At 64.5% G+C, this 55872-nt stretch carries 56 protein-coding genes and 1 tRNA gene (2 of these 57 only partly in view); 34 read left to right on the top strand and 23 right to left on the bottom strand.

The genetic code is table 11. The features are described from left to right. Window positions 1-274: the final stretch of a F0F1 ATP synthase subunit B gene (locus EZV60_RS13120; RefSeq protein ID WP_135506040.1), read on the top strand. Its footprint begins 287 nt before the window's first position; 274 of the gene's 561 nt are visible here — the last part of the coding sequence; its start codon lies off the left edge, out of view; it ends in the stop codon at window positions 272-274. A gap of 454 nt (window positions 275-728) precedes the next feature. Then, the gene (gene aroC / locus EZV60_RS13115) at window positions 729-1832 is read left to right on the top strand and encodes a chorismate synthase (RefSeq protein ID WP_135506039.1); all 1104 of its coding nucleotides are present in this window, start codon (window positions 729-731) and stop codon (window positions 1830-1832) included. A gap of 89 nt (window positions 1833-1921) precedes the next feature. Here aroC and EZV60_RS13110 read toward each other — a convergent pair whose 3' ends face one another. The 3 genes from EZV60_RS13110 to EZV60_RS13100 all read right to left on the bottom strand — a co-directional run bounded on the left by EZV60_RS13110 (window position 1922) and on the right by EZV60_RS13100 (window position 4769). Further along, window positions 1922-2797: a DMT family transporter gene (locus EZV60_RS13110; protein ID WP_135506038.1), complete on the bottom strand. Its 876-nt coding sequence runs from the start codon at window positions 2795-2797 to the stop codon at window positions 1922-1924. A gap of 70 nt (window positions 2798-2867) precedes the next feature. Next, the gene (locus tag EZV60_RS13105) at window positions 2868-3155 is read right to left on the bottom strand and encodes an HU family DNA-binding protein (RefSeq protein WP_135506037.1); all 288 of its coding nucleotides are present in this window, start codon (window positions 3153-3155) and stop codon (window positions 2868-2870) included. Window positions 3156-3284: 129 nt separating this feature from the next. Continuing rightward, window positions 3285-4769, bottom strand: a complete 1485-nt coding sequence (locus EZV60_RS13100; protein WP_135506036.1) for an AMP nucleosidase — start codon at window positions 4767-4769, stop codon at window positions 3285-3287. Window positions 4770-4866: 97 nt separating this feature from the next. On the opposite strand from EZV60_RS13100, the gene EZV60_RS13095 reads away from it, so the two are divergent. Then, window positions 4867-5295, top strand: coding sequence for a VOC family protein (locus tag EZV60_RS13095; protein WP_135506035.1), 429 nt, complete (start codon window positions 4867-4869; stop codon window positions 5293-5295). A 27-nt stretch (window positions 5296-5322) separates the two neighbouring features. Continuing rightward, window positions 5323-6201, top strand: a complete 879-nt coding sequence (locus EZV60_RS13090) for an SDR family oxidoreductase (protein ID WP_135506034.1) — start codon at window positions 5323-5325, stop codon at window positions 6199-6201. A gap of 25 nt (window positions 6202-6226) precedes the next feature. On the opposite strand, the gene EZV60_RS13085 is transcribed toward EZV60_RS13090, so the two are convergent. From EZV60_RS13085 to EZV60_RS13060, 6 genes are all read right to left on the bottom strand, one after another. Next, entirely contained in the window at window positions 6227-7507 is a 1281-nt protein-coding gene (locus EZV60_RS13085) for a bifunctional folylpolyglutamate synthase/dihydrofolate synthase (protein ID WP_135506033.1), read from the bottom strand. Continuing rightward, the gene (locus EZV60_RS13080; protein ID WP_135506032.1) at window positions 7504-7887 is read right to left on the bottom strand and encodes a hypothetical protein; all 384 of its coding nucleotides are present in this window, start codon (window positions 7885-7887) and stop codon (window positions 7504-7506) included. Before EZV60_RS13080 ends, EZV60_RS13085 begins: the two co-directional genes overlap by 4 nt. Next, window positions 7884-8834 (bottom strand): acetyl-CoA carboxylase, carboxyltransferase subunit beta, encoded by a 951-nt coding sequence (gene accD / locus EZV60_RS13075; RefSeq protein ID WP_135506031.1) that lies wholly within the window; start codon window positions 8832-8834, stop codon window positions 7884-7886. The genes EZV60_RS13080 and accD overlap by 4 nt, the downstream gene beginning before the upstream one ends. A gap of 62 nt (window positions 8835-8896) precedes the next feature. Beyond that, a complete protein-coding gene (locus EZV60_RS13070; protein ID WP_135506030.1) occupies window positions 8897-9796 on the bottom strand; it encodes a CPBP family intramembrane glutamic endopeptidase in 900 nt (299 codons plus the stop codon). A 157-nt stretch (window positions 9797-9953) separates the two neighbouring features. Then, entirely contained in the window at window positions 9954-11273 is a 1320-nt protein-coding gene (locus EZV60_RS13065; protein ID WP_135506029.1) for an ammonium transporter, read from the bottom strand. Between the two features lie 22 nt (window positions 11274-11295). Next, window positions 11296-11634, bottom strand: a complete 339-nt coding sequence (locus tag EZV60_RS13060; protein ID WP_135506028.1) for a P-II family nitrogen regulator — start codon at window positions 11632-11634, stop codon at window positions 11296-11298. Window positions 11635-11890: 256 nt separating this feature from the next. On the opposite strand from EZV60_RS13060, the gene EZV60_RS13055 reads away from it, so the two are divergent. Beyond that, window positions 11891-14065, top strand: a complete 2175-nt coding sequence (locus tag EZV60_RS13055; protein ID WP_135506027.1) for a transglycosylase domain-containing protein — start codon at window positions 11891-11893, stop codon at window positions 14063-14065. Window positions 14066-14100: 35 nt separating this feature from the next. Here EZV60_RS13055 and EZV60_RS13050 read toward each other — a convergent pair whose 3' ends face one another. Together EZV60_RS13050 and EZV60_RS13045 are read right to left on the bottom strand one after the other, a co-directional pair. After that, complete coding sequence (locus tag EZV60_RS13050) at window positions 14101-14709, bottom strand: MlaC/ttg2D family ABC transporter substrate-binding protein (RefSeq protein ID WP_135506026.1); 609 nt, start codon at window positions 14707-14709, stop codon at window positions 14101-14103. Next, complete coding sequence (locus EZV60_RS13045; protein WP_245306296.1) at window positions 14699-15496, bottom strand: MlaA family lipoprotein; 798 nt, start codon at window positions 15494-15496, stop codon at window positions 14699-14701. Before EZV60_RS13045 ends, EZV60_RS13050 begins: the two co-directional genes overlap by 11 nt. A 168-nt stretch (window positions 15497-15664) precedes the next feature. Between EZV60_RS13045 and EZV60_RS13040 the strand changes: the two genes are divergently transcribed. From EZV60_RS13040 to EZV60_RS13015, 6 genes are all read left to right on the top strand, one after another. Beyond that, window positions 15665-17404, top strand: coding sequence for a type I secretion system permease/ATPase (locus tag EZV60_RS13040; protein WP_135506025.1), 1740 nt, complete (start codon window positions 15665-15667; stop codon window positions 17402-17404). After that, entirely contained in the window at window positions 17401-18708 is a 1308-nt protein-coding gene (locus tag EZV60_RS13035) for an HlyD family type I secretion periplasmic adaptor subunit (protein ID WP_135506024.1), read from the top strand. The genes EZV60_RS13040 and EZV60_RS13035 overlap by 4 nt, the downstream gene beginning before the upstream one ends. Before the next feature lie 142 nt (window positions 18709-18850). Next, on the top strand, window positions 18851-19312 hold the full coding sequence (locus EZV60_RS13030) for a RidA family protein (protein ID WP_135506023.1): 462 nt from the start codon (window positions 18851-18853) through the stop codon (window positions 19310-19312). Further along, window positions 19309-20076, top strand: coding sequence for a glycerophosphodiester phosphodiesterase family protein (locus EZV60_RS13025; protein ID WP_135506022.1), 768 nt, complete (start codon window positions 19309-19311; stop codon window positions 20074-20076). The genes EZV60_RS13030 and EZV60_RS13025 overlap by 4 nt, the downstream gene beginning before the upstream one ends. 51 nt (window positions 20077-20127) lie before the next feature. Continuing rightward, window positions 20128-21315, top strand: a complete 1188-nt coding sequence (locus EZV60_RS13020) for a GNAT family N-acetyltransferase (RefSeq protein WP_135506021.1) — start codon at window positions 20128-20130, stop codon at window positions 21313-21315. Further along, window positions 21312-21614, top strand: a complete 303-nt coding sequence (locus EZV60_RS13015; RefSeq protein WP_135506020.1) for a 4a-hydroxytetrahydrobiopterin dehydratase — start codon at window positions 21312-21314, stop codon at window positions 21612-21614. Before EZV60_RS13020 ends, EZV60_RS13015 begins: the two co-directional genes overlap by 4 nt. An 18-nt stretch (window positions 21615-21632) precedes the next feature. Here the strand turns inward: EZV60_RS13015 and EZV60_RS13010 are convergent, their stop codons facing one another. Next, the gene (locus EZV60_RS13010; RefSeq protein WP_135506019.1) at window positions 21633-22121 is read right to left on the bottom strand and encodes a peroxiredoxin; all 489 of its coding nucleotides are present in this window, start codon (window positions 22119-22121) and stop codon (window positions 21633-21635) included. Between the two features lie 90 nt (window positions 22122-22211). Here EZV60_RS13010 and EZV60_RS13005 point away from each other — a divergent pair, with 90 nt between their 5' ends. Both EZV60_RS13005 and rsmD read left to right on the top strand, forming a co-directional pair. Continuing rightward, window positions 22212-23417, top strand: a complete 1206-nt coding sequence (locus EZV60_RS13005) for an NAD(P)/FAD-dependent oxidoreductase (RefSeq protein ID WP_135506018.1) — start codon at window positions 22212-22214, stop codon at window positions 23415-23417. Next, window positions 23414-23968: a 16S rRNA (guanine(966)-N(2))-methyltransferase RsmD gene (rsmD, locus tag EZV60_RS13000; protein WP_135506017.1), complete on the top strand. Its 555-nt coding sequence runs from the start codon at window positions 23414-23416 to the stop codon at window positions 23966-23968. The genes EZV60_RS13005 and rsmD overlap by 4 nt, the downstream gene beginning before the upstream one ends. A 40-nt stretch (window positions 23969-24008) precedes the next feature. On the opposite strand, the gene EZV60_RS12995 is transcribed toward rsmD, so the two are convergent. Further along, window positions 24009-25235 (bottom strand): FAD-dependent monooxygenase, encoded by a 1227-nt coding sequence (locus EZV60_RS12995; protein WP_342588800.1) that lies wholly within the window; start codon window positions 25233-25235, stop codon window positions 24009-24011. A 156-nt stretch (window positions 25236-25391) separates the two neighbouring features. Between EZV60_RS12995 and EZV60_RS12990 the strand changes: the two genes are divergently transcribed. The 5 genes from EZV60_RS12990 to EZV60_RS12970 all read left to right on the top strand — a co-directional run bounded on the left by EZV60_RS12990 (window position 25392) and on the right by EZV60_RS12970 (window position 32264). Beyond that, complete coding sequence (locus tag EZV60_RS12990) at window positions 25392-26720, top strand: amidase (protein WP_135506015.1); 1329 nt, start codon at window positions 25392-25394, stop codon at window positions 26718-26720. Window positions 26721-26839: 119 nt separating this feature from the next. Continuing rightward, window positions 26840-28015: an aminotransferase class I/II-fold pyridoxal phosphate-dependent enzyme gene (locus EZV60_RS12985; RefSeq protein WP_135506102.1), complete on the top strand. Its 1176-nt coding sequence runs from the start codon at window positions 26840-26842 to the stop codon at window positions 28013-28015. A 20-nt stretch (window positions 28016-28035) separates the two neighbouring features. After that, entirely contained in the window at window positions 28036-30927 is a 2892-nt protein-coding gene (locus EZV60_RS12980) for a DNA translocase FtsK (RefSeq protein ID WP_135506014.1), read from the top strand. 72 nt (window positions 30928-30999) lie between these two features. Next, complete coding sequence (locus EZV60_RS12975; RefSeq protein WP_135506013.1) at window positions 31000-31581, top strand: exopolysaccharide biosynthesis protein; 582 nt, start codon at window positions 31000-31002, stop codon at window positions 31579-31581. 77 nt (window positions 31582-31658) lie between these two features. Further along, complete coding sequence (locus tag EZV60_RS12970; RefSeq protein ID WP_135506012.1) at window positions 31659-32264, top strand: LolA family protein; 606 nt, start codon at window positions 31659-31661, stop codon at window positions 32262-32264. Between the two features lie 18 nt (window positions 32265-32282). Here EZV60_RS12970 and EZV60_RS12965 read toward each other — a convergent pair whose 3' ends face one another. Then, window positions 32283-32891, bottom strand: a complete 609-nt coding sequence (locus EZV60_RS12965; RefSeq protein WP_135506011.1) for a transglycosylase SLT domain-containing protein — start codon at window positions 32889-32891, stop codon at window positions 32283-32285. A 191-nt stretch (window positions 32892-33082) separates the two neighbouring features. Here EZV60_RS12965 and hspQ point away from each other — a divergent pair, with 191 nt between their 5' ends. Beyond that, a complete protein-coding gene (gene hspQ / locus EZV60_RS12960; RefSeq protein ID WP_135506010.1) occupies window positions 33083-33409 on the top strand; it encodes a heat shock protein HspQ in 327 nt (108 codons plus the stop codon). A gap of 49 nt (window positions 33410-33458) precedes the next feature. On the opposite strand, the gene EZV60_RS12955 is transcribed toward hspQ, so the two are convergent. From EZV60_RS12955 to EZV60_RS12945, 3 genes are all read right to left on the bottom strand, one after another. Next, the gene (locus EZV60_RS12955) at window positions 33459-35036 is read right to left on the bottom strand and encodes a gamma-glutamyltransferase family protein (protein WP_135506009.1); all 1578 of its coding nucleotides are present in this window, start codon (window positions 35034-35036) and stop codon (window positions 33459-33461) included. Window positions 35037-35285: 249 nt separating this feature from the next. Further along, window positions 35286-35744, bottom strand: coding sequence for an ATP-binding protein (locus EZV60_RS12950; RefSeq protein WP_135506008.1), 459 nt, complete (start codon window positions 35742-35744; stop codon window positions 35286-35288). A 24-nt stretch (window positions 35745-35768) separates the two neighbouring features. Further along, complete coding sequence (locus EZV60_RS12945) at window positions 35769-36110, bottom strand: STAS domain-containing protein (RefSeq protein WP_135506101.1); 342 nt, start codon at window positions 36108-36110, stop codon at window positions 35769-35771. A 94-nt stretch (window positions 36111-36204) separates the two neighbouring features. Here EZV60_RS12945 and EZV60_RS12940 point away from each other — a divergent pair, with 94 nt between their 5' ends. Continuing rightward, window positions 36205-37377, top strand: coding sequence for a thiolase family protein (locus tag EZV60_RS12940; protein ID WP_135506007.1), 1173 nt, complete (start codon window positions 36205-36207; stop codon window positions 37375-37377). Window positions 37378-37395: 18 nt separating this feature from the next. Here EZV60_RS12940 and EZV60_RS12935 read toward each other — a convergent pair whose 3' ends face one another. Beyond that, window positions 37396-37860, bottom strand: coding sequence for a GNAT family N-acetyltransferase (locus EZV60_RS12935; protein WP_135506006.1), 465 nt, complete (start codon window positions 37858-37860; stop codon window positions 37396-37398). Between the two features lie 113 nt (window positions 37861-37973). Here EZV60_RS12935 and EZV60_RS12930 point away from each other — a divergent pair, with 113 nt between their 5' ends. The 10 genes from EZV60_RS12930 to EZV60_RS12885 all read left to right on the top strand — a co-directional run bounded on the left by EZV60_RS12930 (window position 37974) and on the right by EZV60_RS12885 (window position 48489). Further along, a complete protein-coding gene (locus tag EZV60_RS12930; RefSeq protein WP_135506005.1) occupies window positions 37974-38429 on the top strand; it encodes a GAF domain-containing protein in 456 nt (151 codons plus the stop codon). A gap of 120 nt (window positions 38430-38549) precedes the next feature. Continuing rightward, entirely contained in the window at window positions 38550-39122 is a 573-nt protein-coding gene (locus EZV60_RS12925; protein WP_135506004.1) for a helix-turn-helix domain-containing protein, read from the top strand. A gap of 7 nt (window positions 39123-39129) precedes the next feature. Next, entirely contained in the window at window positions 39130-39750 is a 621-nt protein-coding gene (locus EZV60_RS12920; RefSeq protein WP_135506003.1) for a LysE family translocator, read from the top strand. A 3-nt stretch (window positions 39751-39753) separates the two neighbouring features. Beyond that, the gene (locus tag EZV60_RS12915) at window positions 39754-40125 is read left to right on the top strand and encodes a GFA family protein (RefSeq protein WP_135506002.1); all 372 of its coding nucleotides are present in this window, start codon (window positions 39754-39756) and stop codon (window positions 40123-40125) included. A 12-nt stretch (window positions 40126-40137) separates the two neighbouring features. After that, window positions 40138-42582, top strand: coding sequence for a GcvT family protein (locus tag EZV60_RS12910; RefSeq protein ID WP_135506001.1), 2445 nt, complete (start codon window positions 40138-40140; stop codon window positions 42580-42582). Further along, window positions 42579-43205, top strand: a complete 627-nt coding sequence (locus EZV60_RS12905; protein ID WP_135506000.1) for a LysE family translocator — start codon at window positions 42579-42581, stop codon at window positions 43203-43205. Before EZV60_RS12910 ends, EZV60_RS12905 begins: the two co-directional genes overlap by 4 nt. Next, window positions 43205-44287, top strand: coding sequence for an alcohol dehydrogenase catalytic domain-containing protein (locus tag EZV60_RS12900; protein WP_135506100.1), 1083 nt, complete (start codon window positions 43205-43207; stop codon window positions 44285-44287). Before EZV60_RS12905 ends, EZV60_RS12900 begins: the two co-directional genes overlap by 1 nt. Then, entirely contained in the window at window positions 44284-45183 is a 900-nt protein-coding gene (locus EZV60_RS12895) for a homocysteine S-methyltransferase family protein (RefSeq protein ID WP_280952591.1), read from the top strand. The genes EZV60_RS12900 and EZV60_RS12895 overlap by 4 nt, the downstream gene beginning before the upstream one ends. Window positions 45184-45303: 120 nt before the next feature. After that, window positions 45304-47751: a GcvT family protein gene (locus EZV60_RS12890; RefSeq protein ID WP_135505999.1), complete on the top strand. Its 2448-nt coding sequence runs from the start codon at window positions 45304-45306 to the stop codon at window positions 47749-47751. A gap of 93 nt (window positions 47752-47844) precedes the next feature. Continuing rightward, the gene (locus EZV60_RS12885) at window positions 47845-48489 is read left to right on the top strand and encodes an RluA family pseudouridine synthase (RefSeq protein ID WP_135505998.1); all 645 of its coding nucleotides are present in this window, start codon (window positions 47845-47847) and stop codon (window positions 48487-48489) included. Window positions 48490-48577: 88 nt separating this feature from the next. Here EZV60_RS12885 and EZV60_RS12880 read toward each other — a convergent pair whose 3' ends face one another. Genes EZV60_RS12880 through EZV60_RS12865 form a run of 4 tightly spaced genes read right to left on the bottom strand, consistent with a single transcriptional unit; the run spans window position 48578 to window position 52724 of the window. Continuing rightward, entirely contained in the window at window positions 48578-49618 is a 1041-nt protein-coding gene (locus tag EZV60_RS12880) for a phosphotransferase (RefSeq protein ID WP_135505997.1), read from the bottom strand. A gap of 37 nt (window positions 49619-49655) precedes the next feature. Next, window positions 49656-50516 carry an alpha-1,2-fucosyltransferase gene (locus EZV60_RS12875; protein ID WP_135505996.1) on the bottom strand — a complete coding sequence of 287 codons (861 nt, stop codon included), beginning with the start codon at window positions 50514-50516 and terminating at the stop codon, window positions 49656-49658. Beyond that, complete coding sequence (locus EZV60_RS12870; RefSeq protein WP_135505995.1) at window positions 50513-51271, bottom strand: glycosyltransferase family 25 protein; 759 nt, start codon at window positions 51269-51271, stop codon at window positions 50513-50515. The genes EZV60_RS12875 and EZV60_RS12870 overlap by 4 nt, the downstream gene beginning before the upstream one ends. A gap of 10 nt (window positions 51272-51281) precedes the next feature. Continuing rightward, window positions 51282-52724, bottom strand: a complete 1443-nt coding sequence (locus tag EZV60_RS12865; RefSeq protein WP_135505994.1) for an aldehyde dehydrogenase family protein — start codon at window positions 52722-52724, stop codon at window positions 51282-51284. 526 nt (window positions 52725-53250) lie between these two features. On the opposite strand from EZV60_RS12865, the gene EZV60_RS12860 reads away from it, so the two are divergent. Together EZV60_RS12860 and EZV60_RS12855 are read left to right on the top strand one after the other, a co-directional pair. Further along, window positions 53251-54060, top strand: a complete 810-nt coding sequence (locus EZV60_RS12860; RefSeq protein ID WP_135505993.1) for a hypothetical protein — start codon at window positions 53251-53253, stop codon at window positions 54058-54060. Between the two features lie 55 nt (window positions 54061-54115). Then, window positions 54116-54472, top strand: a complete 357-nt coding sequence (locus EZV60_RS12855; RefSeq protein WP_135505992.1) for a hypothetical protein — start codon at window positions 54116-54118, stop codon at window positions 54470-54472. A gap of 166 nt (window positions 54473-54638) precedes the next feature. On the opposite strand, the gene EZV60_RS12850 is transcribed toward EZV60_RS12855, so the two are convergent. Beyond that, window positions 54639-54713: transfer RNA gene (locus EZV60_RS12850), tRNA-Thr, on the bottom strand. A 90-nt stretch (window positions 54714-54803) separates the two neighbouring features. Between EZV60_RS12850 and EZV60_RS19125 the strand changes: the two genes are divergently transcribed. Both EZV60_RS19125 and murA read left to right on the top strand, forming a co-directional pair. Then, complete coding sequence (locus tag EZV60_RS19125) at window positions 54804-54965, top strand: hypothetical protein (protein WP_167853526.1); 162 nt, start codon at window positions 54804-54806, stop codon at window positions 54963-54965. A gap of 7 nt (window positions 54966-54972) precedes the next feature. Beyond that, a protein-coding gene (gene murA / locus EZV60_RS12845) for a UDP-N-acetylglucosamine 1-carboxyvinyltransferase (protein WP_135505991.1) crosses the window boundary here: on the top strand, window positions 54973-55872 show its 5' portion. It continues 369 nt past the right edge of the window; only the first 900 of its 1269 coding nucleotides appear in the window; the start codon lies at window positions 54973-54975; its stop codon lies off the right edge, out of view.

Below are 55872 nucleotides of genomic sequence, written 5' to 3'. Positions count from 1 at the left end.
GGCCGACCGGATCGTGGCGCATGCCAAGACCGAGGCCGCCGAAGCCGCCGAGCAGGCCAAGAAGGATCTGGAGCAATCTATCCAGCGCCGTCTGCAGGCCGCCGAGGACCAGATCGCGTCGGCCGAGGCGAACGCCGTTCGCGAGGTGCGCAACAAGGCCATCAACGTGGCCGTCGCCGCCGCGAAAGAGGTCGTTGCAAAGTCGATGAGCGCGGACGACAACAAGGCGCTGATCGAGGATTCGATCAAGCAGGTGGGCGCAAAGCTGCACTGAACTGAGCGTTCGATCACATGGAAAGCCCCGGATTGCCGCCGCGATCCGGGGCTTTTTCTTTGCGTCGGGCCGTTGTCTGCGGGCGTCAGAAAAGAAAGGGGGCCGTTGAACCGGCCCCTCATTCCGTCCTGCCACGTGTTCCGAAAAAGCCCTGCGCGTGTCGGGCACGGTGTTCCCGAGATCGCACCGGGCCGAATTTGCCAAAAGGTGCTGTTGTCAACCGTCACACAGCATTTAGGCGAAACATTGCGAATCGGTCAATATCCGGTGATTCGTTTTTTCCGGAAAATCCCGCAGAGGCTTGGGAACGCGCAGGAAAAAGTTTTACCGGGCCGGTCGCGACATGGCGGGCCGATGCCCGTCCGCCTGCATTGCGGGGTGCGGCGGGGAAATCGCTTGAGACGCTGGCGGCGGGCGGCTAGATCAGGCGCACAGAACAGGGAGACGGCCGCGCATGAGCCTCAACACCTTCGGACATCTGTTTCGCGTCACGACATGGGGTGAAAGCCACGGACCTGCGCTTGGGGCCACGGTGGATGGCTGCCCGCCCGGCGTGCCGGTCGACGAGGCCTTTCTGCAGCAATTCCTGGACAAGCGGCGGCCCGGGCAGAACAAGCACACCACCCAGCGGCAGGAGGCCGACGCGGTCAAGATCCTGTCGGGCGTGTTCGAGGGGCAGACCACCGGGACGCCGGTGCAGCTTATGATCGAGAACACCGATCAGCGCAGCCGCGACTATGGCGAGATCGCGCAGACCTTCCGGCCCGGCCATGCCGATATCACCTATCACCAGAAATACGGGGTGAGGGATTATCGCGGCGGCGGGCGCAGTTCGGCGCGAGAAACGGCGGCGCGGGTCGCCGCCGGTGGCCTGGCGCGTGCCGCGCTGAAGGCGCTGGTGCCGGGGCTGGAGGTCGTGGGCTATATGACGCGGATGGGCGATGTGACCATCGACCGGGACGCGTTCGACTGGGACGAGATCGCGCGCAACGATTTCTGGGTGCCCGACGCGGGGGCGGTCGGGATCTGGGCCGAGTATCTGCAGGGCATCCGCAAGGCGCACGATTCGGTGGGCGCGGAGATCGAGGTGGTGTGCCGTGGCGCGCCGGCGGGTCTGGGCGCGCCGGTCTATGGAAAGCTCGACACCGATCTGGCCGCCGCGATGATGAGCATCAACGCCGTCAAAGGCGTGGAGATCGGCGAAGGCATGGCGGCGGCCCGTCTGAAGGGCACCGAGAACGCCGACGAGATCTTCATGGGTGAGGCTGGCCCCGAGTACAGCAGCAACCACGCCGGTGGCGTGCTGGGCGGGATTTCCACCGGCCAGGATATCGTCGTGCGCTTTGCAGTGAAGCCGACAAGCTCGATCCTGACGCCGCGCCGGTCGATCCGGCTGGATGGCAGCCCGACCGAGGTGATCACGAAAGGCCGCCACGATCCCTGCGTAGGCATTCGCGCGGTGCCGGTGGCCGAGGCGATGATGGCCTGCGTGATCCTGGATCATTACCTGTTGCACAGGGGGCAGGTGGGCGACGGGCCGCGCGGCGTGATCGGCTGAGCCAGAGGTGCGGCTGCGCCGCGCTGTTTTTTTTGGAATGAGGGGCGCTGCCCCTCAAACTCCCTGAGGTATTTGCGGCCAGATGAAGATCAGGGCGTTCTGGTGCCCTGGCGCGAAAGCTGCACGGCGAGAATAGCCGCCGTAACGATCGTGACGCCGACAAGATCCCAAAGCCGCAGCGCCTCGCCCAGGATCAGGGCCGCGATGACGACGCCCAGGAAGGGGTTCAGGAAGTGGAAGGTCGCGGCTTTGACCGCGCCGATGCGATTGACCAGCCAGAACCACACCAGCGTGGCCGCAAGCCCGGGGATGAGCGTGGTATAGGCGAAGGCCGCGACGAGTTGCCAGGACCATGCGATGTCGAGCGTTTCGGTGGCCAGGCCGACAGTGCCGAGCACCGCGCTGCCCACGAGCATTTGCAGACCGACGATCATGAGGAAATTCCCCCCCGACGTGGCGCCGCGCACCGACAGCGTGGCGAAGGTGAGCGCGATGACACCCGCCACGCAGAGCGCGACGCCGTAGAGATCCGCACCCCCTTGCAGGCGCGAGCCCATGATGATCGCAACGCCGATCACGCCGGCGACGAGACCTGCCGTGCCGAGCTTGCCGATCTTTTCGCCGAAGACCGCCCAGCTGACCAGGCCGACGAGCAGCGGCATGGTCGAGGCGATGATTGCGGCGAGCGACGCCTCGATCGTTTGCATGGCGACGAAGTTGAGGCCGAGATAGAGCGCGTTCTGGCACAATCCGAAGATGATGGTGGCACGCCACTGGGCGCGGGTCAGCCGCCAGCTTTGCCCGAGCAGGCGCGCGAGGAGCACGCCCAGAAGTCCGGAAATGAGAAAGCGCAGGGACAAGGCCGTGACGGGTGGCGCGGCGGCCACGATGATGCGCGCCGAGGTGAAGGCCGAGGACCACATGACGGCGAAGGCCAGCCCCATGAGGATCGCGCGAATGTCCATGAGATGTCTCCGGATGCAGAAAGGGCCGCCTTGCGGGCGACCCTTTCGAAAAGGCGCTGTAAAGGCAAGATCAGCCGTTCACGCTGTCCTTCAGAGCCTTGGCGATGGTCATTTTCACGACCTTGTCGGCGTCCTTGTGGATCTGCTCGCCGGTCGCGGGGTTGCGCACGGTGCGCGCCGGACGCTCGCGGCAGTAGATCTTGCCGACGCCGGGAAGCGTTACGGCCCCGCCGCCCGACACTTCGCGGGTGATGATGTCGATGATGCCGTCAAGCGCGCCGCTTGCGGTCTTCTTGTCGCTGCCCATTTCTTCGGCCAGAGCCGCCACGAGCTGGGTCTTGGTCATCGGTTTTGCCATTGACTGGTCTCCTTCAACTGCCCGTTCCTAGGGCCTCGTGAAGCGGAGTTAACTGCATCTTGTGGATAAACACAATAAATAGTGTAGCAAAATAAGGGATTTTTGCCGGTTTCCCGCTGATTCTGCCACTTACAGAAAGGCGGTTTCGTCAAAACTGCGTAATTTCCGGCTGTGGATCCGTTCCAGAGGCATGTCGCGCAGCGTTTCCATCGCGCGAATCCCGATGAAAAGATGGCGCGAAACCTGTGTCGTGTAGAAGTCGCTGGCCATGCCCGGCAGCTTCAGTTCGCCGTGCAGCGGCTTGTCCGAGACGCAGAGCAAGGTGCCGTAGGGCACCCGGAAGCGAAAGCCGTTGGCGGCGATGGTCGCACTTTCCATGTCGAGCGCGATGGCGCGCGACTGGCTGAGCCGCTGGACCGGGCCGGACTGGTCGCGCAATTCCCAGTTGCGGTTGTCGAAACTGGCGACGGTGCCGGTGCGCATGATCCGCTTGAGTTCGAAATCGCGCAACTGGGTTTCCTGCGCGACGGCGTCCTGCAGGGCGATCTGGATTTCGGCCAGGGCCGGGATCGGCACCCAGGCGGGCAGGTCGGAATCGAGCACGCCGTCCTCGCGCAGATAGGCATGGGCGAGGACGAAATCTCCCAGAGACTGCGAATTGCGCAGCCCCGCGCAGTGGCCGACCATGATCCACGCATGCGGGCGCAGCACCGCGATGTGATCGGTCGCGGTCTTGGCGTTGGACGGCCCCACGCCGATATTCACCAGCGAGATGCCCGCGCCATTCGCGCGCTTGAGATGGTAGGAGGGCATCTGCGGCTGTTTTCGCGACGGCGTCAGAGGCGCGTCGCCGTCGGTGATGACCGCGTTGCCCGGGCCCACGAAGGCGGTATAGCCGCTTTCGGGATCGCCAAGCGCACGGCGGGCATAGGCCTCGAACTCGGCCATGTAGAACTGGTAGTTGGTGAACAGTACGTGATTCTGGAAATGGGCCGGGTCGGTGTCGGTGTAATGCGCCAGCCGCGCGAGCGAGTAATCCACCCGCTGCGCCGAGAAAAGCGCCAGCGGCGCGGGCGCGCCCGGCAGGGTGACATGCGTGCCGTTTACGATGTCGTCATTGGTTGTGGCAAGATCCGGCACGTCGAAATGATCGCGCAGAGTGAACCGCGCCGCGCCCTGTTGCGGCACCGTGAGATCGGGGCGCGTTGCGACGGCGAAATGCACCGGCATGGGCGTCTCGGACGGGCCGATGATGACCGGAACCTCGTGATTGTCCATCAGAAGGCCGATCTGCTGTTCGAGATAGTGCCGGAAGAGGGCGGGCCGGGTGATCGTGGCCGCATAGGTGCCCGGTTCGGCAAGGTGGCCGAAGCTCAGGCGACTGTCGATCTTGGCGTAGCTCGACGTGGTGATCCGGATTTCGGGATAGAAGGCGCGGGCGCGGCCGCGCGGCCCGGCGGGCCCCATGGCCGACAGGAACTCTTCGCAGAGCCAGCCGGTGGCGGTGTCGTAAAGGTCGATCAGGCGCTGCACCGCGCTGTGGGGCGTGGAAAACGCCTCGGGCCCGGGCAGGGCGGGGGTTCTGAAGCTGGTTTCGGCGGGATCCGTCGCCATGGGCTGTATCCGGTACAATCGACTGCTCGTGGCCACGTTGACACGCCCGGCGGGCGCTGTTCAAGCTGATCCGTGTCGGACGGCGAAAGGACGGGCGATGGATTTCGAAACGGTCAGTGCGGGAGCGTTCGGTGCGTCGCTGCGGGGCGTGGGGCTGAACCTTCTGGTGCGCGACGTGTTGGCGGAGGTGGCCTTCCTCGAAGCGGTGTTCGGCATGCGGGGCCATCGGGTGAGCCGGGATTTCGCGATCCTGACCTATGGCGATGCGGTGCTGCAGATCCATGCCGATGCGACCTATGCCGCCAACCCGCTTCTTGGACTGCTGCCCGAGGCGGGCGCGCGCGGCGCCGGGGCCGAGATCCGGCTGTTTGACACCGACCCCGACGCGGCGGCCGCGCGGGCCGAGGCGGCGGGGGCGCATATCCTGCAGCCGCCCACCGACAAGCCGCATGGGCTGCGCGAGGTCTATATCCTGTGCGAAAACGGCTATGCTTGGGTGGCGTCCCGGCCTCTGGATGTTACATGAGAGCCTGAAGCCTCAGGGGGATCCCACATGACCGGCACGCTATTGTCTTTCGGCCACGGCTATTCGGCGCGCGCGCTGGCGCGGCGGCTTTTGCCGCAGGGCTGGACGATCTACGGCACGACGCGCAAGGCCGACAAAGCCGAGGCGCTGCGGGACGAGGGCGTGATCCCGATCCTGTGGCCCGAAGGCGATTTTGAGGAGGCGCTGGCGCAGGCCGATCATCTGCTGATCTCGGCGGGGCCGGACGAGGGCGGCGACCCGGTCCTGCGCGAGATGGGGCGGGAGATTTCCCAGATTGCACTGCGCATCGTATGGGCGGGATATTTGTCGACGACGGGCGTCTATGGCGATCACGACGGCGAATGGGTGACCGAGGAAGCGCCCCTGACCCCCTCGACCGAGCGCGGTCAACGGCGGGTGCAGGCCGAGGCGCAATGGCAGGCCGTCGAGGGCCTGCCGCTGCACATCTTCCGGCTGGCGGGCATCTATGGGCCCGGGCGCGGCCCCTTCGAGAAGGTCCGGCAGGGTACGGCGCGGCGCATCATCAAGAAGGGCCAGGTCTTCAGCCGCATCCATGTCGAGGATATCGCGCAGGTGCTCGAGGCGTCGATCAAGGCACCCAATCCGGGCACGGCCTATAACGTCTGTGACAACGATCCCGCCCCGCCACAGGACGTGATCGGCTATGCCGCCGAGTTGCTGGGTCTGCCGCTGCCGCCCGAAGTGGATTTCGAGGAGGCCGAGATGTCGCCGATGGCGCGCAGTTTCTATGCGGAGTCCAAACGCGTGGATAATCGCCGCATCCGCGAGGAGCTTGGCGTAGAGCTGCTTTATCCCGACTACCGGAGCGGCTTGCGCGCGCTTCTGGCGGAAGAGGACGGCGGAGACCCGGGCGCGCCCGCCTGACCGTCCTCGACAGAAGTGCCGGCCCTCAGCCGTTTTCGCGCAGGATATGCCCGGCCAGATAGAGCGAGCCGCAGATGAGGATGCGGGCGGTGGGATCGGTCGCCGCGATGGCGCGCACCGCTTCGGTGGCGCTGGGCGCGGTGGTGGCGGGCAGGCCGGCCTTGTCGGCGGCGGCGGCGGTCTCATCCGCGGGCAGGGTGTTCGCCTCGCCGGGAATGGAAAGCGCAGTCAGGCTTTGCGCGACCCCGGCCAGAGGACGCAGGTAGCCGCCGATATCCTTGGTGTTGAGCATCCCGCAGACGAGATGCATGGGCCGTGGCGGCAGGTTTACGAGATGCCGCGCCAGCGCTTCTCCGGCGGCGGCGTTATGCCCGCCGTCGAGCCAGATCTCGGCTTCGGGCGCGGCCTCGACCAGCGGACCCGTGCGCAGGCGCTGCATCCGTGCGGGCCAGTGGGCGCGGGTCACGGCGGCCTCGAGCGCGGCATCGCCCAGCCCGAGGTGACGCAGCGCCATGAGGGCGGCGCCCGCGTTCTCGATCTGGTGGGCGCCGGGCAGGTTGGGCAGGGGCAGGTCGCGGAGCCCGGTTTCGTCCTGAAAGACCAGCCGCCCGCGCTCTTCGTTCGCGTGCCAGTGCTGTCCGTCGGCCAGAAGCGTCGCGCCGAGGGCTGTGGCGCGGGTCTCGATCACGTCCATCGCGTCGTCCGCCTGCGGGCCGACCACGCAGGGCACGCCGCGCTTGAGGATCCCGGCCTTTTCGCCCGCGATCTTGGCCAGCGTGTCGCCGAGATACTGCTCGTGGTCCATCGAGACCGGCGTGATGAGCGTAAGTGCGGGGCGTACGATCACGTTCGTGGCATCGAGCCGCCCGCCAAGCCCGACCTCGAGCAGCGTGTAATCCGCCGGAACGCGGCTCATGGCGAGGATTGCGGCGCAGGTGGTGATTTCGAAATAGGTGATGGATGCGTCGCCATTGGCGGCGTAGCACTCGTCAAGCACCGCCGTCAGGTCTGGCTCGGAAATCAGCTCTCCCGCGAGGCGGATGCGTTCGTGGAATCGCGCGAGATGCGGCGAGGTATAGGCATGGGCGGTCAGGCCCGCCCCCTCGATGCCGGCGCGGATCATCGCCTGGGTCGAGCCCTTGCCGTTGGTGCCCGCAATGTGAATGACCGGCGGCAGCCGATCCTGGGGATTATCCAACGCCTTGAGCAGGCGCCAGACCCGGTCGAGCGTGAGGTCGATGATCTTGGGGTGGAGCGCCATCATCCGGTCGAGGATGACATCGGAGCCTTGGGCGGGCGCGGTCATGCGGGGATCCTTTCGAGACGCACGAGCAGACAGACGAGAGCGGCGGCGGCGAGATCGAGCGCGCCGCAGAAATGCGGCCACCAGCCGGGGCCGGGATGGCCGGTCAGGCCGAGGGCAAGGTCGAGGAGGCCATGCGCGCCGAGAACCAGCGCCAGCGCGAGGGTGCTGCGGTGATAGGCCCAGATCGCGGCGGCGGCGAAGGTGGCGAAGATTGCCCCGTGCAGGAACAGACCGCCGTGATCGACCGCGAAAACCGGGTAGAAGAAGGCGATGGCGGCCACCAGGACCGCCAGTCCGGAGCGGTCGCGCAAGAGGCCGCAGAGATACATTGTGAGCGTAATGGCAAACCCGCTGGCCGCCCCGGCAAGGGCGGCGGTCATGCCTCGTCGGGGGCCTTCGGCGCGGCCGGGTCCGGTTCCAGCGGCGCGGGTGCGGCGCGGGACGGGTCGGGCGGCGGCAGGTCGCCCATCACGGCGGGGGGCAGGCCCAGCAGCATCCGGGTGATTCCGATCAGCTCGTCGCGCATCCGGGCGCGCGGCGTCACCCTGTCGAGCATGCCGTGGTCGAGCAGGTATTCGGCGCGCTGGAACCCGTCGGGCAGTTTTTCGCGGATCGTCTGTTCGATCACGCGCGGGCCGGCAAAGCAGATGAGCGCGTTCGGTTCTGCGATATGAACGTCGCCCAGCATTGCGTAAGAGGCTGTCACGCCCCCGGTGGTCGGGTGGGTCAGCACGACGATATAGGGCAGGCCCGCCTCTTTCAGCATCTGCACCGCGACGGTGGTGCGGGGCATTTGCATGAGGCTCAGGATGCCTTCCTGCATGCGCGCGCCGCCGGCAGCGGAGAAGAGGATGAGCGGGCGTTTGAGATGCACGGCCTCTTCGGCGGCCTTGATGATGGCGTTGCCCACATACATGCCCATGGAGCCGCCCATGAACGAGAAATCCTGCGCGGCGGCGACGATGGGCGTGCGCCCGATGTCGCCGGTGGCCACGAGCATGGCTTCTTTCTCTCCCGTCGCCTTTTGCGCGGCTTTCATCCGGTCGGGATATTTCTTCTGATCGCGGAAATGCAGCGGATCGAGATTGGGCGCGGGGACCTCGATCTCGGCGAAGGCGCCGCCATCGAAGAGCGCGGAAAAGCGTGCGCGGGGCGTAATCGCCATGTGATGCCCGCAGGAGGTGCACACATTGAGATTGTCGGTGAGTTCGCGATGAAACAGCATCGTGCCGCACTCATCGCATTTGGACCACAGGTTCTCGGGGATCTCGCGGCGCGAGAAGATCGAGTTGATGCGCGGACGCACGTAATTGGTGATCCAGTTCATAGGCGTGGGGCCCCCTGCTGCCGTCTGCGCCGAGAGATAATGGGCGCGCGCCGCAATTGCAATCAGCGCCGGAGCGCGAGCCGCGCGGCGAGCCAGCTGCAGAAGAGCACCATCAGGTCGACCGGCGCCCAGAGCCAGACCGCGCCGCGATCCTCGAGCGAGAAGGGCATGGAATAGAGCGCCAGCCCGTCGAAATTGCCCTCGGGCGCGGCCAGAAGGATGGCCGCGAAATTGTTGATGAAGTGCAGCGCGATGGCCGGACCAAGCGTGCCGGCGCGCGCGGTCAGGTCGGCGGCGGCGATCCCGAAGGCCGTGGCCCAGAGCACGATCAGCCAGGTATTGTCCCCGTTCATGGCGGGATCGTGATGCAGGACCCCGAAGGCGGCGGACGGCACGAGGATCCAAACCCAGGGCGCGTGGAACCGTGCCGCGAGCTGGCTTTGCAGGTAACCGCGGAACACCAGTTCTTCCGTGCCGGTCTGGATCAGCAGGGCAAGAAGCGCGAGCGGCAGGAGCGTGAGCCAAAGCGCCGGATCGAGGTTCGGCTCGGGCACAAAATCGGGCGGCGTCGGCATCAGGACCGAAATCGCGAGGTGCAGACCCGCAAGATAGAGGCAGACGCGCCGGAACTGCAGTGTGGCCAGTCGCGTCGGGCCAAGGAGGCTGGCAAGACTGCGCCCGTGCACCTGCCGCAGCGCCACGTTGAGCGCGAGAAGCGCGAAGATGAAAATGAAGAGATTGCCCAGCACACCGGCCGCGGTGCCGCCATCCTCGAGCGCGGCGAACAAACGCTCGCTCAGATCGGCGGGCAAGAGCGCGCGCAGCAGGATCGAGGCGATATAGACGGAGGTGAAAAAGCCCAGAACGACAATGAGGCTGCCGGTGAAAAGCTGCGGCAGCGAGGCGCTTGGCCGGGCAGGGGCGATCAGCGCCTCGAAGAAGGGATAGGGGCGGCGGGGCATGACAGTTTACCTAGTCTGCGGATCGGGGTGCTGCAACGGCGGCATGACAGTCTTGGCACGCGGATGGCTGTGAGCCCACACCGGCGCCGGGCAACAAAAAACCCGGGCGCGAACGCCCGGGCCAGGTGTGTAAAGGTGTAATCCGGAAGGAGGAAGATTACCCTTTGGAGAATTCGGGATAGGCTTCCATCCCCAGTTCCGACATGTCGAGACCGTTGATCTCGTCCTCTTCGGCAACCCGGATGCCCATCACGGCCTTCAGGATGAACCAGACGATCAAGCTGGCCACGAAGGTGAAGACACCGTAGGCGACGATACCCGTGAGCTGCGTCGTCAGGCTGGCGTCGGAGTTGTAGAAGATCACCGCGATGGTGCCCCAGATGCCGGCGAAGAGGTGCACCGGGATGGCGCCCACAACGTCGTCGATCTTGAGCTTGTCGAGCATCGGCACGGTCAGCACCACGATCACACCACCCACGGCGCCGATCAGAAGCGCGCCAAAGAGGGTCGGGGCCAGAGGCTCGGCGGTGATCGACACGAGGCCGGCCAGTGCGCCGTTCAGCACCATGGTGAGGTCGGGCTTCTTGTACATGATCTGCGTCAGTATCAGGGCCGTCACCGCGCCGGCGGCTGCCGCCATGTTGGTGTTGGCGAAGATGCGCGACACGTCGGAGACGTCACCCACGGTGCCCATCGCCAGCTGCGAGCCGCCGTTGAAGCCGAACCAGCCGAGCCACAGGATGAATGTGCCCAGCGTGGCGAGGGCGAGATTCGAGCCCGGGATCGGGTTGACCTTGCCGTCCTTGCCATACTTGCCGATCCGCGGACCCAGCACGATGGCACCGGCCAGAGCAGCCCAGCCACCCACGGAGTGCACGACGGTCGAGCCGGCGAAGTCGGAGAAGCCCATTTCAGACAGCCAGCCGCCGCCCCACTGCCAGGAACCCGAGATCGGGTACATCAGGCCAGTCAGCACGACGACGAAGATCAGGAAGGGCCACAGCTTGATCCGCTCGGCCAGCGCGCCCGACACAATCGAAGCGGTGGCGGCGACGAAGACCAGCTGGAAGAAAAAGTCGGACCCGACCGAGGCGTAATCAAGCGCCGCATCAGCCGCAGCCACACCAACCGGATCGAGCACGGTCTGGCCGCCGATGGCGAAGTAGCCGTTGAAGTCGCCCGGATACATGGTGTTGAAGCCCACGAGCCAATACATGATCGCGGCAATCGAGTAGAGACCGATGTTCTTGGTCATCTGCATGGTGACGTTCTTGGAGCGCACCAAGCCGCCTTCCAGCATGGCAAACCCTGCCGCCATGAAGAAGACGAGGAAACCCGCCATACAGAACAGCAGGGTGGTCATGATGTAGGGGCCGATCTCGTCAAAGCCCGGCGCATCCTGCGCAAAGCCCAGCTGCGGCACGGCGATCAGCGCCGCTGCGGCCAGGCCGGTATACGTGTAACGTGTCATGGTCATGTTATCCTTTCCCCACGCTGTCTCAGAGCGCGTCGTCGTTGGTTTCGCCGGTGCGCACGCGCATGGCCTGCTGCACGTCGAGCACGAAGATCTTGCCGTCACCGATCTTGCCGGTGCGCGCGGTGGATGCGATGGTCTCGACCACCTGGTCGGCCATGGACGCCGCGACGGCGATCTCGAGCTTGATTTTCGGAACGAAATTCACGGCGTATTCGGCACCGCGGTAGATTTCGGTGTGACCGGACTGCGAGCCGAAGCCCTTTATCTCGGTCACCATCATGCCGCGGACGCCGATCGCGGTCAGCGCTTCGCGTACATCTTCAAGCTTAAACGGCTTGATGGTTGCGATGATGAGTTTCACAGATGTCCCTTTCGTTTCTGCGTGACAGGGTTGTGTTTGCCCCTGCAGAACATGCGCGGATTGCGGCCAACGGAAAGGTGACTCGGGGGGGAGAGGGAAAAAACCCAACCCCTCATGCCTAAAAAATGTGCATATTAATTTAATTGCACAAAAATAAATCAGATAAGAATCGCAAGGCGCGGGGCGGATGGGGGTCTACTTTCCCGAAGGCCCGCGATAGACTGCGCGAAAGGCAGGGTTCCGGGCAGGGTGGGACATGGCACAAGACGGTCGCAAGAAGCCTCGGCTGGTTGCGGACAAGCGGTATGGTAAACCGGCCCGCAAGGCGCCGGCGAAGTCCTCGCGCAAGGCCACGCGCAAACCGGCGCGTTCGCGCAAGGCCGCCCGTCGCGGTGGCGGGGGCGGCAAGGGGCCGCTGGCAGTTTTGCGGCGCTTACTGCGCTGGATGCTGCGCCTTGTCTGGACCATCACCTGGCGGGTCGGCGCGGTCGTGGCGCTCGTGCTGGCGTTGGCGGTCGGCTATGTCTATTCCACGTTGCCTGATGTGACGACGCTTCTGGACGGGCGCGCGCGCGGGTCTGTGACCCTGATGGACCGCGAGGGCGAGGTTTTTGCCTGGCGCGGGGACCAGTTCGGCGGCGTTGTGACCGCCGACAGCGTCAGCCCGCATTTGCGCAACGCCGTGGTGGCGACCGAGGACAAGCGGTTTTACCGGCATTTCGGCCTGAGCCCGCGCGGTATCGCCAGCGCGATCCGCATCAATCTGAGCGAGGGGCGCGGGCCGCTGTCGGGCCATGGCGGGTCGACCATCACGCAGCAGACCGCCAAGCTCTTGTGCCTGGGCGTGGAATACGACGACGAGGTCTGGGAGAGCGAGGCCGATTACATCCAAGACTGCCGCCGCGGGTCGCTGGCGCGCAAGCTCAAGGAAGCGATCTATGCGCTGGCGATGGAGGTCAAGTATACCAAGAACGAGATCCTCTCGATCTACCTCAACCGCGCCTATATGGGGTCTGGCGCGCATGGCGCCGAGGCCGCCGCGCAACGCTATTTCGGCAAGCCCGCGGCGGCACTGACCCCGCAGGAAGGCGCGATGGTGGCGGGGCTGCTCACCGCGCCGACGCGGCTGGCGCCGACCACCGATCTCGAACGTTCGCAGGATCGTGCGGCGACGGTCCTGCGGCTGATGAACGAGCAGGGCTATCTGAGCGACGCGGACACCGCCGCAGCGCAGGCCGATCCGGCGACCCTGTCGCAGGCCGCAGAGGCGCAGGCGGGTGGCTATTTCGCGGATTGGGTGATGGATTCGGGGCCTGAGTTCTTTACCCGTGATACCACCGAGGACGTCATCATTCAGACCACGCTGGACCAGCGGATGCAGCGCGCGGCGGAAGGTGCTCTCGATTACATCTTCGAGACCAAGGTGCGCGACGGATCCGAGGCGCAGGCCGCCATCGTAGTGATGAGCGCGGACGGCGCGGTGCGCGCGATGGTCGGCGGACGCAAGAGCCGGGTTGTCGGCGCGTTCAACCGCGCGACCATGGCCAAGCGGCAGACCGGGTCGGCCTTCAAGCCCTTCGTTTACGCCACGGCGCTGGAACTGGGATACGAGCCGGATTCGACCGTCGTCGACGAACCCTACTGCATCAACGTGCCCGGATCGGGGCGCTATTGCCCGGAAAACTACACCCGCGATTACAAGGGCCGGGTGACGCTGACCGACGCGCTGCGCCAGTCGCTCAACGTGCCGGCGGTGAAGGTTTCGGAAAGCGTGGGCCGCGACCTCGTGCGCAAGGTCGCGAGCGATTTCGGCATCGACAACGCGCTGGCCGATGGACCGGCGCTGGCGCTTGGGGCTTCGGAGAGCACGCTGCTGGAGATGACGGGCGCTTATGCGGGTATTCTTAACGGCGGCTCTTCGGTGACACCCTACGGGCTTGTGGAGCTGAAACTGCGCGGCGATGACGAACCGCTGATGGGCACGGGCGGCGGGATCGGCGAACGGGTGATCCGCGAGGAAGCTGCGCGGCAGCTGATCTGGATGATGCACCAGGTGGTGCAGAGCGGCACGGGAACCCGCGCGCGCCTGCCCGACCGCGAGGCTGCGGGCAAGACCGGCACCACGCAGGCCGCCCGCGACGCATGGTTCCTTGGCTTTACCGCCGATTACGTGGCGGGTGTCTGGATGGGGTATGACGACAACACGCCGCTGACCGGCGTGACGGGCGGGGGCCTTCCGGCGGAGATCTGGCACGAGACGATGCTGCGCGTGAACGAGGGTATCACGCCCAAGCCGCTGCCGATGATCCGCCCGGCCCCGCGCGCCCAGCCGCAGCAGCGCCAGCCGCAGCTGCAACAGGCGCCACGCCGGGATCGGGGCAACCCGATCGAGAATATCCTGCGCGGATTGTTGGGGGCTGACGGTCGATAGGCCCGGCGCCGGCGTCGTGGCGTCCCGACGGGATCCTAGCCGGCGCGGCGCAGGTCGTTGACCAGGCCGTCGATATTGCCACGGTTGCGGTCCAGCATCGCGCCGATCTCGGTCCGCTCGGACAGCCGCAGGCTGATGCCTTCGATCACGAGGTCGAAGAAAAGATCGCGGCCCGACCGGTCTGAGACCAGAAAGAGCACATCGAACGGCGCCTGACCGCGCAGGTCGACCCGCGCGCGCACCTCGTGCCAGGACTTCACCGGGCGCACGCCCGTGACCGTGATCTGGCCGCCGATGAATTCGCGGAACCGCTTGCCGTATTTGCGGGCGATGTAGCCGCGGAACGCGTCGGTGAAGGCGCGCATCTGAGCCGAGGACGCGCGCCGCGCGTCTGCGCCAAGCGTCGAGCGCGCGATGATGTTCACGTCGGCATAGCGCACGAAGATCCGTTCGAAGTCGCCGATCATGCCACTGACGCTTTTGCCCGAGTTGATCACGCGGTTGATCTCGGAAACGACCTGATCGACGAGCGTTTTGGCGCGCGCCTCGGTCAGGGCAAGGGCGGGCAGCGGCAGCGCCGCGCACAGGCCTGCAGCGGCGGCGGTTGTCAGAAGATGGCGGCGGGACACAGGGTTACTGATCATAGGGATCCTCCAAGCCGTCGGTGTAGGGGCTGTCGTAGGGGTCAGAATACGCGCCTGCTGTGCCGCCTTCCACCTTGAACCTGCGGTTCTGGATATAAAGCGACCGGGCCTGGGCATAGCTGTCCGCGCTCTCGTAAAGGATCGAGTCGATGGTCGCGGAATAGCGCCCGCGATTGGACAATCCCGAGGAGATCGCCGCGGCCGTCGGATAGTAGCTTTCGGGGTCTTCCAGCCAATAGCTTAGCGGGTTGGTGAAGAGATCCACCACCCGGCCGACCGTGTCGCGCTCTGTAGAGGGGCCAAGCAGGGGGAGCTCGATATAGGCGCCTTCCCGCGCCCCCCAGACATGCAGCGTTTGCCCGAAATCGGCGTCGGTGGCCGCGGGCATGTTGAGTTCGGTGGCGGGATCGAAAAAGCCGAGCAGACCGAGCGTGGAATTGACGAGAAAGCGGTAGGTGTCCTCGGTCGCGCCCTTCATGTTGCCTTGCAGGATATTGTTGACCACCGCGCTCGGGATCGAGAGGTTGTCGGCGAACCGGCCGATCCCGTCCTCGATATCGTCGGGCATGAAGGCCGCGTAACCGCGGCCCGCAGGACGCACGACGGAGCGGTCGAGCGAGCGATTGAAGGCATGCACCTTGCGGTTCGACGCCTCATAGGGATCATAGGCCGCATCGGTGGGATGCGTGGCGGGCGGCTTGGCGCAGGCGCCAAGACCTGCAACAAGGAGCAGGGAGATCATGGCGGCGCGAAAACCGGGAATGCGGATCGGGAATGCAGGAATCACGTTTAAGCTTTTCTTTCAAAACACTGTGGCAACACATACAGCATCGCCGGGCGAAGCACAGACAGACCGACGAAGTGCGCGTGGCCCTATGGCAGATAGGTAACAATGCATGTAAGGCAAAATCCGTAATGGGATCAAGCGCACGCACCGACGGGCAAGAGATTGTGAATGCAACCTAGCAAGGCAAGACTGGAGGCCGGGCGCGAAGAGCTGCGCGAGGCCCGCAAAGAAAGCCGCGGCCTTTACTGGTTCGTGGGCATTTTCAGCTTTTTCGTGAACCTTCTCATGCTGACCGGGCCGATCTACATGCTGCAGGTCTATGACCGCGTGTTGGGCAGCCGGTCAGTCGAGACGCTGATCGCGTTGTCGGTTCTGGTGCTGTTCCTTTACGGCATGATGGGTCTGCTGGATTACGCGCGCGGCCGGATCATGGGCCGGGTCGCGGCACGGTTCCAGGCCCGGCTGGACCGGCGCGTGTTCGACGCCGTGATTCGCAAGGCGGCGCTGGCCCCGGACGAGCGCACCGAGACCGGGCTGCGCGACCTCGAAGCGGTACAACGGCTCATGGCCTCGCCGGTGCTGATGGCGATCTTCGACATGCCCTGGACGCCCTTCTTCCTTGCGGGGATCTGGATCTTCCATCCCTGGCTGGGCACACTGGCGCTGGTCGGTGGCGGGATCCTCATCCTCGTGACGATCCTCAATCAGTGGGTGACGCGCCGCCCGTCGGCGCAGTCGAACCAGGCGACCGTGGCCGCCGAGACCATTGCCGGCCATATCCGCAACGAATCCGAGATGGTGCAGGCGATGGGCATGCGCGACGCGGCCTTCACCCGCTGGCAGCAGGCGCGCGACCGGTCCTTGCGCACGCAGATCCGGTCCGCCGATCTGGTGGGCACCTTCACGACCTCGACCAAGACCTTCCGGCTGTTCCTGCAGTCGGCCATGCTGGGGCTTGGCGCGTTTCTGGTTCTGCGCGACGAACTGACGCCGGGGGCTATGATCGCGGGTTCGATCCTTCTGGGCCGCGCGCTGGCGCCGATCGAGATGGCGGTGGGGCAATGGGCGCTTGTGCAACGCGCCATGCGCGGCTGGCATTCGCTGGCCGAGCTTCTGGCGATCGTGCCGCCCGAGCAGCCGCGCACGGCGCTGCCGGCGCCGCGCGCGCTTTTGGAAGTGCAGCAGTTGACCGTGGTGCCGCCGGGGGAACAGCAGGCCGCGCTAAAGACGATCACTTTCACCGTACAGCCGGGCCAGGCCGTGGGCGTGATCGGCCCGTCGGGGGCCGGAAAATCGACACTGGCGCGCGCGCTGACCGCGGTCTGGCGGCCTGCGGGTGGGCGGATCCGCCTCGATGGCGCGGCACTTGACCAGTACGAGCCTGCGGTGCTGGGCCAGCATATCGGGTACCTGCCTCAGCGGGTGCAGCTTTTTGACGGCACGATTGCCGAAAACATCGCGCGGCTGGCCGCCGAGCCCGACGCTGAAGCGGTCGTGGCGGCCGCCAAGAAGGCCGACGCGCACGAGATGATCCTCAACCTGCCCAACGGCTATGACACGCGGGTGACCGCCGGGGGCGGGCGGCTGTCTGGCGGGCAGATGCAGCGTATCGGGCTGGCGCGGGCGATGTATGGCGAGCCGGTGCTGCTGGTGCTCGACGAGCCCAATTCCAACCTCGACAACGAGGGCAGCGAGGCGGTGAACACCGCGATCCGCGGCTTCAAGTCCGACGACCGGTCGGTTCTTGTGATGGCGCACCGTCCCGCGGCGATCAAGGAATGCGACACGCTTTTGATGCTGGAAAACGGCGTGGTGCGTGCCTTTGGGCCCAAGGAGGACGTGCTGCGCGAGGTGGTCAAGAACCACGGTGAAATCACGCAGGCCAAGCAGGCGGGAGGGATCCAGTGAGCGAACCCAAGAGTGACGGCTGGTCCGTGCGCACGCCGATGCTGGTGGGGCTTGTCGGGCTTTTCACGCTGGTTGGCGGTTTCGGCACATGGGCCGCGATGACCCAGATCTCGGGCGCGATCATCGCCTCGGGGCGCATCGAGGTCGACCAGAACCGGCAGGTGGTGCAGCATCCCGATGGCGGCGTCGTGGCGGCGATCGAAGTTGACGAGGGCGACACGGTCGCGGCTGGCGACGTTCTGGTGCGGCTCGATCCCACGACGCTGGCGTCGGAGCTTGCGATCACCGAAAGCCAGCTTTTCGAACTGATGGCCCGCAGCGGGCGACTGAAGGCCGAGCGCGACGCGCAAACCGAGATCGAGTTCGATCCGCTGCTGGTGGAGGCCGGCGCGGCGCGGCCCGATGTGGCCGAGCTCATGACAGGGCAGGCGCGGCTTCTGGTGGCGCGCACGGAATCGGTGAATAACGAAATCGACCAGTTGGAAAAACGCCGTGGCCAGATCGGCAACCAGGTGGACGGCATCGAGGCGCAGCGCACGGCGCTGCGCGAGCAACTGTCCCTGATCGAGCGTGAACTGGCCGACCAGCAATCGCTTCTGGACCGGGGGCTGGCGCAGGCCGCGCGGGTGCTGGCGCTGCAGCGCGAACAAGCGCGGCTTTTGGGCCAGATGGGCGAGTTGGCGGCGCAGGTCGCGCAGGCCGAGGGACGCGTCACGGAAATTGACATCGAAATCCTCAAGCTGGCCACGCGCCGGCGGGAAGAGGCGATCACCACCCTGCGTGACCTGCAATACCGCGAACTGGAACTGCGCGAGCAGCGCCGGGCCCTGATCGAACGCATGAGCCGGCTGGAGATCACTGCGCCGGTTTCGGGCATCGTCTATGGCCTGCAGGTGTTCGCGCTGCGTTCGGTCATCCGGCCCGCCGATCCGATCATGTATATCGTGCCGCAGGACCGTCCGCTGATCATCAACGCGCAGGTGGAGCCCATTCATATCGACAAGCTTTTCCTCGGCCAGGACGTGACGCTTCGGTTCTCGGCGCTGGACCAGCGCACCACGCCGGAACTGACCGGGCAGGTGGTGCAGATCTCGGCCGACGCCTTCGAGGACGAGGGCACGCGGCAGAGTTACTACCGTGCCGAGATCACGCTTTCGGAAGGTGAGCAGGCGCGTTTGCCGAAAGACGTCACGCTCATCCCGGGGATGCCGGTGGAGACCTTCATTCGCACCGAGGACCGCACGCCGCTGGCCTATCTCACCAAGCCGCTGACCGATTATTTCGCCAAGGCCTTTCGCGAGTAGGCAGAGCGCGCAGGTCACGTGCGGCGGGGCAAGAGACGCCATGACCGGCAGGAAGACGGCCCCGGCGGCGCTTTGCGGTTTTCAAGCCCGTCGCGGACCGCTAGCGTCCGGTCAGCAATTCTGCGTCGGAAGGAAAAGCGTGATGGGAAAATACGAAGACAAGCTGACCGAGATGGGCGTGACCCTGCCCGAGGCGCCCGCGCCGGCGGCCAATTACGTGCCTTACGTTCAGGTGGGCGAGCTGCTTTACGTTTCGGGGCAGATCTCGAAGGACGACAGCGGGCTGATCACCGGCAAGCTGGGCGCGGACATGGACACCGCCCAGGGGGCTGCGGCGGCGAAGGTCTGCGCGATCAACCTTCTGGCGCAGGTCAAAGCGGCCTGTGATGGCGATCTCGACCGGCTGGTGCGGGTCGTGAAACTGGGCGCGTTCGTGAATTCCACACCGGATTTCACCGAGCAGCCGCAGGTCGTCAACGGCGCGTCCGATTTTCTTGGCGAGGCGTTGGGTGAGGCCGGCAAGCACGCCCGGGCCGCCGTGTCCTCGCCGTCGCTGCCGCTTGGCGTGGCGGTCGAAATCGAGGGTATTTTCCAGATTTCATGAGGCCGCTCGACCCGGTCTTCCTCCGGCGGCCGCTGGCGCATCGCGCATTGCATGACGCCGGGCGGGACCGGCCCGAGAATTCCCGGGCCGCCGTGGCGGCGGCCCTTTCGCATGGCTATGGCGTGGAACTGGACCTGCAGCCGAGCCGGGACGGCGTTGCCATGGTGTTTCACGACCAGACGCTTGACCGGCTGACAGACGAGACGGGCGCGGTGCGCGACCGTAAGGCCACGGAACTTGATGTGCTGGCGCTGGCGGGTGGGCCGGAACGTATCCCGCACCTGTCCGACGTGCTGGACCAGGTGGCGGGCCGGGTGCCGGTGCTGCTTGAGCTGAAGGATCAGCACGGGACGATGGGCCGGGGCGACGGCGTTCTGGAAGAGGCCGTCGCGCGTGATCTGAAGGGCTATCGCGGGCCGGTCGCGGTGATGTCCTTCAACCCCGAGATGATGGCGCGGATGGCGGAGATCTGCCCCGAGGTGCCGCGTGGCCTTGTGACAAGCAGCTATACGGCGGCGGCATGGCCCGACCTGCCGCGCGCGGTGCGCGAACGGCTGCGCGATATCCCGGATTACGCGCGTGTCGGCGCGTCCTATATCAGCCACGAGGCGGCGGATCTTGACCGTCCCGACGTGGCGCGGCTTCACGCGGCAGGGGCTGCGGTTCTCTGCTGGACGATCCGGTCGGCGGCGGAAGAGGCGCGGGCGCGGCGGATCGCCGACAACATCACCTTCGAGGGGTATTTGCCCGCGATCCCGGCTTGAACCGGTGACGGGACGGCACAGATGTAGAGGGCAACCGGAGGTGCGCGACGCATGGACGGCGGATCGGTCAGTGTCAAAGTGCTGGACAGCCTCGCGCAGATCGATGCGCGGGCATGGGACGCCTGCGCCTGCCCTGAGGTTGCGGATGGCGGCCGTCCGGTCGATCCTTTCACGACCTATCGCTTTCTGCGCGCGCTGGAAGACAGCCGGTCGGTCGGCACCGGCACAGGCTGGGAGCCGCACACCCTCGTGGCGGAGCTGGAGGGCGAGACGATCGCCTGCGCGCCGCTTTACGCCAAGGCGCATAGCCAGGGCGAATACATTTTCGATCACAACTGGGCGCATGCCTATGAGAGAGCGGGCGGGCGGTATTTTCCGAAGCTGCAGATCGCCGTGCCTTTCACGCCGGTCACGGGGCGGCGTCTGCTGACGCGGCCCGGATTCGGCATGACCGGGCGGGATGCGCTGATGCAGGCCGCCGTGAGCATCGGCGAGCGCAACAAGCTGTCATCGTTGCACGTCACCTTTTGCACCGAAAAAGAGCGGCTGATCGGCACCGAGATGGGGCTGTTGCCCCGCATTACGCAGCAATACCACTGGGTCAATCGCGACTATGACAGCTTTGACGCCTTTCTGGCGACACTGTCGTCGCGCAAGCGCAAGAATATCCGAAAAGAGCGCGCACAGGCGCAGGGGTTCGGCGGGCGGATCGTGCAACTGACCGGGGATGAGATCGAGCCCCACCACTGGGACGCGATGTGGCGATTCTATCAGGATACGGGCGCGCGCAAATGGGGCATGCCCTATCTCACCCGCGCCTTTTTCGAGATCGCGCATGAGCGGCTGCGTGACGATATCCTGCTGGTTTTCGCCGAAGACGAGGGCGTGCCGGTGGCGGGCGCGCTGAACGTGATCGGGCGCGACGCACTTTACGGCCGCTACTGGGGCTGCAGCGCGCATCACCCGGCGATGCATTTCGAACTGTGTTACTATCAGGCGATGGATTACGCCATCGCGCAGGGCCTTGCCAAGGTCGAGGCCGGCGCGCAGGGCGAGCACAAAATTGCGCGCGGTTATCTGCCGGTGGAGACGCATTCGCTTCACTGGTTTCGAGAACCCGCTTTCAGCGAGGCGGTCGCGCGCTATCTGGACGAGGAACGGCAGGCCGTCACCGAGGATATCGAGATCCTGACAGGGTTCGGCCCGTTCAAGAAAGCGCAAGTAGAGGAGCAGCCATGACCGACAAACTGAGCGAAACCGCCCGCAAGACGACGCTGGCGCCGTTGTTCGACACCGGCTGGGCCATGGTGGACGGGCGCGACGCGATCACCAAGACCTACGAGTTCAAGAACTTCGTCGAGGCGTTCGGCTTCATGACCCGGGCAGCGATCTGGGCGGAAAAGTGGGATCACCACCCGGAATGGTCGAATGTCTACAAAACCGTTGAGGTCACGCTGACGACTCATGACGCAGGTGGGCTGAGCTCGCTCGATGCCAAGCTGGCGCGCAAGATGGACGTGCTTGCGGGCGCCGCGTGACGCGGCGCCGCGACGCGATTACATCTGGTCGAGAAGGGTCTCGCCGGCCGAAATCTCGCACTGGCCGGGGTTTTCCTCGGGATTGAGGATTTTGACCGCGCCGTTTTCAACGAGCATCGTGTAGCGCTTGGAGCGATCGAAAAAGCCCACGGGCGGCGCGGTGAAGTTCATGCCGATGGCTTTGGTGAACGCGGCGCTCGGATCGGCCAACATGGTGATCCCGGCCTTGTCCGCGCCGGTGCTTTCGGCCCAGGCGCTGACCACGAAGGGATCGTTGACCGCGACGCAGATGATCTCCTGCACGCCCTGTTCGTCGAACTTGTCCTTGTTGCGGATGAAGCTGGGGACATGCGCGGTGGTGCAGACGCCGGTATAGGCGCCCGGGACGCCGAAGATCACCACGGTGCGGTCCGCGGTGAGGTCGGCGAGCCGCACTTCTTCGGGGCCGTTCTCTCCGAGCCTAAGCAGCGTGGCATCGGGCAGTGTGTCGCCTACGGAAAGGGTCATGGTCGCTCCTGTCTATCTGTTGTCTTCTCTCTGGCGGTAGTTATAGGGTCTGCGCCAGTCGGGGCCATGGAAATCTGAGGGGAAGGCGGAATGTCGGGGATCGTCGTGATCGGAGCCGGTCAGGCAGGCAGCTCTCTGGTGGCGAAGCTGCGGGGGCTTGGATACGAGGGCGATCTGACCCTTGTCGGCGCCGAGCCGGTGCTGCCCTACCAGCGCCCGCCGTTGTCGAAGAAGTATCTTCTTGGCGAGATGGAGCTGGAACGGCTTTTCCTGCGGCCGGAGAGTTTCTACGCAGAAAACAAGATCGCGCTGCGCCTTGGCGCGCGGGTCGACGGGATCGACCGCGCCGCGCGCGAGGTTGCGATCGGGCCGGACTGCTTGAGCTATGATCACCTCGTGCTGACCACGGGCTCTGTCCCGCGGCGTTTGCCGGGACCGATCGGCGGTGATCTGGACGGGGTCCATGTGGTGCGGGAGCTTGCGGACGTGGATGCGATGGCCCCGTCATTCGAGACCGGGGCCAGGGTGCTGATCGTCGGTGGCGGCTATATCGGGCTGGAGGCGGCGGCGGTGGCCGCCGCGAAGGAGCTGAAGGTCGTGCTGGTCGAGATGTCCGATCGGATCCTGCAGCGCGTGGCGGCACGGCAAACATCGGATTATTTTCGCGAACTTCATACGCGGCACGGGGTCGATATCCGCGAAGGTGTCGGTCTGACGCGGCTGACCGGAGACGATAAAGTGAGCGGTGCCACGCTGAGCGATGGCACCGAGCTTGCCGTGGATTTCGTGATCGTGGGCGTAGGTATCCTGCCCGAAGTGTCGCTGGCGCAGGCCGCCGGGCTTGAGATCGACAACGGCATCCGGACCGACCCGTTCGGCTGCACGAGCGACCCATATATCTGGGCGGCGGGCGATTGCGCCTCTTTTCCGTATCACGGCGTACAGTTGCGGCTGGAAAGCGTGCCCAATGCCATCGATATGGCGGAATGCGTGGCCGAGAACATCATGGGCGCAAAGAAGCCCTATGTGCCGCAGCCCTGGTTCTGGTCGGACCAGTATGACGTCAAGCTGCAGATCGCCGGTCTGAACACCGGCTATGATGACGTCGTGACCCGGGCGGGCGACCAGGGCGTGTCGTTCTGGTATTATGCGGGAGATCGGCTTTTGGCCGTGGACGCGGCCAACGATGCGCGGGCCTATATGGTGGGCAAACGCCTTATCGACGCGGGGAAAACCGCCGACAAGGCGGTGGTCGCCGATCCGGGCGCGGATCTCAAGGCGCTCTTGCGGGTATGAGGATCATCGGCGGCGCATGGCGCGGACGGCGGCTTGCCTCGGTCGGCAAGGGGGATGTGCGCGCGCATTTGCGACCCACCCCGGACCGGGTGCGCGAAAGCCTTTTCAACGTGCTGATGACAGGATACCGCGACGCGCTTGTCGGCGGGCGCGTGCTCGACCTTTTTGCAGGGACCGGCGCGCTGGGCCTCGAGGCGCTGTCGCGCGGCGCGGCGGAGGCGGTGTTCGTGGAAAGCGGGCGCGTGGCGCAACGTATCCTGCGCGACAACATCGCGCTTTGCCAGGCTGAGACGTGCAGTCGGATCCTGGCTCGGGACGCCCGCCGCATGGGGGCGGCGCCGCATCCCTTCGACCTGGTCTTTCTCGATCCGCCCTATGGCAAGGCGATGGGCGAGGCGGCGCTTGATGCGGCGATAAGCGGTGGCTGGCTTGCGCCCGGGACCGTGGTTGTCTGGGAGGAAGGCGGCACTGTGCAGGTGCCTGCGGCGCTGCAGCTGGAGGATGAGCGGCGCTATGGCGAGACGCAGATCCGGATCCTGACGCATCGGTGATCCGGCGCGGCGGGCGCGCTGAAGCACGCCCTACAGGATCTCAGCCCTTCATCAGGTCGGGCAACTCGCCGGTCAGGCCCGCCGCCTCTCGGATGAACCCGCGGCGCAGGCGGGGCATCGCGCTGAGCGCCCCCATGCCGAGATCTCGCAGGCCGCGCAGCAGTGGGTTGTCATTGGAAAACAGCCGGTTCGTCAGATCCGTGGTCAGCGCCAGCGTGGCAGTGTCGAAACGCCGCCATTGCTGGTATCGCGCGAGCACGTCGGGCGCCGCATAGTCCTCTCCGCGGCGGGCGGCCTCGTCAATCACCTGTGCGAGCGCGCCGACGTCGCGCAGCCCGGCGTTGAAGCCTTGCCCGGCGATGGGGTGCAGCCCATGCGCGGCGTCGCCCACCAGCGCGACGCGCGGTGCTATGAAGCTGTTGGCGAGGCTGAGGCCGAGCGGGTAGGTATAACGCTGACCCCGCAGGGAAATCTCGCCCAGGAAATCGCCGAACCTGGGCCGGAGCACTTCCATGAAGGCGGCATCGGACAGTGCCGCGAAGCGCCGGGCGGTCGTCTCTGTTTCGGACCAGACGATGGAGCTGACATTGCCCGGCAAGGGCAGGATCGCCAGCGGTCCGGGGGGCATGAAGAACTGATGTGCGATGCCGTGATGCGGCTGCTCGTGCGCGATGGCGGCGACCAGCGCGGTCTGGCCGTAGTCCCAACCGGTGCGTTTGATGCCCGCGCGCGCCGCGGTGCCCGAGGCGCGCCCGTCGGACCCCACCAGCAGGCGGCCCGTCAGCGTCCGGCCCGAGGCCAGCGTGACGGTGATGCCCCGCGTGTCGGCCTCTTGCGCGATGACGGTGTCGGTGACTTGGGTGATGCGCGGTTCTTCGGCCATCGCGTCGAGCAGGGCCTTGCGCAGGAATCGGTCCTCGCACATGTGGCCCATCGGGCCTTCCTCGATCTCGGCGTGGTCGAAATGCAGGAAGAAGGGCGCGGGCCCTTCGCCGGCGCGACCGTCGGAGACCTTGATTTCCAGCATCGGCTGGGCGTTTTCGCGCACGCGGTCCCACAGGCCGATCGCCGAAAGAAGCCGCACCGAGGCCAGCGCGAGCGCGTAGGCCTTGCCGTTGAAATCGGGCGTCTCGCGCATCTCGTGCGGCAGGGTGTCGAGAATGGTCACGTCGCGCCCCGCCTGCGCCAGGGCGAGGGCAAGCGCCGGTCCGGTCAGGCCTCCGCCGACAATCAGGATCTCGCTGTCATGTGTCATGTGACTGAATATGACCTGCAGGGCGGCAATGTAAATGTGCTGTGCCGCCGCGCCCGGCCCAAGCCGCGGCGGTCGCAAGGCGGTGGCGGTCTTGCCATGGTTCCCCGCATCTGACTTGATACGGGTCGGCTGGCTTTTGGGCCTGCCCCAAAGGCGAGGAGCGGCGAGATGAGCGATTGGCTATGGATGAGCGCGGGCGATCTGGGGCGCGAGATCGGCGCGGGCCGGATCGGCCCGGTCGAGCTGACCGAGGCCTATCTCGATGCGATCGACCGGCACCCGGCGCGGGACCGCATTTATTCCACGGTGACCCCGGAGCGTGCCCGGGCCGAGGCCCGCGCGGCCGAAGAGCGGGCGCGCGGAGGCCTGCGCCGTCACGCACTCGACGGGGTGCCGATCAGCTGGAAGGATCTGTTCGACAGTGCGGGCACGTCGACCGAGGCGGGCACGAAACTGCTTGAGGGACGGGTGCCCGACAAAGATGCCGAGGTTTTGCGCAACGCCACCGCCGCAGGTCTGGTCTGTCTCGGCAAGACCCATATGAGCGAACTTGCGTTTTCCGGGCTGGGGCTCAACCCGATGACGGCGACGCCGCCAAATGTGCATGACGAGCGGGTTGTGCCCGGCGGATCGTCCTCGGGGGCGGCGGCAAGCGTGGCGTTCGGGCTGGCCGCCAATGGCGTGGGGTCGGACACCGGCGGATCGGTGCGGATCCCGTCGGCCTGGAACGATCTTGTAGGTCTCAAGACGACGGCGGGGCGGGTTTCGAACGCAGGGGTCGTGCCGCTTGCGGCGCGGTTTGATACGGTCGGGCCGCTGTCGCGCGACGTCGAGGACTGCGCCCTGATGCTGTCCGCGCTTGAAGGCGGGCCGGTGGCGGATCTCGACGGGGCGACGCTTCAAGGTGCGCGTTTGGCCATCCTCACCACATCGGTGTTCGAGGATATCCGTGACGCGCCCAAAACGGCCTTCGAGGCGGCTGTGGCCAAGCTGCGCGACGCCGGGGCCGAGATCGAGGAGATCGAGGCGCCCGAGGTGGCCGAGGCGATGCCGATGTCGCCGATCCTGTTCACCTCGGAGGCTTATGGCACTTGGGGTCAGCTGATCGAGTCCGCGCCCGAGGCGATGTTCGCCCCCATCCGTAAGCGGTTCCGGTCGGGCAAGGATTTCCTGGCCGCTGATTATGTCGCCGCGTGGCAGCGGCTGGAGGAGCTGCGGAGCGCATGGCAGACGCGCGTCGCGGCCTTCGATGCGGTTCTGATGCCCACCGCGCCCAATTTGCCGCCAGACGCCTCGCGGCTGATGACAGATGACGACTATTACGTGACCGAGAACCTTCTGGCGCTGCGCAACACGCGGGTCGGTAACCTGATGGGGCTGTGCGGTGTCACCTTGCCCACCGGCACGCCTGCCTGCGGTTTGCTGTTGTCGGGTAAGCCCTTTGGCGAAGAGGCCCTTTTGCGCCTGGCCAAGGCCGCCGAGGACGCACTCGGCTGACTGCGAAAATGCCACAATGTGGCTGTCAAGCGCATCGTTGCGCTGGACTGGGACGCGGGGCTTGGGTACGTTTCAACGAAACGGGACGCGAATGATCCCGAACCTTGAGGCAGTACCAGATGTTCCCCGAGCGGTTTTCGAACCTACCGGCCTATGCGTTTCCGCGTCTGCGGAGCCTGTTGGACGCTCATGCGCCCGGGGGCGAAGTGCTGCATATGACCATCGGTGAGCCGAAACACGATTTTCCGCGCTGGGTCGTTGATATTATTCAGGAAAAATCCGACGAGTTTCGCCGTTACCCGGTGAACGAGGGCATTCCGGAACTGCTTGGCGCGTTCTGTGACTGGGCGCAACGGCGCTATGGCGTGACACTCGACCCAGACGCGAACGTGATGGCGCTTAACGGGACGCGCGAGGGGCTTTACAACGCCATGATGGCGCTTTGCCCTGAAACCAAGGCCGGCAACCGGCCTGTGGTTTTGGTGCCCAACCCGTTCTACCAGGTCTACATGGTCGCCGCGCTGAGCGTGGGCGCCGAGCCGGTTTTTCTGCCCGCTACGGCCGAGACCGGGCATTTGCCCGATTTCTCGGGCCTGTCAGAGGATGTGCTGAAGCGGGCGTCCGTGGCCTATCTTTGTTCGCCGTCCAATCCGCAGGGCGCCGTGGCCGATGCGGGATACTGGCGTGACCTGATCGGATTGGCCGAGCGGTATGATTTCAAGGTCTTCGCCGACGAGTGCTATTCCGAGATCTACCGCGACAGGCCGCCCGTCGGCGCGCTTCAGGTGGCGCGCGATATGGGTGCCGACCCCGAGCGGGTGGTGGCCTTCCATAGCCTGTCGAAACGTTCGAACCTTGCGGGGTTGCGCAGTGGCATGGTGGTCAGCGGCCCGGAGAGCGTGACGCGCCTCCGGCAGCTGCGCAATTACGCCGGATCGCCCCTGCCCATGCCGTTGCAATACGCCGCCGCGCGGGTCTGGGAAGACGAGGCCCATGTGGAAGAGAACCGTCGCCTTTATCAGGAAAAATACGCAGTGGCCGACGAGATCTTCGCGGGCGTGGACGGCTACGCGCCACCCGAGGCCGGATTCTTCCTTTGGCTGCCTGTCGAGGATGGCGAGGCGGCGGCGCTGCGGCTTTGGCAGGAAACAGGCGTGCGGGTCCTGCCCGGCGCCTATCTAAGTCGAGAGGCCGGGGGCAGGAACCCCGGCAAGGGATATATCCGGGTCGCGATGGTGGCCCCAAAAGACGAGGTGGCGCGCGGTCTGACGATCCTGCGCGACTGTCTCTATTGAACAAGAGGACGAGGCAAAGCATGGCATATCAGACGCGTGGACGTGACCCGCTGCTGGACAGTTCGATGGCCGAAGCGATCGAAAAGCGGGGCAAGGAACTTCTTGGGCTGGCTCTTTTGGCCCTCGGTGTCGCGGCCGCGATGATGATCGTATCCTACCATCCCGACGATCCGAGCTGGATGTCCGCGACGGATGCGCCGGTGCAGAACTGGCTGGGCCGGATCGGGGCGTCGATTGCCGCGCCGCTTTTCATGATCGTGGGCTGGGGCGCCTGGGGCCTGGCGATCGTCGCCGGGGCCTGGGGTGTGCGGTTCGCGCTGCACCGGGGCGAGGACCGTGCGGTGGGCCGGCTTATCTTCGCACCGATCTGGATCGCGGTTCTGGCGCTTTACGCGTCGTCCCTGACGCCCGGCGCCGCGTGGTCGGCCACGCATAGCTTCGGGCTTGGCGGGCTTTTCGGCGATACGGTTCTGGGTACGGCGCTGGGGCTTTTGCCTTTTGGCGCGAGCCTGGGGCTGAAGCTGTTGTCGTTGTCCCTTGGCGCGCTGATGCTGGTGCTGGGTGCTTTCGTGCTTGGCTTTACGCGGACCGAGTTGCAGGCGATCGCGCGATTCCTGATCGTGGGCGTGATCATGACCTATGCCGGTCTGATGACGGTTCTGGGCCGTAGCGCGTCCGGCGCGGCGAGCGCGGCGAAATCAGTGCAGGCGAAGGCCGCAGATGCCCGGGCCCGCCGGATCGAGCGTCACGCGCAGGCCCGTGCCGAGGCCGAGGATCTGGCCCGGGCGGAGGCCGCCGTGCCCGAACCTGCCGTTACGCGCCGCGCACCGGCTGTGCAGGCCCCGCCCGCGTCTTATGCAGTGTCGCCGGGTGCGCCGGACAAACCGGGCGGCCTGCTTGCCCGCATGCCGTCGCTGATGCGCCGGCCCGAGCCCGAGCCGGAACCGGAGTTGATCGAAAATCCCGAAGCGCCCGATGTGGACGGCCCGAGCGGCGACCGCGTCAGCGCCCGGATCGCCGATGTGATCCGCAGCCGCGTGCGCCAGACGCCGGCCCTTCAGGTCGAGGCGACGGCCCCGCTGACCCGTGGCCGGGGCCGGGGGCCTGACCCGCTGATCCTTGACAACGGGCGGGGCGCGCAGTTGCCGCCCGAGCCGCCCCTGACCGCGGCGCAGGCCGCGGCACCGGTGGCCGAACCGCAGGCCCTTGCGCCCGAGACCGGCCCGGACGCCGCGCCGTCACCGGTGCACACCGCGCCGGCCCAGACCATGCGTGTCACACCGGCAGAGCCGCCGCGCAAGGTCGTGCAGCACCCGCCCAAGCGCACGCCGCAACCTTCGAGCCGCGCCCAGGCCGAGGCCCAGCCGGCCCTGCAGTTCGAAGACAGCGGGCAGATCGAATATGAGCTGCCGCCGCTGAACCTTTTGTCCAATCCGGCCAATATCACCCGGCATCACCTGAGCGACGAGGCTCTGGAGGAAAATGCGCGGATGCTGGAAAACGTGCTGGATGATTACGGCGTCAAGGGCGACATCGTGAGCGTCCGCCCGGGGCCCGTCGTGACCATGTACGAACTGGAGCCCGCGCCGGGCCTCAAGGCGAGCCGTGTGATCGGCCTTGCCGACGATATCGCGCGCAGCATGTCGGCCCTTTCGGCGCGCGTCAGCACGGTACCCGGCCGGTCGGTGATCGGCATCGAGCTGCCGAATGACAACCGCGAGATGGTGGTGCTGCGCGAGCTGCTGGCGACCCGCGATTTTGGTGACGGCAACCAGAAGCTGCCGCTGGCGCTTGGCAAGGATATCGGCGGCGATCCGGTGGTGCAAAATCTCGCGAAGATGCCCCACCTTCTGATTGCCGGCACGACCGGCTCGGGCAAGTCCGTGGCGATCAACACGATGATCCTGAGCCTACTTTACAAGCTCACGCCAGATGAATGCCGGCTGATCATGATCGATCCCAAGATGCTGGAACTGAGCGTCTATGACGGTATTCCGCATCTTCTGTCACCCGTGGTGACCGACCCCAAGAAGGCGGTCGTGGCGCTCAAATGGGTCGTGGCGGAGATGGAAGACCGATATCGCAAGATGTCCAAGATGGGCGTGCGCAATATCGACGGCTATAACGGCCGGGTGGCCGATGCGCTGTCCAAGGGCGAGATGTTCAGCCGCACGGTGCAGACGGGCTTTGACGACGAGACAGGCGAGCCGGTGTTCGAAACCGAAGAGTTCGCGCCCGAGAAGATGCCCTATATCGTCGTGATCGTTGACGAGATGGCCGACCTGATGATGGTCGCGGGCAAAGAGATCGAGGCCTGTATCCAGCGTTTGGCGCAGATGGCGCGGGCCAGCGGCATTCACCTGATCATGGCCACGCAGCGCCCGTCGGTCGATGTGATAACCGGCACGATCAAGGCCAACTTCCCCACCAGGATCAGCTTTCAGGTCACGTCCAAGATCGACAGCCGTACCATCTTGGGCGAGATGGGGGCCGAGCAGCTTCTGGGGATGGGCGATATGCTGTATATGGCCGGCGGCGGCAAGATCACCCGCTGTCACGCGCCCTTCGTCAGCGACGAAGAAGTCGAGGAGGTGGTCAACCATCTCAAGGCCTTCGGTCCTCCCACCTATGTGGGCGGCGTGCAGGACGGCCCCGAGGACGACAAGGCCGACAAGATCGACGCGGTGCTTGGCCTGTCCACGGGTGGCAATACGGATGGTGAGGACGCGCTTTACGATCAGGCCGTACAGATCGCGATCACCGACCGGAAATGCTCCACCTCCTACATCCAGCGCAAACTGGCTATCGGATACAACAAGGCCGCGCGACTGGTTGAGCAGATGGAGGACGAGGGTGTCGTCAGCGCCGCCAACCATGTCGGCAAACGCGAGATCCTGGTGCCCGAACAGTAGGGCGACCGGCAGGCCGTGCTGCAACCTGCGCACGGCCTCTTGCGTTGTCCCGGCTGAAAGGGGCGCCGCCGCATGACACAGCCACAAAGCGCAACGGGTCTCGTGCGGGACCTGTCGGACCTGGCCTGTGCCGGCGAGGTGGTGACGCTTGGGCAGGTTGTCGACACCTTCGGCGCGCGGGGCTTCGGGCCGCTTATCTTCCTGCCGGCGATGATCGAGATCACGCCGCTTGGCGCGATCCCCGGCCTGCCAAGCCTTCTGGCGCTTTTGATCGGATTGATCGCGATCCAGATCGTGCTGGGGCGCCCGGGGTTCTGGTTACCCGAAGCGTTGCGGCGGCGAAATCTCGAAGCGGACAAGGTGCAGCGGGCCATTTCCTACCTCGATCCGGCGGCGCGCCGCATGGATCGCTGGTTCGGACGCCGCCTGCAGCCGCTGACCGCCGGGCTGGCCCGCCGGGTCGCGGCGATGGTGGTGATTGCGCTTTGCCTGACCGTGCCGGCGCTGGAACTGATCCCTTTCGCCAGTAGCGGACCGATGCTCGCCGTGGCTGTGATCGGTCTTGCGCTCGCGGCGGAAGATGGCCTGCTAATGCTGATCGGTCTGAGCCTCGCGCTTGCGGCCTTGATCGTGGCGCCGCTGATGCTGATATGAAGGTGATATCGGGTGTTATCGCATATCACGCCGGACCGGCCTACATTGCCGGAAGACATTCAAGAACGGGAACGCTTATGAAGAATAGTGCAATCGGTCTGGTCGCCGGTCTTATGATGCTGGCAACGGCATTCCCCGCGGCGGCGCAGAAACTGTCCCTGGCGGAGATTTCCAACTATCTCAACGGATTTCAGACCGCATCAGGCGAGTTCACACAGATCAACGACGACGGCACGATCAGCACCGGCCAGATCTATATCAAGCGTCCGGGCCGGGTTCGTTTTGAATATAATCCGCCCGAGGCCACGCTTGTCGTGGCCGACGGCGATACCGTCGGGATCATCGACCCGAAGTCGAATACCGGGCCTGAAGGCTATCCGCTGCATCGGACGCCGCTCAAGATCATCCTGGCGCGCAATGTCGATCTGACACGCGCACGGATGGTGACCGGGCATGCCAGCGACGGCAAGACCACCACAGTGCGCGCGCAGGATCCGGAGCATCCCGAATACGGCAATATCGAGCTGGTCTTTTCCGCCAACCCGGTCGAGCTGCGTCAGTGGGTGATCAACGACAGCGGCGGGAGCCGCACCACCGTTGTTCTTGGCGAGTTGAACAAGGGTGTGCGTCTTGGCAACGAGCGCTTCAGGATCCCCGGCAAATCGCAGGAGTGGCGGGACTGACCGTCCCGCCCTGCGATATCAGAACAGCCCGCGTCGCCCCTGGCAGCGCGTCAGTTGCGCCTGGTAGGTCTCGGACCGCGTGCCGACCTCTCCGGCCACGCGCAGAAGCCAGGGTTTGCCGTTATAGCTTTGCCGGCTGAAGCCCGTGCGCCCCTCGTGGTAGGCGAGGTATTGATTGCGGGCGTCATGCAAAGAGATGCCAAGCCGCTGATTCGATTGTGACATGTACCAGCCCATGAAGTCGGTGGCGTCGTAGATGTCGTTGCGGCGGGCGGCAAAGCGCCGCTGGTCTTTCTTGTACTCGTCCCACGTTCCATCGAGCGCCTGGCTGTAACCGTAGGCCGAGCTTTGCCGGCCCATCGGGATCACGCCCAACACCCATCGGAAGGGCGTGCGCGCCTCGCCATCGAATTTGCTTTCCTGATAGATCGTCGCCATCTGCACGTGAACGGGCACGCCCCAGCGGCGTTCGGTCGCTCGGAAAGCCCGCAAATACTCGGGTTTTTGCGCCACGATCGTGCAGGCATCGTCGAGATTGCGCGGTGGCGGTCCGCTGGACCGACTGCCGCAGGCGGCCACGACAAGACCGGCTGTCACGATGACTAGGGCGCGAAGGAATCTGCTCATCTGCCTCTCGCCTGATTGTTTTTTCTTTTATCCTATCGCAAAGGCCTGGTCGGGGGAATCCCCGATTTGGACAGGTTGACCGGGCGGCACTGTCAGGCCGCTGTTCACAAACTGTTTCTGTTGAAAAACGCCTCTCGCATTGGACAAACGGGTGTTGAACACCGTATCCTTGATCGGTAGGGGCTACGATTATGATTAAAACGCGTGCGAAATATCACTTGGGCCAAGTTGTCCGTCACCGCAAACATCCGTTCCGCGGCGTGATCTTCGATGTTGATCCGGAATTTGCCAACACCGAGGAATGGTACGACTCGATTCCCGAGGACAGCCGTCCGTCGAAAGAGCAACCGTTTTATCATTTGCTGGCGGAGAATGAGCAGACGTACTACGTCGCCTATGTCAGCGAACAGAACCTCGTTGCGGATTATTCCGGCGAGCCGGTGGACCACCCGGATATTCCGGATCTTTTCGGGCCGTTCGAGGACGGGCACTACCCTCTGCATTTCCAGTTGAACTGAGCGGCTCGGGCGACGGCGCCGCCCGAGCCAAATCTTCAAACGAAAAACCTCAGTAGCCGAGCGCGCAGCCATCCTTGCGCGGATCTGACGCGCCTTCCAGTACGCCGGTGTCGTGAATCTTGATCGCCTGCGCGCCACCGATTGGTTCTTGAGGGACCACCACGTTGTGACCCTTTTCGGCCAGTGTGGCGCGGACGGCCTCCGAAAACCCGCGTTCGACGCGCATCTCTCCCTCAAAGGCAAAGGCGCGGGGCGCGTCGATTGCGGCCTGCGGATCGAGCCCGAAATCAAGCTGGTTGGTCAGGAACCGCGCGTGGCCGCAGGCCTGATAGGGGCCGCCCATGACACCGAAAGGCATTGTCACGCGGCCCTCGTGGCGCAACATGCCGGGAATGATCGTATGCATCGGGCGCTTGCCGCCCATCAATTCGTTCGGGTGGCCTTCCTGCAGGGTGAAGCCCGCGCCGCGGTTCTGCATCAGGATGCCGAATTTCTCGGACGCGATGCCGGAGCCGAAGCCGTGAAAGATCGAGTAGATCAGCGAGACGGCCATGCGGTCGCGGTCGACCACCGTGATGTAGATCGTGTCGCGATGTACGGATTCGGTCAGCGGCGCGGCCTCTGGCATGGCGCGCGCCGGGTCGATCAGCGCGGCGAGCCGCGAGGCGGTTTCGGGCGCGAGCAGGTGATCAAGCCGGGTCGTGTGATCGGGATCGGCGATGAAGCGATTGCGCGCATCGTAGGCAAGCTTGGTGGCTTCGGCCTCTAGATGCAGGCGTTCCGCGCCCCAGGGATCCATCGAGGCCAGGTCGAACTGCGACAGGATATTCAGCAGCAAGAGTGCCGTGGCGCCTTGGCCGTTTGGCGGATGCTCGACCAGTTCGGTGCCCTTGTAATGCCCGCTGACCGGGTCGGTGGGGGTGCAGGCGACCGCCGCGAAATCCTCGGCCGTGTGGACGCCGCCGAGCGAGGTGAGGCAGGCCAGCATATCCTCGGCCACTTCGCCCGTATAGAACGCGTCGCGTCCGTGCTGGGCCACGCGGCGCAGCACTTCGGCTTGGCCGGGCGAGCGGAACATGTCGCCGGTCTTCAGCGGTGCGCCGCCATTGCTGTAATGGGTGATCCCGTGCGCCTGCAGGCAGGCTCCGGCGCGGGGCCAGTCCAGCGCGACGCGGGGCGCGACCGGCACGCCTTCTTCGGCATAGCGGATCGTCGGCGCGAGAAGCGCGTCCAGCCCCAGTTTCCCTTCCGTCTCGGACAGGTGGCAAAAGGCATCGATTGCGCCCGGTAAGGTCACGGCCTGGGGCGAATGCAGTGGCACGGCGTCTCGTCCTTCGGCCCGCAGGGCGGCGGCTGTGGCCGCCGCGGGGGCGCGGCCGGACCCGTTGAGTGCGCGGACCTCGTCACTGCCCGGGCGGGTATAGAGCACAAAGCAATCGCCGCCGATCCCGGTCATCTGCGGCTCGCAGATACCCAGAAGAACCGCCCCGGCGATTGCAGCATCCATGGCATTGCCGCCGCGCGAGAGGATGTCGATAGCGGTTTGCGCCGCAAGCGGATGAGAGGTGGCACAGAGTCCATTCGTGGCAAATACGGGCGAACGGCCCGGAAGGTGAAAGTCGCGCATGAGTTTTCCTGAGTTTGATTGGCGCGACCCTATAACCCCGTGCCTTGAATGCCAATCGAAGAGCGGGAATGCGCTTCGCGCCCGATCCCGGGGTGCGACGACTGCTGAATTCTAGGGGGAAGGGTAAGTACCTCGACGCCGCGCACTGGGTGGGGGCTGTTTAACGCGGCGCCGAGGGAAGCCATATGCAGCTACAGGGAAAGATATGACTTCGGATTCCGGCAGGAATTCGCGTGCATTGGGGCAAATCTAGGGCGTTTGTTGTTTTTCAGGCCGGTCTGGAAGACCAAAGTGCAATTGCAGCCGGTTTTCTTCTCCGGCGCGCGTGTAGGCGATCAGATCCGTAAGATCGCGAATCAGGTGCCATCCGAATCCGCCTTCGGGCAGATCCTGCCGTTCAACATCGGGATTGGGGCGCTTTTCCACAGGGGGGCGTCCGTTCGGCAAAGGGCGTCCGGTATCGATCAGCGTGACGCAGAGGTGCTTGCCGGAGAGCGCCGCGTCGATCCGCACGTCGCCGGTTTTCTCGCCGGGAAAGGCATGTTCCACGATGTTGTTGAGGGCTTCGGCAACGGCCAGTTCCACGCCGGGCAGACGGTCCTCTGACAGACCCAGCTTTGAAAGCGCGCTGCGCAATTCGCTCAACGCTTGGCGCACGGCGTCTGCCTCTGCACGGCATCTCAGCGTGAACTGATGCGACGAACCCATGGACTATCCAATTTCGGGCTTCGGTCAGCCCGCCTTGCGCGCGGTCAGCGCCTTGGAGGCGGAGGCGTGGATGGTAAAGATCTTGTCCATCCGGGTCAGGCGAAACACCTTGTCCACATCCGGTGTCATACCGGCAAGATCCATCCGGCGCCCGCCGCCGAGATGCTTCATCGAGGCGACGATCGCGCCAAGACCGCTGGAATCGATAAAGTCCACATTTGACAGATCCAGAACCACATGCGCCGGTCCGGTTTCCGTCTCCTGTCGCATCGCGTCCTTGAACTGCACCGCCGAGGCGGCGTCGATCCGTTTGGCGTGCACCCCTACCAGTTGGATACCGTTTTCCGTCGTGCTGCTGAGTTCCATCATGTCTCCGTCGGTCGTCATTGCGCCACGCGGAGGCTAGACCTCATTCCTTACCATTCGGTATGCAGGAGCCGGATGAATCGGAGGGTCGATCATGAAGGACGTTGTCATCACCGGGGCCGCGCGGACGCCCATGGGCGGATTTCAGGGAGATTTCGACGGCGTTGCGGCCCCGGTTTTGGGGGGCGCTGCCATCCGGGCGGCACTTGGCGCAGCGGGCGCAGAGACCGTGGATGAGGTCCTGATGGGCTGCGTCTTGCCCGCCGGCCAGGGACAGGCGCCCGCGCGCCAGGCAGGGTTTGCCGCCGGTCTGGGCGAGGAAGTGCCGGCGACTACCCTTAACAAGATGTGCGGCTCTGGCATGAAGGCGGCGATGATCGCCTTCGATCAGATCGCGCTCGGCCAAACTAATACGATAATCGCGGGCGGGATGGAGAGCATGTCTATGGCGCCATACCTGCTGCCGAAAATGCGCGGCGGGGCGCGTCTGGGTCATGGGCAGGTGATCGACCACATGTTTCTCGACGGATTGGAGGATGCCTATGACAAGGGCCGTCTGATGGGCACCTTCGCCGAGGATTGCGCCGAGAAATATCAATTCACCCGCGAGGCGCAAGACGCCTATGCCATCGGCTCGCTCGAAGGCGCCCTTGCGGCGCAGGCAAGCGGCGCTTTCGAGGGCGAGATCGCGCCCGTAACGCTCAGGACCCGCAGGGGAGAGGTCACGATCAGCGAGGACGAACAACCCGGAAAAGCTCGACCCGAAAAGATCCCGCACCTGAAACCGGCGTTTCGTGAGAACGGCACCGTGACCCCGGCCAATTCCAGTTCGATCAGCGATGGCGCGGCGGCGCTGCTGTTGGCGTCGCGCGAGGCTGCGGAGGCGAAGGGCCTGAAGCTTCGGGCGCGGATCCTCGGCCATGCAAGCCACGCGCAGGCGCCGGGGTGGTTCACCACTGCGCCCGTGCCTGCGGCGCAGAAATTGCTCAATCGGATTGGATGGAGCGTGGAGGATGTGGATCTCTGGGAGGTCAACGAGGCCTTCGCGGTGGTGCCGATGGCGTTCATGCACGAGATGGGCCTGCCGCGCGACCAGGTGAACGTGAATGGCGGGGCCTGCGCGCTGGGTCATCCCATTGGAGCGTCCGGGGCGCGGATCATGGTGACGCTGCTCAATGCGTTGGAAAAGCGGAACCTCAGACGTGGGGTGGCCGCGATCTGCATCGGTGGCGGCGAGGGTACGGCAATCGCGATCGAGCGGGTCTGACCCCGCCCTGGGCGCTGGTCAGTCCTGATCCAGATCGCGTCGCATCGTGGCCATGCCGTCACGGCGCGAAAGCTCTTCGTAGCCTGATTTTCGGTAGAGGTTCAGCGCCGGTTCGTTGTCCAACTCGACCTTGAGCGTGATCGATAGCGCACCAAGCTCACGCGCGGCGTCCTCGGCCAGTTGCGCAAGTTCCTCGCCGGTGCCCCCGCGCATTTCCGGGATGACATAGACATAGGTGAGGTGGCGAACCTCGGGGCCAATGCCCACGCGCAGAGCGAAAAAGCCGACATCGCGGCCGTCCTCGTCGCGGATATAGAAAGACTCGTCGTCCAATTCGCCCAGCCATTTGCGCTGCCATTCTCCTTCGTCGAAAGGATGGCTCGCTTGCGGGTTCACAAGCGTGAGGTCATCTTTGTCCTGAAGCATCTCGGCTAAAGCGCCCAGATCCTTCCATCGGTTATGATGCAGCGTGAGTTGGGGCATGGTGGGATCCTTTCCTGACGCGTGACAATAGATTTGGGCCGCGCCCCTGCCATATCTGGCGGGCGGGATGCAACCCGCTGGCGTCGGATCATCCGTCATGGCATAGCGAGGACATGCGGATTGATTATGTTGAAACGGGAAAGATCATCGCGTCTTTGACCGAGGGCGAGACGGACGACGTGGCGCTGATGGCGACGGTCGTCTGCGAGCTGCATCATGCCGACGAGCGGTTCGATTGGACCGGGTTCTATCGGGTTGTCGCACCGGAGCTTTTGAAAATCGGCCCCTATCAGGGCGGCCACGGCTGTCTGGTCATTCCGTTTTCCCGCGGGGTCTGCGGCGCGGCGGCGCGCACGGGCGACGTGCAACGCGTCGACGACGTGGATGCGTTTCCGGGCCATATCGCCTGCGCGAGTTCCACACGGTCGGAGATCGTTCTGCCTGTGCGCAACGGGTCGGGCGACATCATCGCGGTGCTTGATATCGACAGCGATCAGCCGGCCGCGTTCGATGCGGCGGATGCCGAGGGGCTGGCGCGGATTCTGGGCGACGTCTTCGGACGGCTCTGAAATCTTTGTCAGAAGTAACGGTCTTTCATTCGTGCGGGTCGGTGAAATTTTGATTGCTTTTTTCACAGATCGCGCGCAGCGTGAAAAAACGACTGGTAATTTCACGCACGCGGAGCCGCCATGGAGCAGGCCACCTTTACCACCACCGGATCGCTTGGCGCGGATTTGCGCGCGCTGCGCAAAGCGCGGGGCCTGACGCTCAGTGATCTGGCTTCGACGCTCGGGCGGTCCGTCGGCTGGCTGAGTCAGGTGGAGCGTGACAAGTCGGAGCCGTCGATCACCGATCTGCGCCACATGGCTGCGGCGCTCGGCGTTTCCGTTTCGCTTCTATTCGGGCAATCGCCCGGACCCGCAGCGGAGGCCGGGCGCGTAGTGCGCCGCGCGGCGCGGCGCAGGATCGGATCCGGTGAGGCGGGACTGGTCGAGGAATTGCTGTCGCCTGACCTGACGGACGATTTCGAGATGGTGCATTCCACATTCGCGCCCCGCAGCCGGATCGGCGAAGTGGTAACGCGGCCCACCCAGGAGGTGGGCTATCTCATTTCCGGCAAGCTCGATCTCGTGATCGACGACCAAAGATACACCCTGTCGCCCGGCGACAGTTTCCGCATCAGGGGCGAGCCTTTCGAGTGGATCAACCCCTATGACAGCCCCGCGACCGCGATCTGGGTGATCGCGCCTCCGGTTTATTGAGGTCGCGATGAGTTTCGAAAGCTGGACGATATTTGCGCTGTTCTGGGTGGTTTTCGTCACCACGCCGGGGCCCAACGCCGTGAACTGCATCACAAACGGCATGACGCTGGGGTTCTCGCGCAGCCTTTGGGGTGTTGCCGCGATCCTGACGCAGGCACTGCTGTTTCTGATGCTTTCGGCGGCGGGGGTGACCGCGCTGATCGCGGCTTCGCCGGTGGCATTCCAGGTGGCGAAGATCATCGGCGCCGGGTTCCTGATCTGGCTGGGTGTCCGTGGCTGGATCATGGCGCGACGCCAGGTGAAGCTGAGTCCGCCCGACGGCAAAAGCGTCTACTGGCGCGCCTTCGCCATCGCCACGATCAACCCCAAGAGCGTTGCGGGATATCTCGCCGCTTTCAGCCAGTTCGTGCAGCCCGGCGTACCGATCTGGAGCCAAATGGGTGTGATCGTGCCCACGGCGCTGACAATTACCGCGCTAAGCTACACCGGCTACACCGCGCTTGGTGCGGGGTTGGGCCGGGCGGCGCTTGGCGCCGTCTTCAATGTCTGGCTGCGTCGCACGCTTTCGGTCTGTTTCGTCATCTACGGCGTCGCCCTTGGCAGCGCGTCCGTGCCGCAGAGGACTTGAGACATGCATCGCGGATCCTGCCTTTGCGGCGATATCACCTTTACCGTCAATGACCCGCCGCAGGGCGTTTCCGTCTGCCATTGCGGTCAGTGCCGCAAGCAATCGGGGCATACCTGGGCCTCGGCCTATGTCCCGCGCGAGGCGCTGAGCATTGCAGGTGACGTCACGTGGTTCGAGGCCACACCGCAGGCCAAGCGGGGGTTTTGCGCGCGCTGCGGGTCATCGCTCTTCTGGGCGGCGCATGACGAGGACACGATGAGCTTTGCCCTTGGCGCACTGGAAGAGCCGACGGGTCTGAGGCTGGAAAAACACATCTTCGTCGGCAGCAAGGGCGACTATTACGACATCGCCGATGGCGTGCCGCAAAAGGATTGACGGGAGGGACGAATGGCGGAATTTCCAAGCACGGCGCGGGTCGTGATCATCGGGGGCGGGGCCGTGGGGGCCTCTTGCCTCTACCATCTGGCGAAAGCAGGCTGGACCGACTGCGTGCTGTTGGAGAAAAACGAGCTGACGGCGGGCAGCACGTGGCACGCGGCGGGCAACGTGCCCACCTTTTCGACCAGCTGGTCGGTGATGAATATGCAGCGCTATTCGACCGAGCTTTACGCGCGCTTGGGCGATGAGGTCGATTACCCGATGAACTATCACCAGACCGGGTCGATCCGGTTGGCGCATTCCAAAGAGCGAATGCAGGAATTCGAGCGCGCCAAGGGCATGGGGCGCTATCAGGGGATGGATCTGGACATCCTCGGCGTCGACGAGATCAAGGCGCGCTATCCCTTTATCGAGACGCATGACCTGAAAGGCGCGCTCTATGACCCGAACGACGGGGATATCGACCCGTCGCAGTTGACCCAGGCGCTGGCCAAGGGCGCGCGGGATATGGGGGCGAAGATTCTGCGCTTCTGCCCCGCGACGGGCATCGACCGGCAGGGCGACGAGTGGATCGTCAAGACCGACAAGGGGGATATTCGCTGCGAGATCGTGGTGAATGCGGCAGGCTACTATGCGCAGCGCGTGGGCGAGTGGTTCAAGCCGTTCGGCGGGCGCACTGTGCCGATGATGGTGATGGCGCATCAATATCTTCTGTCCGAGGAGATCCCCGAGATCGAGGCGTGGTCCAAGGAGCAGGGCCACAAGCTGCCGCTTCTGCGCGACGTCGATGTCTCCTACTACCTCAGGCAGGAAAAGCACGGCTTCAACCTTGGCCCCTACGAGCCGCGCTGCAAGGCGCATTGGGTGGACCCGTCTGACCCGATGCCCGATGATTTTTCCTTTCAGCTCTGGCAGGAGGATATCGACCGGATCGAGGAGATCGTGACGGATGCGATGGCACGCGTGCCGCTTCTGGGCACGTCCGGCATCAGCAAGATCATCAACGGTCCGATCCCCTATGCCCCCGACGGCCTGCCTCTGCTTGGCCCGATGCCGGGCGTGAAGAACGCCTTCGAGGCCTGTGTTTTCACCTTCGGGATCGCGCAGGGCGGCGGCGCGGGCAAGGTGCTGGCGGAATACATCACCGAAGGCGCGCCGGAATGGGACATGTGGGCGACCGACCCGCGCCGTTACACCGGCTACACCGACAATGACTACTGCATCGCCAAGGGGATGGAGGTCTATGGCCACGAATACGCCATGCATTTCCCGTGGCACGAATGGCCCGCGGGCAGAGACAAGAAGCTGTCGCCGGTGCATGACAAGGTCAAGGAACTGGGCGGCGTGATGGGCGCCTATAACGGCTGGGAGCGCGCCAACTGGTTCGCGCAGCCGGGTGACGACACGTCCGAGGAAGCCACGCAAACCTGGAACCGCGCCGGCCCGTGGGAGGCCCGGATCCGCGAGGAATGCGAGGCGGTGCGCGACGCCTGCGGCGTGCTCGATTTGCCGGGGTTCACACGGCTTTGGGTGTCGGGGCCGGGGGCCGATGAATGGCTGCGCGGCTTCGTGACCGGCGGTCTGCCAAAGGTGGGACGGATGAACCTGGTCTATGTGGCCGACACACGTGGCCGCGTTCTGACCGAGTTCTCCTGCATCCGGCTTGAGGAAAACTCCTTCGTGCTCATCACGGCGGCCACGGCGCAGTGGCATGACGGAGAGCTGGTGCGCAATGCGGTGCCCGAGGGGGTGGAGGTGCGTGAAACCACCGACGAGCGCGACGCGCTGCTTCTGGCGGGACCTAAATCGCGCGAGGTTCTGTCTGGTCTTACCGACGCCGATCTCAACGCGCCCTGGCTTTCCCATCAGCACTGCACTGTGGCAGGGCAAAAGGCGTTCCTCATCCGCGTGAGTTTTACCGGAGAACTCGGATGGGAGATCCATGCCGAGAACGCCGCGATGCCTGCGATCTATGACGCGGTGCTGGCGGCGGGCGCGAAACCTTTCGGGATGTACGCGCTCAATTCGCTCAGGATCGAGAAGGGATATCGCGCGTGGAAGGGCGATCTGTCCACCGATTACTCGCTGCTCGAGGCCGGGCTGGAGCGCTTCATCAAGTTCGACAAACCGCAGGATTTCCCCGGCAAGGCGGCGCTTCTGGCCGAAAAACAGCGGGGCCGCGCAAAGGCCTTCGTGCCGCTCATTGTCGAGGCGAAAGAGGCCGACGCGCCTTATATGTCTACCCTCTGGCATGACGGGCAGATCGTGGGCGAGACCACCTCGGGCGCTTGGGGGTATCGCGTGGGGGCCTCCGTGGCGCTTGGCATGGTGCGCGCCGATCTGGCGGATGCCGGAACCGAGCTTGAAGTCGAGATCTATGGCGAACGGTGCCGTGCGACGGTGCAGGCCGATGCGCCGCTCTGGGACCCAGCGAATGAACGGCTGATGGCATGACGCTGGACACCTACGTGATCTATCTCGGCGTTCTGGTGGCGTTCTTTGCCACGCCGCCGGACACGAGCCAGCTTCTGATCATATCCAATAGCCTTCGTCACGGGCTGCGCAAAAGCTGCGCCACGATCATGGGCGATCTGAGCGCAAACGCAATACAGATGACGCTGGCCGCCTTCGGTCTGACAGCGGTGATCGCGGCCAATTCCGAAGCGCTGTGGCTTATCAAGTGGCTGGGCGTGGCCTACCTGGTATGGATCGGCGGAAAACTCCTGCTGTCTCAGGCTTCATCCAACCGGCCGGATGCGGCGGCCCCTGGGCGACTTTTTCGGCAGGGGTTTCTGACCTCGTCGGCCAATCCCTATGCCGTTGTCTTCTTCGCAGCCCTCTTCCCGCAGTTCATCGACCCGGGCCAAGCGGTTTTGCCGCAGCTTCTGATCCTTGGCGTCACCTATCTCGTCGTGGACGGGATTATCCTGATGGCCTGGGGATGGGCGGCGCAGCGCACCTTGGGGCGGGTCCGCGCGGTGTCGGGCCCATGGATCCATCGCATCTCCGGGACATTGATGATAGGAGCCGCCGGACTCTTGGCTCTCAAGGATCTCGGGATGGAGGGACGGAAATGATGACTGATCTTCCTCAAACGATGTGCGGTGTCTACCTCACCGGCCATGGCGGCCCTGACAAGCTGGAATGGCGCGAGGACATTCCTGTGCCCACGCCGGGCCAAGGCGAGGTGCTGGTGCGTGTGCTGGCGGCGGGAGTGAACAACACCGATATCAACACGCGCGAGGGCTGGTATTCGCGCAACGTGACCGGCGCCACCGGGGAAACACAGGAGGGCGTCGAGGCGGGTGGCTGGTCTGGCTCGCTTGACTTCCCGCTCATCCAGGGCGGCGATCTGTGTGGAGAGGTTCTGGCCTTCGGTCCGGGCGCCGGTGCGCTGCCTCTGGGCGCGCGGGTGATCTGCCCGATCAATCAACCGCGCCCGACCACGGACAATCCCGTGGGGTTCGAGGCGCTCGGCTCGGAGTTCAACGGCGCCTTCGCTGAATACTGCTTGGTGCGCGAGGCCGATCTGCATGACGTCACCGACGCGCCGCTCTCACATGTGGAACTGGCAGCGATCCCCTGCGCCTATGGCACGGCGGCGGGGCTGTTGCACAGGGCCGGCGTGGCGGAGGGTCAAGACGTTCTGATCACCGGCGCGACCGGCGGCGTCGGGCTTGCGGCGGTGGAGCTGGCCGCGCAGATGGGGGCACGCGCAAGCGGCGTGGGGTCTGCGGGCAAGCACGCCAAGGTCCTCGAGGCCGGGGCGGTCCGCATGTACGACCGCGACGAGGCTTTGCCCGAGGATCACTTCCACGCCTTGATCGACCTCGTCGGTGGACCCCGCTGGCCCAATCTGATCGATGCCCTGCGCCCGGGCGGGCACTATGCCGTCGCGGGCGCCATCGGCGGGCCGATCGTCGAGGCCGATCTGCGCCGCATTTACCTGCGCGATATCACGATCCACGGTTGCACCTACCAGCCACCGGAGGTGTTTGCCGGTCTCGTCGACATGGTTCGTGAGGGTCGGGTGCGGCCGACCATCGCCGCGACTTACCCGTTGCGCGAGATCGCCCGCGCGCAGGCCGAGTTTCAGTCCAAGGCGCAGGCGGGCAAGTTCGTCCTTGTGCCGCCTGGTGTGCAGGAGCGCTCCGTGTGACCGCCGCGATCACGCTTCTCGACGGCTCGATCGGGCAGGAGATGGTGCGCCGCGCCGGTGACCGGCCGACGCCGCTCTGGTCGACACAAGCGATGATCGATCACCCCAAGCTGCCGGCCGAGGTGCATCTCGACTATTTCGAGGCCGGGGCCACGGTTGCCTCGACCAACACCTATGCGCTTTTGCCGGACCGGCTGGCGCTTGCCGAGCTCGAAGACCAGTTCGAGGCGCTGACCGATATCGCGGTCATGGCCGCCCGGCGCGCGCGCGCCGCCCACGGCTCGGGGTGCGTTGCGGGTGTGCTGGGGCCGCTCTATGGCTCTTACAGGCCCGATCTTTGCCCGCCCGCGGCGGAGGCGGCGTCGCGCTATGGTCCGCTCGTCGCCCGTCTCGTGCCGCAGGTGGATCTCTTGCTTCTGGAAACCATGTGCTCGGTCGATCAGGCCGATGGCGCGCTGCGTGCGGCGCTGGGTCATGGTCTGCCGGTCTGGCTCGCGGTCTCTGTGATGGACGAGGATGGCACGCGGCTGCGCTCGGGCGAACCGCTCGCAGATCTGCAGGGACTGCTCGCGCAGCGCAGGCCGGAGGCCGTCCTGATCAATTGCACCCGTCCCGAAGCGGTGGCGCCCGCGCTTGAAATCCTGCGGGGCTTCGGCCTGGCTTTCGGGGCTTATGCCAACGGCTTCACCAGAATCGACGCCAAGTTTCTCGATGTCGCCGCCACGGTCGATACGTTGAAGGCGCGTGCCGATATCGGTCCCGATCGATATGCCGAGATCGCCATGGGCTGGGTCGATCAGGGGGCGACGATCGTCGGCGGCTGCTGCGAGATCGGCCCGGCCCATATCGTGGAACTCGCCCGCCGCCTGCGCGAGGCGGGGCACGAGATCGTATGAGTTCCATGTCTTCATCTGGCCGGAAATACCTCGGGGAGCGCGAGGGGCAGCGCCCCTCGCCCCGGTCGGATCGCGTCAGCGATCCGAAATACCCTGCCGCAAGTCTTTGAGGTGCGAAACATGACTGACCTTCCCCAGCAGGCCCGTGTCGTCATCATAGGCGGTGGCGTGATCGGCTGCTCCGTCGCCTATCATCTGACCAAGCTCGGCTGGCGCGACGTGGTCCTGCTGGAGCGCAAACAGCTCACCTCCGGCACGACGTGGCATGCCGCAGGTCTCATCGCGCAGCTGCGCGCGACGGCGAACATGACCAGGCTCGCCAAGTACAGCCAGGAGCTCTACGGCAATCTGGAGGCCGAGACCGGGGTTGCGACGGGCTTCAAGCGCGTGGGCTCGATTACCGCGGCGCTGACCGTCGAACGACGCGAGGAAATCTGGCGGCAGGCCGCCATGGCGCGGGCCTTTGGCGTCGGTGTCGAAGAGATAAGCCCCTCGGAGATCAAGGAAAGATACCGGCATCTCAATATCGAGGGCGTCACCGGCGGCGTCTATCTGGAAAAGGACGGGCAGGGCGATCCAACCGGGATTGCCCTCGCACTGGCCAAGGGTGCGCGGCAGCGCGGTGCGGTGGTGCAGGAGCGCGTGCGCGTGACCGGGCTCACCCGGCAGGGACGGCGCGTGACCGGTGTGGACTGGACCGCCGAGAGCGGCGAGACCGGCCATATCGAGGCCGAGATGATTGTCAACTGCGCGGGCATGTGGGGCCGCGAAGTGGGCCGCATGGCGGGCGTGAACGTGCCGCTGCAGGCCTGCGAACACTTCTATATCGTCTCGGAACCCATCGCTGGTCTTGGCCCGCTGCCGGTGCTGCGGGTGCCGGATGAATGCGCCTATTACAAGGAAGACGCGGGGAAAATGATGCTGGGCGCCTTTGAGCCCAAATCGAAGCCCTGGGGCATGGATGGCATCCCTGCAGAGTTCGAGTTCGATCAGCTGCCCGAGGATTTCGACCATTTCGAGCCGATCCTGGAACAGGCCGTCAACCGCATGCCGATGCTCGGCGAGGCGGGCATCCACACCTTTTTCAACGGGCCGGAAAGCTTTACGCCCGATGACGCCTATCACCTTGGTCTGGCACCGGAAATGGACAATGTCTGGGTCGCTGCGGGCTTCAATTCCATCGGCATCCAGTCCGCCGGCGGCGCGGGCATGGCGCTGGCGCAATGGATGGAGGACGGCGCGAAACCCTTCGACCTGGGCGACGTGGACATCGCACGGATGCAGCCGTTTCAGGGCAATCGGCGCTATCTGGTGGACCGCGCGAGCGAGACGCTGGGGCTTCTTTATGCCGACCATTTCCCTTACCGGCAGAAAGCCACCGCGCGCGGCGTGCGGCGCTCTCCTTTGCATCACCACCTGCTGGAGCATGGCGCGGTGATGGGCGAATTGGCAGGCTGGGAGCGGGCCAACTGGTATGCCGCGCCCAATCAGAAACGGGACTATGAATATAGCTGGAAGCGTCAGAACTGGTTCGAGAATGCGGCTGCCGAGCATCGCGCGGTCCGGGGCGGTGTGGGGATGTATGACATGTCGTCCTTCGGCAAGATCCGGGTGGAAGGGCCTGATGCGGAAGACTTCCTCAACCGGCTCTGCGGGGCGCAGATGGCGGTACCGGTGGGCAAGATCGTCTACACGCAATTCCTCAATGATCGCGGGGGGATAGAGGCGGATGTGACGGTCACGCGGCTTTCCGAGACGGCCTATCTGGTGGTGACGCCCGCCGCGACGCGGCTGGCGGACGAGACATGGCTGCGGCGGCATGTGGGCGAGGCGCGGGTGGTGATCACCGACGTGACGGCCGGCGAGGCGGTGATAGCGGTGATGGGGCCGGAGGCGCGCCGGCTTTTACAAAATGTCTCGCCCAATGATTTCTCCAATGATGTCAATCCGTTCGGCACTGCGCAGGAGATCGAGATCGGTATGGGCCTCGCGCGGGCGCATCGGGTGTCATACGTGGGCGAGCTGGGCTGGGAGGTCTATGTGAGCGCGGACATGGCCGGGCACGTGTTTGAGACTCTGTGGGAGGCCGGGCAGGATCATGGGCTGAAGCTTTGCGGGATGCATATGATGGATAGCTGCCGGATCGAAAAGGCGTTCCGGCATTTCGGGCATGACATCACCTGCGAGGATCATGTGCTGGAGGCGGGGCTGGGCTTTGCCGTGGAGCTGGAGAAGGCTGATTTTATTGGAAAAAATGCGATTCTGGAGAAACAGGAAAAGGGGCTTGAAAAGCGGTTGGTGCAGTTTTTACTGACCGATCCGGAGCCGCTTCTCTATCACAACGAGCCGGTGCTGCGGGACGGCGAGATCGTGGGCTATCTCAGTTCCGGCGCTTACGGCCACCATCTGGGCGGGGCCGTCGGGCTGGGCTATGTGCCGTGCCGGGGTGAGAGCGCGCAAGAGATCCTCGCGTCGAGTTATGAAATCGACGTCGCGGGCAGCCGTGTGGCGGCCAAGGCGAGCCTGAAACCGATGTACGACCCTGGCTCGGAACGGGTGAAGGTGTAACCCGAGAGCGGTGAAGAATTGATTACCGCGGCGTAAGCGCCCGGAGAGGAAAGCGCTTGTGGCAGGTCGTGCGGCCCGTGTAGGACGCGGGCCATGTCCGATTACGCGCCCCCGCAAGAGCCCCTGAAGGTGCTGTACGAGGACCACGAATTGCTCGTGGTCGAGAAGCCTGCGGGCCTTTTGAGCGTGCCCGGAAAGGGGCCGGAACTGGCCGATTGTCTGCTGGCGCGGGTGCAGGAGGCGTTCCCCACGGCGCTGCTTGTCCACCGTCTGGATCGCGACACTTCGGGCGTTATGGTCTTCGGGCTAAGCCCCCATGCGCAGCGGCATCTGGGCCTGCAATTCGAGAAACGGCAGGTGAAAAAGACCTATATAACAAGGGTTTGGGGAAGGCTTACGCCCAAGACTGGCACGGTCGATCTGCCCCTGATCGTGGACTGGCCCAACCGGCCCTTGCAGAAGGTTTGCCACGAGACAGGCAAGCCGGCGGAGACGGGATGGCGTGTGCAGCGGGCTTCGGAGGCGGAGAGCCGGGTGCGGCTGTTTCCGAAGACGGGGCGGAGCCATCAGTTGCGGGTACATATGCTGAGTCTGGGCCATCCGATCCTGGGCGATCCGCTTTATGCCACCGGAGAAGCCCTGAAATTTCCGAGGCTTATGCTGCATTCGGAGGAGTTGCGGCTGCGGCATCCGGATGGGGGCGAGGGGATGAAATTCCGGGCCAAGGCGCCGTTCTGAGCCGGGATTAACGGCCAAAAGGGGCGTATGACATCCGTACACAGGCCGTACACAGCCCGTACACCGGGTGTCGCGGTGCCGAAATTGGTTAACGCAACACGCGATCGGTGAGGTTGAGGCGGTTGGCGATGATGGGCTGGAGCGTGTCGCGCAGGCCCGGCTCGGCCTCTTGCAGGGCTTTCAACTCTTCCAGCCGGTTGGTGGCGACCAGGGTGAGCGCGTCCATGCGCGGCTGTCCCTCGGCGTTGCGTGGGATCTGCGAGAGGCATTGCAGAAGCTCGGGCTTCGGGTTCGCCATCGCCATGACTTCGGCCTCGGGCAGGTCGGTTTCCACAAACGCATAAAGGCCCACGCCCTTGGCGGGCAGCGCGTAGGTGCAAAGCGCGACCTCGGTGATCCTCGGATGGGAGAGCAGGCTTTCGCGTAAGGCGGGGCCGTCGCGCTCGATCCGGTCCTCGGTGCCTTCGCCGTCGGACCAGTTCATCAGGCGGCGGGTGATGAAATTGTAGAGACGCTTGCCCGTGGCCATCCAGATGCGCGAGGGCAGGGATTTACGGGCGAGCATCTTCACCTCGGCGGGCGTCAGAAGGTCGGGCGCGTAGGCGCGTTTCTGTTTGAGGAGGTGGCGCAGGTCCTCTCGGGCGCGCAGGCGGAGGATCTTGGAGCGCGTGGGGTGAACGGTGGCGAGCTGAAAGTCGATCACTGCCGCGCGGCCCTCGGGCGTCATCAGCCAGTTCTGCGGCTTGGCGATGTCGTTATGCGCCACACCGGCGCGGCGCATCTCGCGCAGGAGGCGCTTGGCGTCGCGGTACCACGCCGGATCGGTGGGCTTGGCCAGTTGCAGGGGCGTGCCGCGCGTGAAGCTGCGCAGAAGGCCAGTTTTGTCCGCGCGGATGAGGAGGGGGCAGCCTTCGATCCCCTGCACGGCGCGCAGGCCGCGGATTTCGCGGGCCGCGAGCCAGCTTGAGAGGGGGCGCGCGTAAAGCGGCACGCCGTCGAGGCAGCGCAGGACGACCGGGAAGTCGGGGTGCCCGTCGAGATGGCCCGAGATGGTTTCGGAGAAGATATCGCGCTTGTGCACGGTCTCGGGCACGAAGGGCGCGCGGGCGATATCGGGGGTGATCTTCATGCCGCCCGGTGTAGGGCGTTTCGGGGCCGGGGGGAAGTCAGATGGCCGACCACTGGGTCGGGTAGAGATCCGGGTTCGAGAGCTTGGGATCGGCGAACCACTGTTTCGGCGCGACCACGGATTTGTCGGGGTTGGCATTGAGCCAGGCCGCCCACCACGAGAAGGTGGAATTGGCGATGACGTTATGCGCGCAGAGGGATTGCAGGTGCAGGTCGAAATGGCCCTTGGTTTCGTCGTTGTGGTCGACGATGACGGTCTCTTGCCCCAGATCGAGGTTGTCGCGCGCCCAGTCGGGATCGTTGGAGAAAACGAAGCAGGTGAGCGGCCCCTTGCAGCGCGCCTGCAGATGTTCCGACGCGCGGGCGTAGTAGTCGGCCGGGATCGCCGCGTAGGTGCCCGAGGCCATGTAATCGCCGCGCCGGACATGGAAGGAGACGGGGTTTTCCGCCGCGGCGATGCGCTGGGCCATCTCGGCATTGGCGGCATCGAGCGGGGTCGTGAATTCGAGATCCTCGCGGATCTGCTTGGCCATGTGGGCGAAGTATTTTTCCGACTGCCAATAGCCGTGCAGGTAGGTGTTGGTCGGGAGATCGAAAAAGCGGCGGTTGAAGGCGAGGGTCTTTTCGCGGTGGAAGCGCGGGTTTCGACCGAAGAGACGCCAGAGGCTGTAGAAGATGAGCGAGTCGGATTTCGACGGTGGCAGGCTGGTGGCGTGGGTCATGCGCGCCTTGCCGAAATGCGCGAAGCAATCGCCCCGGTCAGCGGAGCCTGCCACGTAGCGGGTGTCGAGCTGAAGTGCGCAGCCCAGGTGATCGGCGAGAGCACGTCCGGCGGCATACTGAAACAGCTGGTTGCCGGTGCCGCCGAAAAGGCGGGTGACGATCCGGGCTTTGCTCATGGTGCTAGTCCTCCGCCCCGGGGGGCGGTGCTGTTGCGCGAAAGCCGGGCCACCCCCTTGCGATAGCGCGCGCGGGCGATCTCGCGCGTCAGTTTTTCCAGAACCGGTTTCGCGCCGGCCTGAATGGTGGAGCCGGCCACATCGTCGGTCGCATCGGAGACGCCCGAGGGGAAGATCATCGCGGGGCGCAGGCCGGTGTGCCAGTGGCTTTGAATGAAGGTGTCGACAGGCCGGTCGAAGGGATCGGAGCACGCCAGAAGATGGGCGGCGGCCGCGCGGCTGACCATCTGGGCGGTGGTGCGCAGCCCGCCGCGTTCGGGGACAAGAAGTTTGCACTCGCCGGCCGTATCGACAAGCTGCGCGGGGCCTTTATGGGGCCGAGTCTGGAACTGGATATACCCCAGCGTTCCGATATGGCCGCAGGCGAGATCGACCGCGTCGTCGAAGATCTCCGGATCAAGCCGCGCGTCGTCTTCGATGATGAGCGCGGCGTCGGCCTCTCGGGTCTGCAGCTCGGCCCAGATCTGGCGGTGGGACAGAAAACAGCCGATTTCGCCGGTCTTGAGGGGGAACGGGTAGGGCGGCGCGAAAAGCTCGGCGCCGACTGTGGCGCTGAGCTCGGTCGAGGACAGGGCGGCGCCGTCGACGGCAGGCCAGAGCGCGCCGTCGAGGCCGCATGTTTCCAGCAGGTCCTGCGCGTTCTGCCGTCGGGCGGTGGCCCGGACAAGATGCAGAATGAAGGCGTGAACCTGCATGGCGCGCGGATCAGGCCGGGTCGGGCCAGCCGGAGACGGCCTTGACCTCGAGAAAGTCCTCGAGCCCCCATTTGCCGCCCTCGCGCCCGTTGCCCGATTGCTTCATCCCGCCGAAGGGCGAGCCCATGCCGCGGCTTTGCCCGTTCATCTCGACCATGCCCGAGCGCAGAGAAAGCGCGCAGCGCTTTAGGCGGTCGGGGTCCTGCGTCTGGACGTAGTTCGTGAGGCCGTAGGGCGTGTCATTGGCGATGCGGATGCCGTCCTCTTCGGTCTCGAAGGGGATGATCGACAGGACCGGGCCGAAGATTTCCTCGCGCGCAATGGTCATGTCGTTGGTCACGTCGGCAAAGACCGTCGGCTTGACGTAGAAGCCCCGGTTGAGGCCGTCGGGCCGCCCGGTGCCGCCGGTGACAAGGCGCGCGCCTTCGTCGATACCCTTCTGGATCAGGTCCTGAATCTTGTTGAACTGGGTCTCGTTCACAACGGGGCCCATGTGGCGGCCTTCCTGATTGGCGGGGCCGACGGTGACCTTGCTGGCGACCTCGGCGGCGGTTTCGACGGCCTGGTCATAAACGCTCCGCTCGACCAGCATCCGGGTGGGGGCGTTACAGCTTTGGCCGGTGTTGTTCATGCAGTGCAGCACGCCGCGCTTGACGGCCTTGTCATCGGCATCGGCGAAAATCATGTTGGCGCCTTTGCCGCCCAGTTCGAGGCTGACGCGCTTGAGCGTGTCGGCGGCGTTCTTGGAGATGATCTTGCCTGCGCGGCTGGAGCCGGTGAAGGAGACCATGTCGACGTCCCTGTGCCCGGTGAGCGCGTTGCCCGCGCCCGCGCCATCGCCATTGACGAGGTTGAAGACGCCCTTGGGCAGGCCCGCCTCGTGCAGGATCTGCGCGAAGAGAAGCGCGGAGAGGGGCGATTCCTCGGACGGTTTCAACACCATGGTGCAGCCCGCGAGAAGGCCCGCGATCACCTTGAGCGTGACCTGGTTCATCGGCCAGTTCCACGGCGTGATCATTGCCACGACGCCGATGGGTTCGTGCACGATGCGGTCATTGGGGGCGTGGGGGCCCAGGGGTTCGATAAAATCGAAATCCTTCACCGTTTCAAGAAAGGCCTTGATATGGCCGATGCCCGCGCCGGTCTGCTGGGAGCGGGCCATGTCGATGGGCGCGCCCATTTCCAGGCTGATGGCCTGGGCCATCTCCTCGGCCTTGGACTTGTAGACATCGTAGATCTTGCGCACATACTCGGCGCGTTTTTCGGGGGGCGTGGCCATCCAGGCCGGAAAGGCATCCTTGGCGGCCGCGACGGCGGCATCGACATCGGCCTGACCGGCGAGAGAGATCACCGCGCAGGGGTCTTCAGTGGACGGGTCGATGACGTGATGGTCGGTTCCCTCGCGCGGGTCGACCCAGGCGCCGTCGATATAGAACTGGCGATTCTCGATCATGGGATGCTCCTTTTGCGGTGCGGAATGGCGGGCGCGGGCGGGCCCGCGCAGTTGGAGTGCACCTAAGCACCGGGGCCGGGGGGCCGCAAGGGGCGGCACCGGACGGCTGGTAATTTCCGCGCTATCGCGACGGCTGGGGTATGACGCGATCCCCCCTGTTCGGACAAGGAGGCGATGCTGCGTGAATTGCACGGCGGCGCTGACGCGCGCCTGCCGTCTGGCATTGAAGGCTCTCTCGCCGCGTCAACGAAGGATAGCTATGATCAAGGTCAGTAAGCATGGTCGGAGGGACATTTCGGAAGTGATGTTGCGAAGGAAAAGCTAAAACGCTAAAAAAAGTAGTTTCAACAATCTGTTCCTGTACCAAATGAACGCTGCGAATGATGCCGAACGCGTTCCAAGCTTCCAGTATCCGAGGCTTCCATTTGCAAAAAAAGATAGTCACTGTACACTATAATCGTAAAGATTGTGTCTTTCGTTGACTTCATGACTAATCTTTGATCCAAATTGACCTATTGAGGGTGGAATGAGACAGACATTTCTGCGATCAGTTGTTACTATTTTATTTATTTTTTTCGGCTGTGTGAGCGCTTATGGTCAGGCTTCTTGCTCAGCCAAAAATGACGAGGGAGGTAAATGCAGTATCCAATGTGAGACCGGCCAAGCGGCAGAATGTATGGATACAACAGCAGCCAACCCTCCGATCTGCAAGTGCACCCAGCAGTCTACTTCATTAGAAGAAGCAGTAGATTTTAAAGCTTTTATAACCGGAGACGCGCGAATATCTCCAGTCGAAGGGCAAGATTTGAGCCAAGCATTTGGAGGAATGCTGTCTTCAACACAGAGAGCGTGTAAGGATTTTAAGCTTTCCGGCAAGAAAGATACTATTATAGTCATTAATACCTGTAACGATTATTATTATTTCAAAGGAGAAGGTATTCAAAATAATACCCGAATACAGACAAGATACAGACTGTCGCCGCGAAGTGAGCGAGAAATACTTTTTCGTGGAAAAATATTTGATATAATTGAAGAAAAAGAGATTAACGCGTGTATTCAGCTGCAATCCACGCCAGCAGAGTGCGTTGCTGGTAAGGATGCTAGTGACAAAATTAAGATTACCAGAGTTGATGATTTCCCAGTTTACCATTTTAAAGTTAGAAACAGCAGTTTCAGGCATACAAACTTTGTAAGATTTGTTGTCAGAAACGGCAGCGGTACTGCGACTGCTACTTTGATGATGTCCATCCCGCCAAGAACGAGTACAGGTATCTACAGCACTGCCGACCCTTCGGAACGTCTAGACATTTTGTCGGCTCATCAAGACTCGCGCTGAATTTAGATTACTCTAATGTAGATGATCCTAACCAATACCCTGCAAGTCCATTTTTATGAGCGACGTATTGCGCCACCGCATTCAACTCTTCCAGCTTTTCCGCCAGCAGATCGTCGCTGCTATAGTCCGCCTCCACAAGGTCGGTATCTTCCAGCCGCCCAGCAATCATCCGCCGTATTTCAGAATGAATTTTTGCACGCCGCATCGCGTCTGCCCAACTGCGGGGCTAAGCATGAAAGTTCATACCGTCTTCGGTCAGGCTCAAAGGTTTGCAGACTTTTCGCGCAAAACGCTGGTGGCGTATCAGCTTTTCAGTTTCGTTGGCGTCGGTGTCTTCATGGTTCCGCAATATGCCGCCTTGCCTTCGTACAGGTCGCGGATGGCCTTCGGAATTGGGAGATTGAAGTGTTAGGTCGCGCCTCGTTGCTGCGTGTCAGGAACCTTCGGCAGCGTGTTACTCGTCATAGACTCAGATACCTTCTACCGGTTTGCTGTTAGTCGTGAGTAACGTAAATTCTTCCACAAGTCCGCAGTTAAGCCCTTGTATTTTTTTGTTTTTTTAACCTGTTTGAAGAATCTGGTGCTGCTGGGGAGGATTGAACTCCCGACCTCACCCTTACCAAGGGTGCGCTCTACCACTGAGCTACAGCAGCGCCGGTGCGTGGCGGGGTGATTAGACCGGATGGCCCTTCCGTGCAAGCCTTATCTGGACGCTTTTTCTGCTGTGCTGTAGGAAGGCGGACATGAGTGAAAAATCCCCCAAGGCAGGCGCGGGACAGGCCGCGCAGACGCGCGAGGCGCGGCTCAAGGCGGCGCTGAAGGCCAACCTCGCGCGGCGCAAAGAGCAGGCGCGCGGCAAGACCGGCGGCGGGGCGGACAAGACAAAGACAAAAACCGAGGACTAGAGGGCAGATGGATTCGATAATCGTGACGGGGAACGGCCCGCTCAACGGGCAAATTCCCATCGCGGGGGCGAAGAACGCGTGTCTGACGCTGATGCCCGCGACGCTTCTGAGCGAGGAGCCTTTGACGCTGACCAATGCGCCGCGCCTGAGCGACATCAAGACGATGACCACGCTGCTGCAGTCGCTGGGCGCGGAGGTCACGCAGATGCAGGCGGGACAGGTGCTGGCGTTGTCGTCCCATGCGCTCGACAATCACGTGGCCGACTATGACATCGTGCGCAAGATGCGCGCCTCGATCCTCGTTCTGGGGCCGCTTCTGGCGCGCGACGGCCACGCCGTGGTGTCGCTGCCCGGGGGGTGCGCGATCGGGGCGCGGCCCGTCGATCTTCATCTCAAGGCGCTGGAATCTATGGGCGCGGAACTTGAGCTGCGAGAGGGCTACGTGCATGCCCGCGCGCCCGGTGGCCTCAAGGGTGGTGTGGTGGAGTTTCCGATGGTTACGGTCGGGGCCACGGAAAACGCACTGATGGCGGCGACACTGGCCAAGGGGACAACGGTTCTGAAGAATGCGGCGCGCGAGCCCGAGATCGTGGATCTGGCCCAATGCCTGCGCCGGATGGGCGCGCAGATCGAGGGCGAGGGCACGCCGGAGATCACCATCCAGGGGGTGGACCGTTTGAACGGCGCGACGCATCCGGTGGTGGCCGACCGGATCGAACTGGGCACCTACATGCTGGCACCGGCCATTTGCGGCGGGTCGGTCGAATGCCTGGGCGGCCGGATGGACCTGCTGGAGGCGTTCTGCGAACGGCTCGATGCGGCCGGCATCGCGGTGGAGGAAACCGAGCGGGGGCTGAAGGTGGCGCGCGGCAACGGGCGGGTGAAGGCCGTCAACGTGACGACCGCG

The organism is Roseovarius aestuariivivens, assembly GCF_004761875.1.
Taxonomy (GTDB): Bacteria; Pseudomonadota; Alphaproteobacteria; order Rhodobacterales; family Rhodobacteraceae; genus Roseovarius; species Roseovarius aestuariivivens.
This window is presented reverse-complemented; position numbering and strand designations above follow the sequence as displayed.

Coding starts and splice junctions, on each gene's coding strand:
- aroC (WP_135506039.1), top strand. CDS start 729: ATGAGCCTCAACACCTTCGGACATCTGTTTCGCGTCACGACATGGGGT.
- EZV60_RS13110 (WP_135506038.1), bottom strand. CDS start 2,797: ATGGACATTCGCGCGATCCTCATGGGGCTGGCCTTCGCCGTCATGTGG.
- EZV60_RS13105 (WP_135506037.1), bottom strand. CDS start 3,155: ATGGCAAAACCGATGACCAAGACCCAGCTCGTGGCGGCTCTGGCCGAA.
- EZV60_RS13100 (WP_135506036.1), bottom strand. CDS start 4,769: ATGGCGACGGATCCCGCCGAAACCAGCTTCAGAACCCCCGCCCTGCCC.
- EZV60_RS13095 (WP_135506035.1), top strand. CDS start 4,867: ATGGATTTCGAAACGGTCAGTGCGGGAGCGTTCGGTGCGTCGCTGCGG.
- EZV60_RS13090 (WP_135506034.1), top strand. CDS start 5,323: ATGACCGGCACGCTATTGTCTTTCGGCCACGGCTATTCGGCGCGCGCG.
- EZV60_RS13085 (WP_135506033.1), bottom strand. CDS start 7,507: ATGACCGCGCCCGCCCAAGGCTCCGATGTCATCCTCGACCGGATGATG.
- EZV60_RS13080 (WP_135506032.1), bottom strand. CDS start 7,887: ATGACCGCCGCCCTTGCCGGGGCGGCCAGCGGGTTTGCCATTACGCTC.
- accD (WP_135506031.1), bottom strand. CDS start 8,834: ATGAACTGGATCACCAATTACGTGCGTCCGCGCATCAACTCGATCTTC.
- EZV60_RS13070 (WP_135506030.1), bottom strand. CDS start 9,796: ATGCCCCGCCGCCCCTATCCCTTCTTCGAGGCGCTGATCGCCCCTGCC.
- EZV60_RS13065 (WP_135506029.1), bottom strand. CDS start 11,273: ATGACCATGACACGTTACACGTATACCGGCCTGGCCGCAGCGGCGCTG.
- EZV60_RS13055 (WP_135506027.1), top strand. CDS start 11,891: ATGGCACAAGACGGTCGCAAGAAGCCTCGGCTGGTTGCGGACAAGCGG.
- EZV60_RS13050 (WP_135506026.1), bottom strand. CDS start 14,709: ATGATCAGTAACCCTGTGTCCCGCCGCCATCTTCTGACAACCGCCGCC.
- EZV60_RS13040 (WP_135506025.1), top strand. CDS start 15,665: ATGCAACCTAGCAAGGCAAGACTGGAGGCCGGGCGCGAAGAGCTGCGC.
- EZV60_RS13030 (WP_135506023.1), top strand. CDS start 18,851: ATGGGAAAATACGAAGACAAGCTGACCGAGATGGGCGTGACCCTGCCC.
- EZV60_RS13025 (WP_135506022.1), top strand. CDS start 19,309: ATGAGGCCGCTCGACCCGGTCTTCCTCCGGCGGCCGCTGGCGCATCGC.
- EZV60_RS13020 (WP_135506021.1), top strand. CDS start 20,128: ATGGACGGCGGATCGGTCAGTGTCAAAGTGCTGGACAGCCTCGCGCAG.
- EZV60_RS13015 (WP_135506020.1), top strand. CDS start 21,312: ATGACCGACAAACTGAGCGAAACCGCCCGCAAGACGACGCTGGCGCCG.
- EZV60_RS13010 (WP_135506019.1), bottom strand. CDS start 22,121: ATGACCCTTTCCGTAGGCGACACACTGCCCGATGCCACGCTGCTTAGG.
- EZV60_RS13005 (WP_135506018.1), top strand. CDS start 22,212: ATGTCGGGGATCGTCGTGATCGGAGCCGGTCAGGCAGGCAGCTCTCTG.
- rsmD (WP_135506017.1), top strand. CDS start 23,414: ATGAGGATCATCGGCGGCGCATGGCGCGGACGGCGGCTTGCCTCGGTC.
- EZV60_RS12990 (WP_135506015.1), top strand. CDS start 25,392: ATGAGCGATTGGCTATGGATGAGCGCGGGCGATCTGGGGCGCGAGATC.
- EZV60_RS12985 (WP_135506102.1), top strand. CDS start 26,840: ATGTTCCCCGAGCGGTTTTCGAACCTACCGGCCTATGCGTTTCCGCGT.
- EZV60_RS12980 (WP_135506014.1), top strand. CDS start 28,036: ATGGCATATCAGACGCGTGGACGTGACCCGCTGCTGGACAGTTCGATG.
- EZV60_RS12975 (WP_135506013.1), top strand. CDS start 31,000: ATGACACAGCCACAAAGCGCAACGGGTCTCGTGCGGGACCTGTCGGAC.
- EZV60_RS12970 (WP_135506012.1), top strand. CDS start 31,659: ATGAAGAATAGTGCAATCGGTCTGGTCGCCGGTCTTATGATGCTGGCA.
- EZV60_RS12965 (WP_135506011.1), bottom strand. CDS start 32,891: ATGAGCAGATTCCTTCGCGCCCTAGTCATCGTGACAGCCGGTCTTGTC.
- hspQ (WP_135506010.1), top strand. CDS start 33,083: ATGATTAAAACGCGTGCGAAATATCACTTGGGCCAAGTTGTCCGTCAC.
- EZV60_RS12955 (WP_135506009.1), bottom strand. CDS start 35,036: ATGCGCGACTTTCACCTTCCGGGCCGTTCGCCCGTATTTGCCACGAAT.
- EZV60_RS12950 (WP_135506008.1), bottom strand. CDS start 35,744: ATGGGTTCGTCGCATCAGTTCACGCTGAGATGCCGTGCAGAGGCAGAC.
- EZV60_RS12945 (WP_135506101.1), bottom strand. CDS start 36,110: ATGGAACTCAGCAGCACGACGGAAAACGGTATCCAACTGGTAGGGGTG.
- EZV60_RS12940 (WP_135506007.1), top strand. CDS start 36,205: ATGAAGGACGTTGTCATCACCGGGGCCGCGCGGACGCCCATGGGCGGA.
- EZV60_RS12935 (WP_135506006.1), bottom strand. CDS start 37,860: ATGCCCCAACTCACGCTGCATCATAACCGATGGAAGGATCTGGGCGCT.
- EZV60_RS12930 (WP_135506005.1), top strand. CDS start 37,974: ATGCGGATTGATTATGTTGAAACGGGAAAGATCATCGCGTCTTTGACC.
- EZV60_RS12925 (WP_135506004.1), top strand. CDS start 38,550: ATGGAGCAGGCCACCTTTACCACCACCGGATCGCTTGGCGCGGATTTG.
- EZV60_RS12920 (WP_135506003.1), top strand. CDS start 39,130: ATGAGTTTCGAAAGCTGGACGATATTTGCGCTGTTCTGGGTGGTTTTC.
- EZV60_RS12915 (WP_135506002.1), top strand. CDS start 39,754: ATGCATCGCGGATCCTGCCTTTGCGGCGATATCACCTTTACCGTCAAT.
- EZV60_RS12910 (WP_135506001.1), top strand. CDS start 40,138: ATGGCGGAATTTCCAAGCACGGCGCGGGTCGTGATCATCGGGGGCGGG.
- EZV60_RS12905 (WP_135506000.1), top strand. CDS start 42,579: ATGACGCTGGACACCTACGTGATCTATCTCGGCGTTCTGGTGGCGTTC.
- EZV60_RS12900 (WP_135506100.1), top strand. CDS start 43,205: ATGACTGATCTTCCTCAAACGATGTGCGGTGTCTACCTCACCGGCCAT.
- EZV60_RS12890 (WP_135505999.1), top strand. CDS start 45,304: ATGACTGACCTTCCCCAGCAGGCCCGTGTCGTCATCATAGGCGGTGGC.
- EZV60_RS12885 (WP_135505998.1), top strand. CDS start 47,845: ATGTCCGATTACGCGCCCCCGCAAGAGCCCCTGAAGGTGCTGTACGAG.
- EZV60_RS12880 (WP_135505997.1), bottom strand. CDS start 49,618: ATGAAGATCACCCCCGATATCGCCCGCGCGCCCTTCGTGCCCGAGACC.
- EZV60_RS12875 (WP_135505996.1), bottom strand. CDS start 50,516: ATGAGCAAAGCCCGGATCGTCACCCGCCTTTTCGGCGGCACCGGCAAC.
- EZV60_RS12870 (WP_135505995.1), bottom strand. CDS start 51,271: ATGCAGGTTCACGCCTTCATTCTGCATCTTGTCCGGGCCACCGCCCGA.
- EZV60_RS12865 (WP_135505994.1), bottom strand. CDS start 52,724: ATGATCGAGAATCGCCAGTTCTATATCGACGGCGCCTGGGTCGACCCG.
- EZV60_RS12860 (WP_135505993.1), top strand. CDS start 53,251: ATGAGACAGACATTTCTGCGATCAGTTGTTACTATTTTATTTATTTTT.
- EZV60_RS12855 (WP_135505992.1), top strand. CDS start 54,116: ATGAGCGACGTATTGCGCCACCGCATTCAACTCTTCCAGCTTTTCCGC.
- EZV60_RS19125 (WP_167853526.1), top strand. CDS start 54,804: ATGAGTGAAAAATCCCCCAAGGCAGGCGCGGGACAGGCCGCGCAGACG.